Origin of the sequence: Fibrobacter succinogenes (assembly GCF_902779965.1) — a bacterium.
Classification (GTDB): domain Bacteria; phylum Fibrobacterota; class Fibrobacteria; order Fibrobacterales; family Fibrobacteraceae; genus Fibrobacter; species Fibrobacter succinogenes_F.
In genome coordinates, this window is record NZ_CACZDK010000016.1 from 1 (window position 1) to 57,671 (window position 57,671).

A 57,671-nucleotide genomic window follows, 5' to 3' on the forward strand; every position below is an offset into this window, starting at 1 on the left:
GGCGATGAGGGCGCCGAGCGTTTCCGGAGAAACGTAGTCCATCATGATGGAGTTGGTCGGCTTGTTGCCTTCGAACACCTTGTGCGGGGCGAGGAATGCAATTTCTTCTTCGCTCTTGCCATCCTTGCGGAGTTCTTCCTGAGCCTGGGCGAGGGTCTTGCCGTTCATCAAAGCTTCCGGCTGTGCAAAGAAGTTGGAAAGGAGCTTCTGGTGATGGTCGCCGACCTTGTTGTGGCTGTTTGCCGGGGCGATGAAGTCGCAAGGAATCATCTTGGTGCCCTGGTGGATCAGCTGGTAGAAGGCGTGCTGGCCATTCGTACCCGGTTCGCCCCAGAGGATCGGACCCGTCTGGTAGTTCACGCGCTTGGAATCGCGGTCAACGGTCTTGCCGTTGGATTCCATGTCGGCCTGCTGGAAGTAGGCGGCGAGGCGGTGCAGGTACTGGTCGTACGGGAGCATGGCGTAGCTGGAAGCGCCGAAGAAGTTGTTGTACCACACGCCGATGAGGGCGAGGATAACAGGCAAGTTCTTGTCGACCGGAGCGGTCTTGAAATGCTGATCCATTTCGTAAGCGCCCTGGTGGAGCTTCATGTAGTTGTCGAAACCGATGCGGAGAGCAATGGAAAGACCGATGGCAGACCACAGGGAGTAACGGCCGCCCACCCAGTTCCAGAATTCGAACATGTTAGCAGTGTCGATACCGAAGGCAGAAACGGCTTCGGTGTTGGTGGAAAGTGCCACGAAGTGTTTGGCAATGGACTTTTCGTCGCCATTGAAAGCCTTGAGAACTGCAGCCTTAGCAGTTTCGGCGTTCGTCATGGTTTCAAGAGTGGTGAAGGTCTTGGAAGCAACGATGAAGAGCGTTTCTTCGATGTTCACCTTCTTGAGGGTTTCGGCCATGTGGGTGCCGTCGATGTTAGAAACAAAGTAGACTTCCGGAGAGTATTCGCCAGCAGCCGGCTTTTCTGCATACGGCTTGAGGGCTTCAGTCACCATCACCGGACCGAGGTCGGAACCGCCGATACCGATGTTCACAACGTACTTGATGGACTTGCCGGTGTGGCCCTTCCACTTGCCGGTACGCACGAGCTTCGTGAATTCTTCCATGTGCTTGAGCACGGCGCGAACTTCGGGCATCACGTCCTTGCCATCGACGCAAATCGGATCGTTACCCTTGTAGCGGAGTGCAGTGTGGAGCACGGCGCGCTTTTCGGTGGTGTTAATCTTTTCGCCAGCGAAGTACTTGGCGCGCATGTCTTCGAAGCCAGCAGACTTCAGGAGGTCCTGGAGCTTGGCCATGGTTTCGTCGGTGATGATATTCTTGGAGTAGTCGAGGAAGAGTCCGCAAGCTTCGACGCTGAACTTGTCAGCGCGAGTCGGGTCCTTTGCGAAGAGTTCCTTCATCTGCCAAGTCTTAGCGACTTCAGCATGGGCTTCGAGAGCCTTCCATTCCTTAGAATCAGTCAGTTTAGACATAGATTAATCCTTTCCGCACACGCGGGTTTTTGTTACGGCCTTTAATTTAGAAAAGTAGGAAGTAGGAAGTAGGAAGTAGGAAGGGTAAAGATTAAAAAATGTAGGATGTTTGCGGCTATTGATTATTGTCCAATTATCTGGAACTACTCAAGATTGTATATTAATCTTATTGCCGTGGGTGTTATGCGGCGAAGGAGTAATAAATGTCTAGATTAAAAGAAGCTATAGTGCTAGCAATTGCCATTCTCGGTCTTGGGGCGTTCCTCTATTGTGCCATGATGCATACGAAAGATCGTGAGCGAGTCGTGTCGGTCAAGGGCCTTTCTGAACGCGAGGTTAAGGCGGATTTTGTGATTTGGCCGATTGTATACAAAGAAGTTGGGAATGACCTTTCTGCGATTTATGATGCTGTGCAAGCCAAAAATGCGACGCTTGCGAAGTTTTTGCAAGGCAATGGAATCGAAAAATCTGAAATCAGTTGGTCTTCTCCGGAAATTGAAGATGTTCAGGGTGAACGTTATGGCGATAACAGACGTCCGTTCCGCTACATTGCAACCGTGGTAACAACTGTTGCTTCGAAGAATGTAGACCGCGTCCGTGAGATTATGGGCAAGCAGGGAGACCTTCTCAAGCAAGGCATTGCATTCTCTGGCGATGATTATCGTTACCGCAAAATTTATAGCTTTAACGCTTTGAACGAAATCAAGCCTGCGATGATTGACGAGGCGAACAAGAACGCTCGTGCTGCTGGTGAAAAATTTGCTTCGGATTCCGATAGTAAACTCGGAAAAATCAAGACGGCATCGCAGGGGCAATTCTCTATTAGCGATCGTGACGAAAATACGCCGTACATCAAGAATGTTCGCGTGGTTACGAGCGTTCAGTACTTCTTGGAAGACTAGAATCGCAAAAAATGTAATTTTGGGCTATGAAGCAGCCTATTCGAAATATTGCCATTTTGGCCCACGTTGATGCGGGCAAGACGACACTTTCTGAGAGAATCCTTTTTGCGGCGGGCGAGATTCACCGCCCTGGGCGCGTGGAAGATGGCTTAGCCACGATGGACTACATGCCTGAAGAAAAGGAACGCGGTATCACGATTGAAAGTGGCGTGGCGCATTTCGAGTGGAAAAATACTTGGTTCAATTTTATCGATACGCCGGGGCATGTCGACTTTGGTGCCGAGGTCGATATGGCGCTTACGGCTGTGGAAGGCGCTGTGCTTGTGGTGAGTGCTGCAAGCGGCGTCGAAACGCAGACGGTAGCTTCTTTCCGCAAGTTGCGTGAGTCCCGCGTGCGTACGATTTTGTTTGTAAACAAACTTGACAATCCCGATTATTCGCTGGACGAAACGCTCATCAACATTGAAGAAACGCTTGGCGTGCGTCCGGTGCTCATGTCTGTGCCGCAGTTTAAAAATGGCAAGATGTGCGCGATGCTTGATGTGCTGAGCCAGAGCCGCTTGGTGCATTCGGAGTCGGGTGCAGAAGTTCTCGATGACGGCTGGGAATCGGATGCGGGTGCGGCGGAAGAGCGTGCGCTTTTGAAAAAGTATTATGACGAGGCAGTGGAATTTGCAAGCAACTTTGACGATGAAATTTTATCGCTTGCGTTAGACAATAAGCCGGTTCCGCCGAAGATGCTTTTGCGCGGGCTCAAGGCTCTTGCGGCAAGTGATGAATATGTGATTTGCTATGCGGGCTCTGCGCTCGAAGGATTTGGCATTCGTAGCCTTGTGACGGCACTTTCGTTCTTTTTGCCGGAAGTCCCGATGTTTGACGAAAATGAATTAGGACAGGTGGTGCGCCTGAGGCATTTCCGTGGTGTGGGCGAGATTTCGCTGTTCCGCAGTCACGTGGATTTGTTGCGTCGCGATTGGCCGGCGGGTTTTGAATTTTCAAGGCTCAAGGCGAATATGCTTTTGCCTGTGGATGAAATCCGTGCAGGCGATATTTATGCGATGGTCTCGCCGTTTGAAACGGAACTCGGACAGGTGATTTATTTAGACGAGAGAGGCGAGAGTGCGGGGCGAGATGCGGCGGGAACGTCATTGCGAGCCGAAGGCGAAGCAATCTCTAACGCTGTTGGAAGTGCCGCGCCGAATGGGAATGCCGCGCCGTCGATCAGCGAAAATTATTTGCCACTTTTGCAGACGCGTGTGGAATGCGTACGGACGGAAGATTATGCCCATGTGGAACGCAGCCTCTCGGTGCTTGCACGAATGGATCCGAGTTTCCGTGTGCAAAAGGACGATGGCGGATTTTGGTATTTGCATACCGTGGGCGAGGTGCAGCTCGATGTTTTGCTTGCCCGCCTCAAGCGTGAATTTGGTTGCGAAGTGCGTGCCGGGAGCCCCGAAGTTCGTTGGCAAGAACGCTTGTGCCGTGCTGTAGGACCTGCTGAAAATACGTTCCAGATTGGGCCGCATAAAATGTCCATCAGCATTTCGGCATCTCCGCTAGAGGGTGATGCTCACGATATTCGTTTGTCTGCGGAGTTCATGGAAAGTGCTCCGCGTGAAATTTTGGCAGGTGTGCGCTCGGCGCTTTTGGAATCGACTGAAGTTGGCGTGCTCGGCAAGGGCCCGCTTGTGGGCGTGCGTTTTGAAGTCCATCGCTTTGAATGGACGGAAGGGGCGCTTCCGCCGATGATCAAGAAGTGCTGTGCGGATGCGGTGGCGAAGCTCGTGAAACCTGCGGACGTTCAGTTGTATGAACCTGTGATGGAACTTTCGCTCGAATGCCCGGTGAATTTCGCAGGCCTTGTGACGGGCGATATCCAAGCACGTGAAGGCAAGGTGAAAGAAATCGAAGGCGATGGCAAAACGCACTTCTTGAAAGCCGATGTACCTCTGCGAAAGATTTTCGGATATGCTACGGGTGTTCGCAGCATCAGCAAGGGCACCGCGCTTTATAGCATGAAACTGCTCGGGTATAGAGCGGCAACGGTTTAGTTGCCTTTCAAAGTGTTGGGGGATTGATGGCGGTTGTGAAATTTTTTCTGCTCTTGATAATCAGCTTTTTTTGTGCGACGTCTTGCTTTGCACTTAGCGCACCTATTGATGTTGGCGTGCCTTTTAATGGAGCTACGAAAGATACAATCTATTTTGACGATGTGTATTTTGGCGGTCCTTATAGAGGCGAGTACATTGTTGTTGAAAAAGGGTGTGCCACTTGGTTTTATGAAGAAAAATCGGATGCTATTTCGAAGACGTCTCTGCCAAGCCAGTTGTATGCCGATGTCTTTGGCACAGAACCTTTGCCTGATAGTACGAAAACTTATGAACAATGGCAAAAGAATTGCGAACAAATTGCAGATAGCACAGAGCGAAGTTATCCCAATTTAAAAAGGGCGCTAATCTTGTTAGGAATAGGGGGGCTTGGGCGGATTCCTGACATTTTATCCTTATGAAGGGGACGTGACTAGGGGCATTGGGATGAGTTTTGGCGTAAGCTTTCTTGTGAGTGGATTGTATTTTCTAGGGAAATCTATTGTTAGTGCAATTCGTGGTGATGTACAAAAAGATGCACGAATGCAACGCGGTTTGGCGGAAGAATATGGAAAACAAAAACGCCGTTGGGAATTGAAAATAAATCCCTTAATTGATCCGCAAAATTCAGGTGGCGGCTTGTTGATGCAACTGATGTTTTAAAGTAATTATGTAGAAGTTTATTGCAAAAAAAGAGATTCCGCCCCAGAACAAGTCCGGGGTGACAAGTTTAACTGGAGGCTTTGCCTCTCAGGATGATGGCTGGATACTTATGCTCACAACCTCAGAGGGCGAAGCCCGACCCCATACCCCAAGCCTACTTTACATTCTTGCGGCTTTCGCGCGGCGGCGGAAGTGTTCGATGAGCGGGGCGACGGTTTCCTTGAAGTCGTCGTGAGTCTCGATGCGAACAAAGTCAATCGACATGCGCTGGAAGAGTTCCTTGGTCGCTTTGCCTTGACGTTTGGCTTCGCGGGCGAATGCTTCGCGGAAGGCGGCATCTCCGGTGTCGATCAAAAGCGTCTCGCCGGTTTCGGGGTCTTCGAGTTCTACGAGGCCTGCGGACGGAAGTTCCATTTCGCGCGGATCAACGACGGACACGGCGAGAACGTCGTGGCGCTTGCGGAGAATCTTGAAAGCGTTTTCGAAACCTTCATCCAAGAAGTCACTCATCACGACGACTACGGCGCGGCGGTTCAGAATCTTGCCGGCATATTCTAGGGCAACCTGTGTGTTGGTGCCGTGGTGCTGCGGCTTGAAGTAGAGAATTTCGCGGATGAGGCGCAACACGTGCTTGCGGCCTTTCTCGGGCGGGATGAAAAGTTCGACTTGGTCGGTGTAAATGAGGAGGCCGACCTTGTCGTTGTTCTTGATGGCGGCGAATGCGAGGAGAGCCGTGAGCGTTGCCATGACTTCGCCTTTCATTTGCTTGCCAGAACCAAATTCGGAACTGCTTGAAGCGTCGACCATGAGGAGCATGGTCATTTCGCGTTCTTCGATGAACTTTTTGACGTAAGGCGTGCCGGTTCGGGCGGTCACGTTCCAGTCAATCGTACGCACGTCATCGCCGGGCATGTATTCACGGACTTCGCTGAATTCCATACCGTTGCCTTTGAAGGAGCTATGGTATGCTCCGGTCATCACGGTGTCGAGCGTGCCGCGTACGGAAAGTTCAATGCGGCTTACGGTCTTTAAAACTTCTTTATCGAGTAATTCTTTATCGGCCATCGTAATTCTTCTTTTTTACGCTAAAGAATATACAAATATTGCGCAGAAGAGACCATGTGCGATGGATTGCTGTGCGATTCGAGGCGGTTTGTTTTGTCTTGTGAAAAATGCTGAAATTGAAAAAAGAGCGATTTTTACGTAAAAAATGCTCGAAATTTGAATTTCTTACGTAAGATTTTTACTTTGTATGTACTATTTCTCTCGTTTGAGTGAATTTTTATGTTGTTTAAGTGCGGAATATGTTGAAATTGGAGACTCGATGCGCGCGAAATGGGAGGAATGGTATGCGTGTAATTGCCTTTTTTAGAAAATTTGCTTCATTTGTCTGCAAAATTACGTAAATAACAGGGCTTTATCCTGTTTTTTTACGTAAAAAATGGCAAAATTTTGAATTTTTCTTTTTTAGAACTCCGCTTTGGCGAGGAAACTTATGTTTCTGCCTTTTTCGGGCATCACGGATTTGAGGCGTGAAAGGTGGTTGCGTACGTCGGCGTTGAACAAGTTGTCACCGCGGAGGACGATGCTGTAGTGCGCGAGCGTGAGCGCCCAATGGAATTCGAGGGAAACGCCGAATGTGGTGTAGCCGGGCGTACGTTGTTCATAGCGGTCTACGCGGTTTTGTGCAAGGGCGAATTCCGTGTTGATGCCTGCGCGGACATGTGTCCAGAGGTAAGCGATTTCGCCATGGAATTTGAATGGCGGAATTTGTGGCATGTCACTCCAGTTTTCGTTCTGGTAAAATCCGCAGACATAGCTTGCACCTGCTTGTGCGTAGAATCCTTGTTCGGCAGGGAGTTCGATGGAGGCGCTTCCTCCTATGAGTAAAGCTTCGTCGCCGCTGACTTGATAAATTGGTAAAATTTGCGACCAGTTTGTGTCGCCGGTGGCGCGAGGGGCGAGGTGGTTCAGGAACCATGTGCTGTGAACGGCGGCTCGCCAATTGATGATTTCGCCGTAATCGCGAAATTCGAGTTCTGCGCCGTAACCGTTTTCGGCATCGAGCTTGTGGTTGCCGCGTTCGTAGGTGTATGCTGCGAGATGCGGACCTTGGTTGTAGAGTTCTTCGATGGTCGGGGCGCGTGTGGTGCGGAAAACATCAAGTGTCAGAAATTTGCCGGGGGCGACGCGTTGCGAAAATTCGACAGCGATGGCCCATAGTGCAAAGTTGCGGTCTTCGATGGCGCCTTTGTCGGCGACAATGCTTTCTTGCGGTTTGAAAAATGCGCCACCGAGTCGTGCGGACAAAGTTATTTCTAGGCCGTCTCGCCATCCGTTCAAGCTAGCGATGGAAAATAACGATGCTGCGTAGGAATTTGTTGGCGGTGTAAAAACGTAGCCGCCCATTTCGACGGAACGGATGTCGAATTCTCCACCGAAGTGGATTCCGAAAAACGGACCGCTTTGAGCGATGAATTTTTCAATGCGCATGTTTGCTTGATTAACGGCAAATTCTGCGCCGACGTATTCCTTAGTCTCGTATTCCGTGTGGTGGTACTGATTGAGTCGGAAGATGACGTTGAGTGTGTCGGGGCGTGTTGCTGGAATATACATTCCTTGCAACGTCAAGTCGCGTTTGAAAAGGTCGATGTCAACGCCGTTAGGGTGCCCACCGATGAATCCGCCGGGGATGCCGTAATTGGAATTGAAGGAGCGGAAGGAGGCTCCAAGCTTAAAGCGCTCAAAGCTGTAAGCGGCTCCGATGGCGATGCTTCTGTTTTCAATTTCCGTGTTTTTGAGGGTGCCCTTGGATGTTTCCATGTCGCTCATGTTGCGGGCGGAAACTTCGCTTTTAAGCGATAGCCTGTGGATGTTGACGTTGGCGCCTAAAACTGTAGCGAATCCCGGTTGCCCTGTTTCGGCATAGTCTGCGATGTAGCCGTGAATTTGTATGTTGCGGATGGAGTCGAGATGCGATGAATCGCGAACGTCTGAATTTTCAAAAGGAATGTCGTTGTGCTCGACTTGAATGACTCCACCTGCGGCAGCGAAGGAATGGCTTAAAATTTGTGGCCCGCGGACAATGCGTAATTTATGAGCCGTTAAGACTTCGGATGCAACGGCGTGATCGGGCGATGTAGCGCTCATGTCTCCGCAAAAGGAACCGTCTTCGGTGAGCGTGACGTGACTGCCGGAAAGCCCTTTGATGACGGGCCTTGCAGCGGCTGGACCCATGGAGCGGAGGGCGATATCGGGCTCGTTCTTGATGGTTTCTGCGATGGTTGTAGAAATTTTGCGATCGAGTTTTTCGGCTTGCAATTCATCGTCTTTACGCAAACCGTCTAAAATGGTTTCGGTAGATTTTTCGGCTTCGATGGTCGAGTTGCCTAAATCTTGAATAAATTCTTGGGCGAAAGAAAAATGAAGGAAGCCTCCTAAAAGGAGGCTCCCCGTAGCAGCCCTAAAAAGGCTAGTCTTCATCTTCGTCTTCCTGGAACGGGCACTTGTCAGCGTCCAAAGCCTTGTCTACGACAACTTTGATTTCAGGAGTTTTTGCATCGGCGTGGTCGTGGTGCTTGACCTTGAGAACCAATTTCGTTTCACCTTCTTTGAGTCCCTTGAGATGGAATCCCCAACCGCCTTCAAAATGAATGTCGAGAATTTTGCTATCGCCAACATCCCAACCGAGAGAATGTTCGTCATCGCTCGGGCCTGCGATTTCCTTGTTGTTCTCGTCGAGGAATTTCACGTGAATATGTGCGCTCATGCAGTTGGCGTTGACTTTGAGGCCCGGGAGCTTGGAATCTTCTTTGCCGCGGTAAACGCTGTAGAGCGTGTCCCATTCAGCAGAATAGAGTCTCCAGCCTTCGACTTCGAAATGTTCGTGCTGTTCGGTGGAGGTAGAATTGCTGTCGCCGCAAGCAGCGAATATGAGTGCGAAAATGGCAAGTGCCAGGAATTGAATTTTTTTCATTATAAATCCTTCAATTTTAATTATTTTGTTATTAACGTTTGTGAACATTGTTTGGAATGAGCGTTTCGTCATTCTGAGACGTGAAACGCCGAAGAATTCAGTTATTTCTGGTTGCAGGGAGGGCCGCGTGGATTATAATGAAGAGCAAATGTAAATGGATTTTGCGAGGCGTACTGCACTTGTAGAATAAATAGCAGAATCCAAAATACTGTTGCGACAGGGATGAAATCGTCTAAATTGTATCCATCGTGAATCAGTGTGCAAACGGGGCAGTCTTCGTGCTCCTCGAAATCATCATGATGGTGTTGGGCAACCGCCAAAAGGCATGCCGCGATAAGCACGATGATGAATTTGCGCATGTGTGATAGACGAATCATTTTTTATTCGATAAAAATGGCGTTTCTTATAATCGGAAATCCAATTCCGTCTTCTTCTTTTTCGTAATCAAATCTCCCTATGATTGTAATTGGAGATCCTTCTCTTGGAAAATCTTTGGGATACTTGCGTGGTTTGAATGTTTCAAAAGCTAATCCTTGTGAACAACAGGCAAGAGCGTCTTTGATGACACAACCGAAAAAGCGTCTGTCTACAGCTTCGTCGTAGTAGCTGGAAAAAGAACCTTTCATCTTGATTCGCTTTCCGATGAATTTTTTGGGCTCGGTCACCATTTGATAAACCATGGAATAGACCATAGTAGCGCTCATTCGGGAAAGATCGATGTCAACGCGGTTTGCAGAAGTGCTGTCTGTTGTGACGTTTGCGTTGATTTGTGAAAGTAAGCAAAGAATTGCAATGATTGTAATTCTAGAAAATGTTTTATACAAGTTAAATTCTCCTGCTACGAATAAAATTTGTGATATAACAAATCAAAAATGCAACGATATCCATAGCAACGATTGTAGAACCGACGGGTGTTCCGGCCAAAATGGCAACGAGAATTCCAGCGAGGGAGCAAACTACCGAAATGACGGCTGCTGCAACGGTCACTGTGAAAAAACTCTTGAAAACGCGCATGGCAGAAAGTGCCGGAAATACGACCAATGCAGAGACCAAAAGTGCGCCGACAAGATTCATGGCGAGTACGATGATGACGGCGATGATAATGGCAATGAGCAAGTTGAATAAATTGACATTCACGCCTGTAGCGCGTGCAAAATTTTCGTCAAAGGTGATAGCAAAAATTTTATGGTAAAAAAGCACAAATGCTACAAGGACAACTATTGAAAGGCCTACGCAAAGATAAACGTCTGTCGGCTTGAGCGTAAGTATGGACATCGAGCCGAAAAGCGTTGTGCAGACATCGCCTGCGACATTTGCTGAAGCCGAAAAAATGTTCATTAGCAAGTAGCCGATGGCGAGAGCCCCTGCCGAAACCATTGCAATGGCGGCGTCCCCTTTGATTCGGGCGTCTTTTCCACCGCAAAGGAGCAGTACCGCAACCGCGATGGTTACAGGCAAAATGACGAACATATTGTTTGTGACTTTGAGAATGGACGCAATTGCTAGCGCTCCGAATGCCACATGCGAAAGACCATCGCCAATGTAAGAATAGCGCTTGAGAACAAGCGTTACTCCCAAGAGCGATGAACATAGCGATATAAGCGTACCGACGATAATTGCGTAACGTACGAATGGAAAATCAAGATAGAAGAGAAGTTGGTCGAGCATGAGTTAGTAGGAAGTGGGCGGTAGGAAGGTTGTTGTGAGCGTGATCCGCGAATGGGGAGGGCATCTTCGTTATTGCATTATTTCGTTGAAATTGAGTATTCTTGTGGCGTACTTTGTTGATGCTTCTACGTCGTGCGTGACCATCACGATTGTCATTTTCTTTTGCTCGTGAAGTTCTTTGATGATGTTGTACATGTTTTGCGAAGATTCGGGATCAAGGCCGGTAACGGGCTCGTCTAGCAGCAACATGCGTTCGGCGGCGCAGAGCGCCCTCGCCAAAAGCACGCGTTGCTTTTGGCCACCCGAAAGCTCGCGGAAACACGCTTTCCGCAAGTTTTCGGTTCGGGTGAGCGCCAGACATTCGCTGGCGCGCTCCCGGAGGGCGCGACCGTAAAATGGGAGCAGCAGACTTTTGCCCTGGAATGCCGAAAGCACGATTTCTTCGACAGAAGCTGGGAAGTCCTTTTGCGTAACCGTAATTTGCGGCAAGTAACCAATTTGTTTTCGCTGTAAATTATCGCGAAGTTCGATTTTGCCGGCTTTGGGGCGCAATACACCTGCAAGCCCGCGCAAGAATGTTGTCTTTCCGCAACCGTTTCTACCGATGATGCAAAGGTAATCGCCTGCGTTGATTTCGTAATCGAAACTGTTGACGATGTTTTTGTTCCCGTAACCGAGCGTAAGCTGGTGACATTTAATAAGAGGTTTATTGTTACTCATTCAGCTTGTCATGCCCGATTTAGCCGGACATCTCCATTTTACTTAAACAATTACTTAATTGCTTGTTTCAGAACTTCAAGATTCGACTTCATAATTGACAAGTAGCTAAAGCCTTCGGCGATTTGCTGTTCTGTTACCGATTGCATCGAATTGATGGTAAGAACTTGCGCTGCCTTTGAGCTTTTGCTTGCGTCGAGGATGGCGCGGGCGATTTTCTGGTTCCCTTTTTCGATGGTGAAAATGGCCGGCAACGATAGAGAATCCATCTTCCCCGCAAGGAATGCAATCGTCTCAAAGCTCGCTTCGCTTTCGGCGGAACAGCCCACAAACGCGGCGTAATACTTAATGCCATAATCGTCCACCAAATAACGAAAAGGAAAACGGTCTCCGAAAAGAATTGTCTTGCGGGCTGCGCTTTCAATAGCTGCGCGGTATTCTGTATCGAGTGATTTAATCTTTGCGATGTATGCGGCGGCGTTTTGTTTGTAGGCGGATGCGTGGGTTGCGTCGATTTTGGAAAGTTCTTCGGCGATTTTCTGCACCAAGATTTCGGCGTTCTTCAGCGAAAGCCAAACATGTTCATCGTTTTCAATTTCTTCTTCGTTATCGTGATGATGGTGGTGTTCGGCGTGTTCATTATGATGTTCCAAAGTCGTTGAGCTTGTCGAAGCGTCAGCGTGCTCCTTGTGCTCGTCATGATGGTGGTGTTCCTCTTTCGTCTCTCGTCTCTCGTCTTTCGTCTCGGTATTTTGCATGCCTTCGACAACTTCTTCTGCCTTGACACGGTCACCGAGGGCTGCCATCAAATTAATCTCGGCGCGGTCATTTTTCGGAGAAGCTTCGAGCGCATCCTTGATCCATTCGTCAGATTCGCCACCCACATAAACGACCATATTTGCACTTGCAATCTTTGCGATGTCTTGTGCTGTGGGCTTGTAACTATGCAAATCCACGCCGTTCTTGATGAGGAGCGTGAGGTCTACGGAATCGGCGCGTGTGCCAAGAATTTCCTTAACCCATGCGTATTCCGGATAAATTGTTGTGACGATGGAAAGCTTGCTTTGTTCTGGCATTTTTTCGGAACTGTTGCAAGCAACGAGGGAACTGAGCGTTACGAAAAGAGCGAACGCCAAACCACAAAATGAAATCTTTTTCATTTTTAATCCTTTTAAAATTTTTTTTGAATGATGTACTATTGAAATTATAGACCCTATCGCTGCGGCATCTCGCCTTGCTCCAGGGTGACATGACAATCTAGAGAAGATTGGTTTAATTCAATAAAAGGATTTTTTGTGAAACGAGCGTAATCGGCCGCAGAACAACGACTGCGAAACGAACAAGTTTAAAAAGAAAACAACGGCAAACGAGCTCTATCGGGGCTTCGACGAGTTCAAAGCAAAATTCCGAAATCAGGTCGAGACAGTGGTGTATGTGGTGACAAGTATGGCAATGCTCGCCATGGCAATGATGGTCGATACGGTGCTCCGTGTAGAGCAACGCCAAAGTGACCATTAACTTGTCTAGCAAATGAAACACGCTATCTCTCAAATAAAATCAAATTGAGAATAATTCTCAATTTGAAAGATAGTAAAAAAGATAATCTTTGGCAATCAAAAAGGGCTCCCAGCAGACGTCGGGAACCCTTTTGTTGTTCTAAGGAGGAGTTGTATGAAAAAGTTTCAATGTTAGGCGTTAGCCCGATTGCCGGTTAGGCAATCGTGATTTTGCGGGCTGCGGCCTGAGCTTTCTTGGCAAGATCGAATTTTAAGATACCGTTTTCCAAGGAGACTTTGATGTTGTCTGTGTCGATATCGTCTGCCAAGCGGAAGCTGCGTTCGTAAGTGAACTTTTCGTCCTTGCGGGCGCGGGTGGCCTTGACAGTCAAAATATTCTTTTCAACTTGGATGTCCATATCTTCTTTCTTGACGCCCGGCAGTTCAACTTCGAGAGCAAAGCCGCCTTCGGTTTCGTAGTAGTCAGCCTTCGGCGTGTAAGTGCATTCGCCCTGTGCGTTTGCTGCGTTCAAGCTGTCAATGAAATTCTGGATACCATAGAAAGCGTTCGGAAGAATCTGTGTGTTCATCATAATTTTAACCTCTTTTTGTTGCGGGCTCGGCGTTTACCGTTGGCCCTTTTGTTTTACACCCTACCTTAAGCTAAAGCCGTGCCAACTTTTTCGTTTTTGCGGGTCTCGCGGAAAAATTTTTTTCGGATTGTCGATGAATGCGCCAAAAATGCCCCGGAAATGGCGAAATTTGATGAAAAAACGAGATTTTTGTAGGATGACGCGGCGGAAAAGTGTACGGGAGAGACTGGAAAATGCGCTAGGAACGTCGCAGGCGAGACTGGTATTTCAGAAAGTGACGGTCAGTGTTTCGCGCGTGAAACATCCGGTGGATCAATTTGAAATGGGGGGGGAGGAATCCCCCTGCCTGCAGCCTTGCCCCTCTGTCATGCCCGGCTTGACCGGGCACCTCCCTTTAGGGCAAGTCTTCCGTCACCCCCTCTGTGGGGCCTCAGACGCCGGCCCCGCAACGCCCCGCTTTTGCCTCAGGAAATGCGAAAAATGCTGAAAGCTCAGGCTATTGCATCTTGAAATCGGTGAAATTAAATTCCCTTACAGGGAAAAATAACATGTTCAACGCATCACTTTCATGGATTAAGAGCAAGCAAGTCTTCCTGAAAATTCAGGCGGGCACGGGAGACAATTTGCAGCAAGAAGACATCCAAAAAGGATTTGTCGATTATTGTCTTTGGTCTACATTCAGACCGGAATGCATTGACATCGATGGTGAACTTGACATGAAATGTTTGGATAGTGGGATGATTTTGTTCAAGGAATATGCAAATGCGAAAACGGCGTTGGAATCGTGTTACCGGCAAGCATTTGGCAAGGATTACAACGAAGGAGAGGTTATAGTGCTTTTGGAGGAATGATTATGTATATTCCTTCATGTACGCAAGCGCGTATAGGTTACTTTTTGTTGCCTGTTTTTATATGGCCAAAGGCTTTTTCCCGCTGGCTTTTTTATATATCGCTTAATATATGAAATTCTCCACAGAAAATGGTTTACGGTTATATCCGTGTAAGCACCGACAGACAAACAGTTGAAAATCAGCGCTTTGAAATAAAGCGTTTTGCACAACAACAAAATTTGCAAGTGAACGGTTGGATTGAAGAAACAATCAGCGGAACAAAGAGCTACACGAAACGCGGGCTCGGACGCCTCCTGAAAAAAGTTCGGAAAGGCGATTTAATTATTTGCGCAGAGCTTTCGCGCCTCGGACGCAGCCTATTCATGATTATGGAAATCTTGAATATCTGCATGAACAAGGAATGTCGCGTATGGACAATCAAAGATGGCTACCGCCTTGGCGATGATATTCAAAGTAAAGTTCTTGCATTTGCATTTGGACTCTCCGCTGAAATCGAACGAAACCTCATAAGCCAGCGCACCAAAGAGGCGCTGGCCCGCAAAAAGGCGGAAGGCGTAACTCTCGGGCGACCAAAAGGAAAATCACTTATACCGAATCCGCAATGCGAAAAGAAACGCGAATGGATTCGCGAAATGCTTTCTCGTGGCATGCCCAAGAGTGACATCGCCAAGAACCTGCATATCGCGCGCGGAACGCTTTACAGATTTCTTTCTAACGCAGCTACGACATCGACATCAGCTGGCAACCAGTTGACAGAATGCAGTTCCGTCATCTTCAACCATTTAGACGCCTCATGCTCCAACAAAGTCAACTCGCCACCAATCACCGAGCAATAAAAACAGTGCATTGTTAAATGAAAAGAGGGATAGTCGTAATCCACGGTGCAGAGAAAGTCGCTGACGTTTACATCGATAGCGAGTTCTTCTTTCAATTCACGGGCGAGCGCTTGCTGCGGAGTTTCGCCGGGTTCCATTTTGCCTCCCGGAAATTCCCAGCCGTCCTTGAATTCGCCATACCCGCGCTGGGTTGCGAATATTTTATCACCATCTTTGATAATGCCTGCTACTACTTCGATGTGTTTCATGACTTAAAATCCTTTTCTGCCTTTACAACTGTTGTGAAATCGAGATAAATATTATCGGGAACACGATTATAAAGGCCAAATATCATCATAATGGGTTTGTTATTTTTTATTGTATCTTTAAGTGGATAAACTTCTCCAAGATAGACAAACGGTTGTGTAACGTCTTCAACTTCTTCAAATTTACGAACAAATAAATGAAGATGATTGTTTTTTTCTAGACTTTCGATGATGTTTAGTCCTAAAGGAGATGTTTGTGATGTGTCATTGGGGGATTCCCATTGGAATAGTTCTGGAGAAATAAACTTATCTTTGTAATTGATTGCTTCTTTTATGTTTGCGCCTTTATGCAGATTTACAAAAATATAATAATTAGGGGCATCACTGGATATCACTCCATTGCCTCTGAATGATGAATGCATTTTTTTATAGCCGCATAATAATGCGATGTCTCTCATGGAATACTCATGATAAAGTTTTAAGAAGGGTAATTCTGAGTCAAATGATGAAAACTCTCGCTGATATCGCAGAAGGCTGTATTGAACTAGGTCGATTATCCATGAAAGCGATTGCTCGTCTGCTTTTAGATATGTTTTAAGTGCATCATTAAAGCTGATTGTATTGTTGTTAAATGTTAGTAATGAATTGCCATATTTTTTTATTTCAGCGCTATCAAAATATTTCCCAGACAACACTTCTGCAGAATGAAGAAATCTGTCACGATGAATTGTGGCTAAATATTTAGGAGCGGCTGCAATGGTGTCATCAAAAGAAGCCTCAAAATCTGGATGATCTAAAATTGTTTTCAGGATAATCCATTCTTCGGCTCTTTTAGCAGGACAATAGAAACTAAAAAGCCGCATTGCTGAACTAAAAACAATATTATCTAGAGCAAGAGACAACTCCGGATGAGAGTCTTTTTCTACATGAGCGACAAATTCCATGTATGTTTTATACTTTGAATTGAACTGGGTAAAACGTACAGGATCAACAGCCCCATCTTGTTTGAGATAGTCTACCAGCATGGGAATTTTACCGCTGCAATTCAAATTCTTGAATGCATCGTAAGATTCCTTCATGTATTTCATGGACATGAAACGTTCCACTTCGAGTTGCGATAATATTTGTTCCTTCGTTATTCTGTCAAGATGAATATAGGTCCCATTAGGTAATTCGCCAAAATCATTTTCAACTTGAACTTTTAACGTGTCGCGATCAATATTGGGGCTTCCATATAGAGCGATTGCCATTAAGAAGGAGTTCTTGTAGTTTCCAATGAAGTCTAGGACGGTGACGAATTCTTTTTCAGGGAGTTTTCTCAAACCACGTCCTAATTGCTGTAGGAAAATAATGCTTGAATCTGTAGGTCTGAGCATTAAGACCGTATTAACAGATGGAATATCGATACCTTCGTTGAATATGTCAACGGTGAATATGTATTGAAGAACATCATTTTCGTCTTCTAAACGTTTTGCATAATTCTCACGAGTCGGAATGCTGTCGTTTCCAGAAAGGGCTACGGCAATGTCTACTTCGTTAGCAGAAAGCCGCTTGTTGAATTCTCTTGCCATATATTGCGCATGTTCGACGGAAGCGCAGAAACCGAGAACTTTAGCCTTTCGTCCATCGTGTCCGTAAAGTTTGAGTTTGGAGATGATATGGTCAACGCGCCTTTCTATCATCAACATGTTTGAAATCTGTTGAATATATTCTTTTGTTCCGGGCGCAGCTGTTATTTGAGAATAGTCAATGCCGTCAGCATCTTTTAGGCCGAAATAGTGGAATGGGCATATAAGGTCATATTGTAGAGCTTGCCTAAGTCTTATTTCGATGGCAATATTGTTATCGAATATCGAATAGATGTCTTGACCATCAGTTCTTTCGGGAGTTGCCGTTAAGCCCAATAAAAATTTGGGCTTGAAATACTTTAAAATATTTTCGTATTGAGGACTAGCAGCGTGATGAGCTTCATCGAGAACGATGTAGTCGAATTCATCCGGGTTGAATTCCGTATAATGTCGAGAGAGCTTATCTCTTGTTGCAAAAACGAATTTGCACTCTCGTTCATCGAAATTTCCTGTGAAGGAACCGAATGTAATTGAACTATCGATTGACGAATATATCTTTTTAAATGAATCCTTTGCCTTATTTAGAATATCTTCTCGATGTACGATAAAAAGCAAACGGTTGGGCTTGAACTGAACCGAATCGAAAACGGACATGTATGTCTTTCCGCTTCCGGTTGCTGCGATTGCAAGTGCCTTTTGTGCTCCAGTGTCTCGAAGTTGCGCAAGCTTTACTATAGCTTCGTTCTGCATTTCGTTGGGCGTTATTACAACATCGTCATATGAAAAGATGTTTTCAATATGTTTTGCACTGATGGTGTTTTTTATCTGTTCAAGGTAATCTCTGTAGGCATTTAAAAAGTCATATGAATAATCTTTGGCGTAGGGACTATTCCATAAGTTGTTGAATTCCCTCAGTACATTTTCTGTGAAATCGCTCTTTTTATCAGCTTGTGAATCCGTGTGAAGAACATTCCATTCAACATTAGTCTTCATTGCCCTTCCGGTAATATTGGTAGAGCCGATGATAATCGACCAGTTTTCGTTGTCTGTAGGATTCTTAAATAAATAACCTTTGGCGTGAAAACCTTCGTCTTTTGTGGGTGGAACGAAAATTTTTAGTTGAATATTGTCAAAACTCGCCAGACGTTCCATGACTTCGGGAGTAGTCATTTCTTTGTAGGTCGTTGTTAGTATTTGTCCGGGAATATTTTTGCTTTTTAAAAGTTCGAGTGTGTCGATTAAAACTTGCAAGCCACCGTAGGTAATAAATGCGACGCAGATTTTGAACTCGGAACAGTTCTCAAGATTATTGACAATATAGTTGAATAGATTTTTAGTGCTTCCGTTTTGGACGAATTTATTAACAGGCATAAAAATGTATAGGGAAAACGTTCCTTTTCTTTGAACACAAAAATAAATAAAAATATTGTCATTCTTGTGACAATCTTTTCATCGGAAAAAGAAAAACCGGTCACATAGAACCGGTTTTTATGAAAAATTAATTGAGAATTGGTGAGCTTTTATCCCTTTATTTCTAAAATCTCCAATTCAGATAGACCTGTAAACTCAACGATTTCTTCAATTGGTTTGTTTTTGGCAAGCATCTTTCTTGCCATTTCGCGAGCCTTGGCGTCCATTCCATCCAAAAAAGAGCTTTCCTTTTCGTATTTGACGTCGGTCATCTCGTCTACCTCCCTAAGAAGCAGTTCGTCTTCAATCTTTTCTAAAGATACATCTTTTATGAACTTAGCGTATAGATCGTTTTGCAAATACTGTGGATCTTCCATAAGTTCATTAAAAAAGCGGAGCATATCGGCCCGTTCGCTCTGTTCACGATTTAGCAAGGGCAGACGAGCATCTATCTTGCAGAACTTGTCCACTTCGACAAGGAATCCGTCAAATTTGTCATAGAAAGGACGACCGTTTTTCGAAAGGTTGACGTGGTGAAAATAAGTATTCGGTTCATTATCGAATAAGTCTTCTGTCAAAATGGACAGTACATACACATGGGGGAGCCTATAGCGGCTGCCTTCAGGAACCAGCGTAGAGATGGCTCGGGATACATAATAGAAAAGTCGATCGATAAAAAGCTGACTTGCATTCTGTTGGACCTCAACCAAAACCGGTTCTCCAGCTTGATTTGTTCCAACTATGTCGAATATGGGTTTCTTTTGTGATGGTAACGCAGGCATTTCCTGTATGCGGAAAGAGAATTCCTTTATGCGCCGGTTTCCTTCCAGTCCCATCATAGCGTTCAAAAAAACTATAAAACGTTCTGGTTTAACTTGATTTATCATCAAGCGTTTAAAGACCTTGTCTCCGAACGGATAGGCGTATTTGAAGATTTTTCGGTATTTGGCGAGATTGGCCCTGTTCTCTTTAACGTCTTGCGCCATCAGACGATATTGCGTCTTATTCATCTTTATCTCCTTCCTCGCGGACAAGCAAAAAACTGCGAGGCGTTAAGTTTAAATACAAATGCACATGCGTGCATTATTTAATATAAACAAACTGATTTCTCTTGTCAACAAGCCTTATCTTTTTTTGCAAAAAAAAGATGTGTTCCGTTTAAACGAACGTTTAAATGGGACACGAAAAGCCCGCATTTACATTTATCGATTTATTTGCAGGAATTGGTGGATTTCACACAGCGATGCATTCTGTTGGCGGAAAATGCGTCTTTGCTAGCGAATGGGATAAAAATGCTCGCATAACATACGAAGAAAATTACAAGGTTATTGAACCGGATCTTTTTGAAAAAGATGAAGATGGAAAATACAAGTTTTTTAATGCAGATATAAATGATGTTGAGTTGGAAAAAGTTCCTGATTTTGACGTTTTGTGTGGAGGTTTTCCTTGTCAAGCCTTTTCAATTGCGGGAAAGCGTAAAGGTTTTGAAGATACTCGTGGAACACTTTTTTTTAATATCGCGGCTATTGTTGACCATAAAATAAAAATCGGAAAAAAGCCGAAAGTACTTTTTCTCGAAAATGTAAAAGGCTTAAAGAACCATGATCACGGGAAAACTCTTGAAACGTTATTGCGAGTCTTGCAAGAAGACCTAAAATATGAAGTTCGTACAATGGTTTTGAATGCCAAATATTTTGGTGTTCCGCAAAATAGAGAAAGATTGTTTTTTGTTTGTTGGGATAAAAATCAATGTTCTTCTGACGATTTTAAGTTCCCTCTTGGCTTAGATAAGAATTTAAAATCAATCTTTGAAAAAGACTTTCTTCAAAACGCGATTTCAACGAAGATATCCGATATTCTTGAACCGGATTCGTCTATTCCGGAAAAGATGACTATCAGCGACAAAATGTGGATTGGTCATCAACTTCGAAAAGAGCGAAATCGTGCAAACGGAAAGGGATTTGGCTATTCTCTGTTCAAAGAAGACGCAACCTATTGTAGCACCATATCGGCCCGTTATTGGAAAGATGGTAGTGAAATTTTAATTGATCAATCACAAAAAGGCAAAAATCCCCGAAAACTAACACCTGTTGAAGCGGGTCGTTTGCAAGGGTATAAGATTGTCGGCAATGGTTGGAAGGACCCGCAAGCGGCAAATAACCAAAACAATAAGAATAAATTGCCTACCATGAGAATAGTGGTCTCAAATAAAGAGGCTTATCATCAGTTTGGCAATAGTGTCGCGGTTCCTGTGATTAGGACCTTGGCGAAAGAAATTAAAAGACAATTGTTGGAGGAATAAAATGGAACAATTAGAAGTTTTCTTGCATCGACTTAATAGTAGTTATCCTCTCAATATTGTTTCTCCAGCTTTGTGTATAAGCCTTGCTAATAGTGGTCGACGAGGCAATGCAAAAGAGTTCCACATTACGTTGGAAAGTTTTATTTCGTCTCTTGAAAATATTAGAGATAACTTAGATGCATTCCCTGCTTCGTATGACGAAAGTGCATGGAGAATGGGGTCTGATCGTTTTTTTACGGACAATCATGCGAAATCTTTGTGTGGTGTACAGACTAGGCCTTATTTCGAAACGGTTAATAAATTTGTCTCTTGGGCAAATGAGCTAGGGTATACGGAAGGCTATTTCCCGTTAACTAAAGAGTCGATTGAAAAAACGATTCGTGAAATAAACATTCAGTGTTTAAAAAATGTTTTGCATTATCCTCTTTTTAATGAACATTCATTTGCTGGTTTAAATGAGGAACAAATTGTTGATAATCTAGCCTCTAAATTGATAGAGGAACGACAAAATTCTCGGGGGGCTCAGTATTTTGGATTTAAGTATGCTCAATATTTAGATGCTCACACGAATATTATAACTAGTATTCTGAGAAAAGCTGGTATTGATGCATCTGTTGTGGCAGAAATTAGTAAAGGACGGAGTGTTTTTAATAGGGCTCTTGAAGATGGTTCTGTTGTAAAATGGTATTGTTCGAATAATTTTAATCAGCCTGTTGAAAATCGAGAAACAATAGAATTTGTTGAAGGTGATTTAGATGTGGCTCAAAATTCGGCATCATTCCATTTCATGCCCACTCAAATCATCTACTATGGTGTTCCTGGTAGTGGAAAAAGTTATGAAATAAAGAAGAAACTGAAAACCGTTCCTGATTACAATAAAATACGAACTGTATTTCATCCAGAATACAGCAACGCTGATTTTGTGGGTCAAATTTTACCTGAAGTCAGTGTAAATGCGGATGGTCGCTCAATGGTTGAATACAAGTTTAAACCGGGGCCGTTTACAGAAATAATTCGACGTGCTTACCTTAATCCAGATGAAGAATTTCATTTGGTTATCGAAGAAATAAATCGCGGTAATTCGGCTGCCATATTTGGTGACATGTTCCAATTATTGGACAGACTTGATGTAGATGAGAATCCTGACGAAGTATCTTCAGAAAACATTTATGGAAAAGGATGGAGTTCTTATGGGGTTGATAATCAGGATGTTAACGCGTATATTCGGAATCAGGTTGTAATTTCTCAAGAAAAACCTGACCACTGTTCAAAAACGGTAGGTTGCGCAGGAGATTCAAACCCAAAACTTTATAAAACAGTAGATATTATATCAGAAAAAGAATGTGTCACATGGAGAAAAAGGCAAGAAAATGGCTTTACAACAGAAAACAAGCATCTCCATTTTTCTGCCAATACTGCAATCCGTCTTCCACCTAACCTCTCCATCTACGCAACAATGAACACAAGCGACCAGAATGTATTTACGCTCGATAATGCGTTCCAGCGCCGTTGGGAAATGAAGCAGATATCTAACGATTTGGCTCATGACGATCCTGCTGCAGACACGACAAAACAGTATGATGAGATCATCGGAAATACAAATGTCAAATGGGGTGTATTCCGTGATGAGATAAACAAAATTATCATGCAGTCTGCTGAAGAGAATGGTTTGTCTAGCATGGAGGATAAGCGTCTCGGCGGATGGTTCATTACCCCTAAAAAAGAACTCAATGCGTCTGAAGGCGAAACGCCCAAAATTACCAACGAAGCCTTTGCAGAAAAAGTGCTCAAGTACCTTTGGGATGATGCTTTTAAATTTGATCGCTCAAAACATTTTGGCGATATAAAGACTCTAGAAGATTTAACAAAAAAATTCAAAACAGACGGTTTTAAAATTTTTGAAGACGATTCTATTAAGAAGTTGCAGCAAGAGATTGCTTCACCTTCGGCTCGCAATGACGAATCTGTAGACACTTCGGTAAATAATCCCACTCAAAATGGCGGCAACGGATAAATACATTCCCAAACAGGAACGCCCGAAACTTAGCGAAGTTTGTGTCTACGGAGGCAAACAAAGCGATGAGTTCGTCGGAATCCGTTATGACAACGGATCGTTAAAGGTGTATTTCCCCTATGGCTATTCTAAGCCGACAGATGACGAAAAAGAATACCGCAAAGATATTTTAAATCTCATTTCGGTTCTTGCGGCCTATTCCAAAGAAAGTAAAAGCGTTGACCAGAATCGTCAATTAAACGAAGACGAAGTCCAGTTTCCAATTCATGCCTACATTCACGTTTTCAATTATTTCCTAAACTTCGGTTACTACATTGAAAACGAAACGACATACAAAAGAGCTTCTAGCGGTAAAATAAACTGGCAACGAACAATAAAGCAGCTTCGACCCCAAATTGCTGGCGAATATCCAAACGAATCGGTTGTTTATCTTGATTTCATAACGAAGAAATCGAACAATAATGAAAATGAAATCATAACGCAAATTCACAAATATTGCGTTTATGAAAGCTACGAAAAAATTGGGTGCTTGTTCGGATATTTCCGACCAGAAAAGCCAACAATTCCTTTTAACGCAAAGATGTTCACAGCCATCTTGAAAAATAAGATTTCAAGAACATTCAATGAAAAACACATCCTGCTTTTCAGAAATATGCTTGACATCGTTTGCTACATGGGCAAACGGAATGATAATCGTAAAGCAAGTTTCGGAACTAATGATTTCGAATATGTTTGGGAAGGCCTGATTGACCAAGTTTTCGGTATTGAAAAAAGAGAAAAATATTATCCGCATTGTGCTTGGCATATCGGTAATAAAGAAAATGAAGCTGAATGGGATGAAACAAAAAGAACTGCGTTACGCCCCGATACGATAATGTTATCCGCAAATGATGATGCGAAAATTTTCGTTCTTGACGCGAAATACTATCAGTATGGGGAAAATCGCGAGTCCAAGAGATTGCCCGGAACAGGTTCAATCATTAAGCAAATTGCTTACGCTGAATTTATAGAAGCAATGCGTCAACAAAAACCGGAGATTCCCAAAGGCAACATCTACAACGCATTCATTTTGCCATATGCAACAACATTCGATGGATCAAAATATCCAATAGAAAATTTTGGATATGCAGATTGCAATTGGAAAAATACAGAAGCAAAAACATACCATAAAATCTATGGTATTTTGCTAGACGTTCGCTCCATTATGCATCGTCATCCTAGTCATTCCGATAAAGACATCGCAGAGCTCGCTGCAAAAATTGAAGGTAGAAATTAGTTTGGCAAATCGCTTGCCTATTAGTATTTACTTTATAGAATTTAACACACCCTTTCCATTATGTAAAATTTTCTTACTCCCCTAGCCAACATTTTTGATTTTAGGTACATTAATGCAGCACGTGATTCTCTGTCAAATGGAGAATCGCGTTTTTTTATTCCTTAATTTGGGGATAAGGGGACGCCTCTAACATCAACCGGTCACAAATTGTGACCACATGGAGGCAAAATGAAGTCTAAAGAAGTTATCTCGGCTAAGCTGGTTCAAGATGCCAGGCAAATTATCGAGGCTGCGCAGAAAAACGCCGTTCGGAGCGTAAATTTCTGCCGTGTTCAGATGTACTGGAATCTTGGCAAGCGGATTTTCGAAGAAGAGCAGCACGGCAAGAAACGAGCCGATTACGGGGCGTATATCGTGAAATCGCTTGCAGAAAAGCTAGAATTTGAATACGGAAGTGGATTTTCTAGACGCCAATTGGAATTTTGCCGCCAATTTTACAACATTTACCCAATTGCGAACGCACTGCGTTCGCAATTGAACTGGTCGCAGTACCGCATGTTGATTCAGATTTCCGATTCCGACAAACGCGAATATTACGAACTTGAGGCGGTGAACAATTCTTGGAACGGTCGTGAACTTGAACGTCAAATTAACAGTCAATTGTACGAACGCCTTTTGCTCAGTAATGACAAGGAATCCGTGCTGGCGGTTGCTCGTAAAGAACGCATCCCAGAAACACCTCAAGAAGTCATCAAGGATCCCATGGTCCTAGAATTTCTTGGATTGGAAAAGAACCCAAGCTTTTATGAAAGCGATTTAGAGGGTGCGATTATTTCGCACATTACTGAATTTTTGCTTGAACTAGGCAAGGGCTTTTCTTTTGTAGCAAGGCAGAAACGGATTATGCTTGAAGACGATGAATTTTTCGTTGACCTCGTTCTTTACAACAGATTGCTTCGCTGTTTTGTGGTTATTGAAATCAAGACGGGCAAAATCACGCATCAGGATCTCGGTCAGCTCCAAATGTACGTGAATTTCCATGACCGCATAGAAAAGCTTCCCGACGAAAATCCGACTATCGGCATTCTTCTATGCGCAGGCAAGAATGACTCTGCGGTAAAAATGACCTTGCCCGAAAACAACAAGACTATCCTCGCCAGTGAATACAAGTTGTATTTGCCCACCACAGAGCAGTTAGTCAGCGAGATTAACGAGGCTAAGAAACTTGCCCAAAAACAAGATTAATCAAGCCACATGGAGGCTAACATGGCTAATAATAAAGAGAACTTCCCTACAAAAGCAGTGGAATCGTTGTTCAATAAAATATCCCCTCTTATTACGCAATCTCGTAAAATGATTGCAACGACCATCAATACTGCTGAAGTCTGCACCAAATTCAAGATAGGTCAATATATAGTCGAAGATGAACAAAAAGGCAAAAGCCGAGCGGCATATGGGAAACAAGTACTCATTCATCTATCTGCCAGACTGATAGAAAAACATGGAGAAGGTTGGTCCGTTGAAACATTAACTCTCTGTAGAAAATTTTTCAATGTATATTCGAATTTCGTAAACGGTGTTTACGAAATTGAGGGCAAATATAAATTCACACTTTCTTGGTCGCATTACCTGGTACTCATGCGCATCAAGAATGATGATGAACGCCGTTTTTACGAGATAGAGGCTACTTTCGGGAATTGGTCGGTTCGCGAGTTGCAGCGGCAGTATGGCTCAAGTCTGTATGAACGTCTTGCGCTGAGCCGGGACAAGGAACAGGTTGCCCGTTTGTCGCGCGTTGGCAATGTGATTGAAAAACCGGAGGATATCATCAAGAATCCGGTGACGCTTGAGTTTGTTGGTTTGAAACCGGATGCATCGTATTCAGAATCGAACTTGGAATCCGCTATCATTAGCAAGTTGCAAGAGTTCCTGCTTGAACTAGGGAAAGGATTCCTGTTCGAAGCACGCCAAAAACGATTCTCATTTGACGAGGACGACTACTATGTGGATTTGGTTCTGTACAATCGTCTGCTACAGTGCTATGTGCTTGTTGATTTGAAGGTGGATAAGTTAACCCATCAAGATCTCGGCCAGATGCAGATGTACGTAAACTACTATGACCGTTATGTAAAGCAAGATTTCGAAAAACCGACTATCGGTATTTTGCTTTGCAAAGAGAAGAAGGATACCCTTGTGAGGTTGACTTTGCCTGAAAACGTAAATATTTATGCATCTGCTTATGAGTTGTATCTGCCGGACAAGAAACTTTTGCAGGCGAAGGTCAAAGAATGGGTAAATGAATTTGAAATGCAAGATAATAGGGAGGTCACGTAATGGATCTTGTAAAATTCAAGAACGTCATTAAACGCTGAACGAAAACTATTCGTTTGACATGGAGATAGCTAATGAGATAGGTGGTCAGAATGGTGGTCATTGGGAGGTGAATAACGAAATCAACTCCGACATTGTCGCAACCAAAAGCTGGGGAAAAAATTAGCCCGCTTTCGCGGGCCATCGTTCTAATGTTTTACTTCTTCTTTGCGGTGCTCTTTTTCGGGGCGGTGAAATAGTTCTTCATGAATTCATCGAATTCTTCGTCTTCGATTTTGTGCATCACGGAGAGTTTGTCGAAAATCCAGCAGAGTTGTTCGTCGGTCTGGATGGCGATATAGCCGTCTTTGCGGAATACCTTGAGCTTCAGGAGGCCGCTATCCCAGCGGTTCGAAAGCTTGAAGTCTTCGAGCAGGCGGGCGTGTTCCTTGCAAATTGCAAGTTTGTCTGCAAAAGAATAGATTGCCGGGTAGATGTTCGGGTTGCAGAGGTGCAAAAGGCCGTTGCGTGCGTTTGCCGGGTTCTTGGCGAACTTCTTGGAGGCGAAGTCTTCGAGCTGTTCCTTGATTTCGGAGACTGTCTTGCCGCGGGTTGCTGCCGGGAGTGTCGAGAACTGGTTCAGGATGCCCTGCAAAAAGCTGAGGTCCCAATTCTTGGAGGATGTGCCGGTGCCGGCTTTCCAGAGGCCTGCGTTGCCTTTGGATGTGTTTGCGATTCCGTAGAGTGCAATGGCTTGCGGTGCGAATTCGGAGCCGTTAGTCGGGGCGGCGGGGATTGCTTCGACGGTTTCACCGAGGAAGTTTTCTGCGAGGAACTGGTCGAATGCGTCGTAGATTGCTTCTTTGCCCGGGACTTTAAAACGGGGGGCGCCATTTGCTTTGAGTTCTTTAATTGTTGCCATTTTTCGTCCTTTGTTTATTTATTTACTATTTAAATATACACAGAAAAGAGGGCGTAGGTACAAAAGAATTCAAAACTATAGCGAAATTCCCGTATTGCGCTCGCTGACGGTGGTAACTGCGGCTTTGAATGTGTCGTCGTTTGCGATGATGGTGACGCTTTCCTTGGCGCGGGTGATTCCTGTATACAGAATTTGGTTTGTCAGTAGCGGGTGCCCGATTTTTGTCGGGAGGAACATGGTGACGTGTTTGTATTCGGAGCCTTGCGATTTATGGATGGTGATGGCGAATGCGGTTGTGAGCGAATCTTCGGGGAGAATCGAGAGCGGATAAAAGACAAAGTCATCGCGCGTTTTTCCGGTGAGTTCGCTGTTTTGCAGGGGCGCCTTTTTGAGCATGAGGCAGGGGGTGTTATCGTCGAATACGACTATGCCTGTGTCCCCATTGTAGAGTTTGAACATTTCTTGGTTCTTGGTGATGATGAGCAGTTGTCCGGGGAAGTAGCCGGAGTCATCCCATTGGATTGTTTCACCTTGCTTTTTCTTTTGTGCGCGCCAAAGGCTCTTGATTTTACTACAAACTTTTTTATTGATGTTTTCGATGCCGCGGAGTCCTCGGCGTTCGGCGCAGAGGATGCGCTTTGTCAGCGAGAGCTGCCAGATTTCGTTACGGCGGGCGGTTTCGCTGTGGTCGGTGTCGCTTGCTTCGGTGCCGGTGCGCTCAGGGTGGATGTTTTCTGCAAGTGCGGGGAGTTGTGCAAAGTCGCGGGACCATTCGGCGATGAAGTTTTCAATGCGTTTGTCTTCTTCTTTTTTCGAAAGCGGTGTGGAGTCGGTTTCGAGTTGCTTGTAGAAAACCTTGTCCTTGAATTGCGTGGTTGCTGCGTTGTCGCTTGCAGTGTCGGGGTTGCGCGTGGAATCGTTGGAAACTGCGCCGGAGGTTGTGAATTTGTGCGGAACAAACTTTGTGTTGTCTTTTGTTTCTGCAACGGTTTTGATTTCGGCAGCGAGTTTTCCGATGTTGGAACGGTCGTCGAATCGGTTGGATTCGTTGAGCTTGACAGAAAAGTTGCTACCACTTTCGTTCACTTTGAGGATTTCGCCGAGGACGGCTCCTGAGTCAACTGAGGGGAGCTGGAACGGGTCGCCGAGAATGAATATTCGTGCGCCTTCGGGAATGGCTTCGAGGAGGGCGGCGAACATTTCGATGTCGATCATGCTTGCTTCGTCAATGACGAAAATTGAATTTTTGGGGAATTGTTCTTCGCGGTTGAACGAAAAGCCGCCTTTGCTTTTGGAGAATCGGAGTAGGCGGTGGATAGTGCTGCTTTCGAGTTCGTTCAGCTTGCGGAATATGGGTTCGTTTGTACCGGTTTTCTTTTCGTCGCGGATTCTAGCGAGACCATCGATGAGGCTTTCTCGCATGCGGTCGGCAGCTTTGCCGCTTGGTGCTGCAAGGTAAATGTTCCAATCGAGCATGTCGCTATGGCTTTCGAGTAGATTCCACAAGATGTAAAGGACGACCGTTGTCTTGCCTGTGCCTGGGCCGCCTGTGATGACGAGGTTTTCGGTTTGCCCGCGGATGATGGCTTCGGCTTGGCGTTTTTTGATGAGGAATTGTTTGCCGTTGCCGAATGGCTTACACATGCTCGCGATTTTTTGCGTGCAGTTTTCGATTTCTTTGTCGGCGGGGGTGTGGCCGTTTTTGAATAAGATTTTTGCGGATTGTTCGATGACGCATTTCGCATCGAAGTGCTTGGTAAAGTAAAGGTGAGCGCTGCTCTCGCGTTTGGCGAGAATGAACGGGCAACTTAAAGCGTCTTCGACGGAAGTGGTGTCGGTTTCGCGGCTTTCCATGATGGCAGAAAAGTCGTTTGTCAGAATGTCTTGGATGCCTTCGGTGATGATGTTTGCAAAATCGTCTGCGCTTGCAAAATTGCTTTCGTCAATGTCTTCTTCGGCGGTGCTGATGCGGAGCGTAACGAGGCCGTTCCATTTGCGTGCCCACATGTCGGAAAATTGCTGGGCGTTCAGTGGTACGCGCGTGTTGCCATCGTCAAGGAGCGATAGGCAGAGCGTTAAGAATTTTTGCGTTTGCAGAGGAACGTCTTTTTTGATTTCGAAAAGTAAATGGAGTAGATGTTTGTCAAGCGCAACGAGGCCGCGCATTTCTGTGAGCGCGTCGATGAATTCGTCAAGCGATTCGGTGGCAAGTAATTTATTATCCATTTTAATTTTCCTCCTTGATGTGGGAGGGCTTTACCATAAGGTCTTTAATTTTCTGGTAGGCGCGTTCGAGGTCTGCAAAGCTGTTCCATGTTTGCGCGTAAATGCCTTTGGGCGTGTTGCCTTCGGTGCCGCGGATGAAGGCATAATAGATGCCGCCGAAATGTTGTTCGAAAATTTCGGAATCGCTCAAGTTTTCGGCAGTGCCTTCGCCATAGAATTGCTTGAGCCATTGGATAAGGCAATAGCTGTAAAGAACTCGTTGGATGGAGTAATCGTTGTCGACTTTTTCTTTGAGTGCTTCGGGCGTGTAGGTGTTGTTTTCGAGCAGGTCTGATTTCCAGTCGAGAATGGAATAGCGTTTTTGACCGTTGACCGTGCGGACAAACAGCAAGTCGATAAAGCCCTTGCAGAAACGCTTGAGAATGTCGGTGTCGGCACGGTTTTCGCGGCTCTTGTCAAGTGCGCGAATCCTGTCATCATTGCTTTCATTGGATGCGCGCGTCTCGCTTTCATTGCTCTCGTTGAGTGCGCGCGTTTCGTCGCTTGCGTTTTGGTTGAATTGTACTTCGGGCTTGTGGTCGCTTTCAGGAATATCTATAAGCGCGAATGTATCAGTTGTTTTAGAACTGCCTGCGATTTCCGGTAACCTTGCGTTTAGTGTATTCCATGTATAGCGTGTGGCAATGTCGATCCATGCATCGCGATGATTCCAGATGGAGAGCGATTCGCGCTTGAATTCTTCTTCGATGATGTTCTTTGTTTGGGAATCGGCGAGAGTATCGTCGAGCGTTTTGAGGGCTTGACCGAATTGATGGAACTTTATGCGTTCGAAAATGCGGTGGAGCGCGTTACCGGCGTGCGAACCGCGCGGGAATCTTTGTGCGGTTTCGTTGAGGTGCGTTTGGTAGTCGAGCGATTCGTCGAATGCAATGGTGCAATCGTGCGCTTCGGTGTCGATATCGTGAATTTGTACAATCGGTGTACGCGTTGTTGCAATTTCGGTACCTTCCGGATTTAAGCGGTCGCCTTCGTCTGTATCGACTATGGAATCGGCTTTGCCAGAAAGCGAACTGTACGAATACTGCATGATGCTTGCATCGGCGAGCTTTTGCTGCAAGCGGACCATTTCGCTTTTTTGATTTACAATGTTGTTCTTAATTTCGTCTGCGGTCAGGGCATTCCCGATTCCTGAAATCGCGTTGAACGGCTTGAGAATGTGTTCCTTGACGGTCTCGCTCAGCTGCTGCGGATTCCAAGTCTCGATTTTCGGTAATGCGGTTGTCAATTGCGGCGCTGTTTCGAGTAGCCCTCTGATGGAGCTTTCGAGGAATCTGTATTCTTCCTTGACGCCTTTGGTGTTTTTCCATTTCTCGTAGCGCGGCAACAGCAATATGGAAGAGGCTCGCGTGAAGTCAACGTAGAAAAGACGTTTCCATTCTTCGAGTTCTTCGCGCTCGCGGGTTTTCTTGGCGCGTTCGCTAAATCCAAGGCGGATTTCGTCGTTGTCGTGATAAAGGAACGGGCCTGTTCCCGGTCTTTTGCCTTTGAAACCTGCAACAGAAATGACAACCGGAAATTCGAGGCCTTTGGACGCGTGAATAGTCATGACTTGCACGGCGTCGTAGTCGCTGCTTTTTTCGACGAGGTTTCCGTCTTCATCATCGGCGTTGTCGCTGTAGTTGGCGAGCGCTTCTAAATGGCGGACTAGGTCTTCGATAGAGCAATTGTGATTGTAAAGGTATTCGATGGCATAATTTCCGATTTGGCGGAGCCTTGCCAAATTTTGCAATCGAGAAATTTCCGTGAGGCGTTCTTCGACTTGCGTGTCGCTGTAAATGCGTTCGAGCATTTCGGCGTAGCGGCGTCTTTGTGCAAGTTCGCGCCAGGCGTTCAATTGCTGGCGTACGGGATTATTCGGGTCGTCAAAGGCGCTGCTTTCGGCGTAGTGAATGTCTTGCTTTGCTATTCTGAAAAAGTCCGTGATGAGCGCTTCGCTTAAAAGTCGCCTATTCCATGCGGAAAAATCGGGAGCATCGATGGCTTTGAAAATGGCAATCCATTCGGCACATTCGCGGCAACTGAAAAGGTCGCTGTCTTTGTAACGGCTGAAGGGTACGCCTGCAGAGCGCATGGCATCTTCGATGGCTTCCATTTCGGCGCGGCTGCGTGCGAGTACTGCAAAATCTTTGAATGTGACGTTCCTGTATTTTGTGCAGTCTTTTTTGTCGAATACTTGCAAGGCTGTTTTTTTGTCATCGACAAACGTACACCAGTCTACGATTTTTTTGACGGCGGTGCGTGCAAAATCGACTTCGTTGATGTCTTCTTCGCTGATCCAAATCGGGGCAATTTCTTCGCCTTTGATTTTTGGCGGAGCCTTGACTTGCGAACTGTTTTGCGGTGGCAGCGACGACTCGAAATCTACGAGTTTTGTAGCGCCTTCGTTGGGCGTGAAAAAGTCGCCTTTAAAAAGTTCGTTGCAGCCGTTGATGATTCCTGTTGTGGATCTGAAGTTTGTTTGCAACGACATGCCGTTGTTGATTTCGTGAATCGCTTTTTGATAGACGTTCACGTCGGCGCTTTGGAAACTGTAAATAGATTGCTTGGGGTCGCCAACGACAAAAATCTTGTCGAAAACAGCGCTGAAAATATCCCATTGCAATTGGTTGGTGTCTTGGAATTCGTCGATAATGGCGTAAGCGTATTGCGCGCGGAGCCTTGTTTTTAAAAGGGATTCGCCTTTGCTTGTGTCGAGTGCGGCGTGATGAACCGATAGAATCATATCGTTGAACGACTGGTATTTCATTTCGGTTTTATACGCTTGCCACTCATCAAAAACGCTCGCGGCTTGCGATATCAAGAATTGGTTCAGCAAAATGCTATTGATAGAACCGAGTAAATCCTTGAGGTTCTTAAACGCGATAAAGGCTTCATATGCATTTGCCGGCCAAGTTGTTTGGATAAATTCACTATCCTTGAACGAAACGGCCGAAAAAAGCGCACTCCCTTTTTGCCATTGCTTGATAATGTTCAGAAAATCGCTGATGCAATTTTTAGAAGTCTTGCCGAACTTTTCGGACGGATGCTTTTCGAGTGTTGCGTATGCTTCGCGGAAAGCGGGAATGTCAAGGACATCGTCAAATGTGCTGACGGCTGCGATTGCTTGCAAGTCTTCAGTGCTTAAAACGGTATCGCCAATTTTAGTATCTTCGGATTTGTCGAGCGGAATGATTTCGCGGTCGCCTTCGCTCCCTTTGTAAATGTTCGTAATGCTCTTGAGACCGTCAATAATTTTTCTTGTAATCGCTTGTGCGGAATCGTGCTTGATCAAGAACTGAAAATCGGAATTATCGCTCCAGCGGTCTCGAATAAATTGCTCAATGAGATTTTCGACTTCGGCATCGTCAATCATCGACATGTCAAAGGGCCTGCCCGCATCGTAGGCGTATTCTTTTAGCGCTTTTTGGCAGAAAGAATGAATCGTGAAAATGGCGGCGTTATCGACGTCTTGATATGCCTTGGAAAAAAGTGCAAGTGTCGCGTTGTCGAGTTCTTTTTCGCTCTCGTTTGTTTTGTCCAGCTTTTTGCTGAGGAGAACTTCGTCGATTTTTTTGCGGATGCGGTCTTTTAATTCGCCCGCCGCTTTTTCGGTGTAGGTGACGATGAGAATTTTTTTGAGCGGTGTCCCGAGGCTAATGAGTTTTGCCACCATCAATTGGATGGTGTATGTTTTGCCTGTTCCTGCAGAAGCTTCGATAAAAAGGCTTTTGGAAGGATCGAATTTTTGGAGACTGAAATTTTCCATGATTAAGCCTTCCTTTTCTTAGCGGTTTTTCCCGATTCGCTTTCGTCTATCGTAAATTGCATAAGGCCGCGCATTTTTTGTGTGGCTTCTTTCCACTGATCTGTAAAGTTAATTGCGTCAAAGCCCACATCTGTGATGGGGTCGAATAGCGTTTTTTTGTCGAAGTATTTCCAGGATTCGCTGAGCAGTTTTTCTTTAAAGGCGCGAATGTTGATAATTCCCGATGCGTCAAGCATGTTTGCGGGAACTGCCTTGGAATATGGGAGTTGCGATTCATCGCCAAATGCAGCCGTGTAAATATCTTGCAAGATTTCGGTTGCTTTGTGCGGTGTTATGGCAACGGTGGCACTTGTTGCGTCTTTTGAAATATCGCCGTTGTAGATTGTGATTTTAATAGTTTGTTCTTTTTTTGCAATGCTTGTGTTGCAAGCTCTTTGTGCAATGATGGCAAGGGCCTTGATGTAAGAGGGCAAGAACTTGGATAAGTTTGGATTTTTATCGGACGAAGAGACCGAAATCATTTTTGTGACTTTGTCGAGATCGTTGTTGTCGCACCAATCTAGCGTACCCGAAAGTGTCCACTTGCCGGTGGCGTTTTTGCGATTGAGCTGGATGTCCTGAATTTTAGCTTTGTAACTCCAGGAATCCTTGATTTCGTTGATGAGCGAGTCGCCCATTTGCTTTAGAATTTGCGACTTGTACGATTCTATTTCGGCAAGCAATTTTGTTCCGAAAATGCCGTCTGGCATGTTGCCTTGGAGCGCCGATTCCTGTTTGAATTTTTCGAGTTCATCGGACTTGTGCGAAAGTTCTGCAGCGACCATCATTTTGAGGAGTTCGCTTTTTTGCAATGCATCGAAAAGGATGGGTTCGAACATTTCCTTTTCGAGATCATCAGAATTGGAAGCGGCTAGCATTTGGCTGATGCGGAACTCGAACGGATCTTTCAAGAATTCGCTGAGCATGTATAGCGGAACGCGTTCGGGGCATTTGAAGTTGACGTTCTCTGTCGCGGTTTGCATGGCACCCGTTTTCGGATTCACATGTGCAAAGCCGTCTTGCATCATGTTGAGGAATGCACGTTTGTTGCGAAGGCTTTTTTGCGTGAAAAGTTCATCGAAATTGCGGGTTTCGTCAAGCGAAATTTTGTTTTCGGGCCATGCTTCTGACGGGCTGATTTTCGCGGCTGTCCCATTTTGGCGCTTCTCGGAATCGGCGATTTCATTTGTTGCACTTCCGGCGGCATCTCCCACGGCGTTTGTCAAAAACTTCCGTATATCGTTTACAACCGAAGTCGGGTAAAGTTCGGCATCCTTGCGGATGTCTTGATTCACGTAGCTCACGTGGAAACTTTCGCTTGTGCTCATGAGCTGGCAAAGGAATGCGTAACGGCGCTTTGCGATGGGCGAGTCATCGCCCGGCCACGGGCGGCAAGATTTGCGCAGGTCAAGTGTGTTGTGCTGTTTTGCTCCTGGGAAGTTCATGGAATCTCCGCCGATAAAGAATAAATGCTTTACGGGGATGATTCTGTTTGGGATAAAGTTCATGAACGTAATGCCGTTTACGAACAATGTACCGCAACTGTAAGCTGATGATTGCGCCGCCGTGAGAAGCGTTTGCTTGATGACTTTCCACGAGATGCTTTCGAGACCCGCGTCTATTTGGTTGCGGAGTCCTTCGATGGCTTGCATGACATTGCTTACGATGATCGTTTCGCTTGCAAATCCTTCCGGTGCGCCTGACATCGAAATCCATTCGTTGAGGAAATCGGTGAGCTTGTCGAGGTCCGTGACTTGTCCGACTGCTCCGAAATCCATCCACTTTTTGAGCGTGTCAATACAATCGACAAATTTGCAAAGAGAGCGATTATCGCTTGTTGCCATGTCGGAATACGGCATGAGAATGTCGCCCGATGTCATGACGGGATTCTTCGTCATTTTTGCAAGGAGCAATCGGCGTACGCCGCCGAGCCAATCTTCTTTTTTGTGCTCTCGGTCGCGATAGACGTTTGTGCCTTCAATCCAACTTTCCCATTTGCCTACGTCATCTTCACTGATGTGGCGTGTTTGCTGTACGACCGGATTGCGCAGCAATGCAAAGAATGTCGGGCGTGTGATTGTTCCTTGTTCGAGGATTGTAAACAAGTTATCTAGAACGTTCTCGGTTTGCGAACTTCTGGCGGGCGAATCGACAATGGCAAACGGAATGTGCAAAAAACTGTCTTTATCGTTCTCGCTGGCGTATTTCTTGCGTTCTGGAGTCTGGTCAAAAATTGTTTTGATGGCGGTGCGGTAACTATCTAAATCGGGCGATACCACGAGAATGTCGTTTACGCGCGCGCCTTGCTGCATGAGCTTGCAGATAGAAGTGTGCAATGCTTCGACTTCGCGAATTTTGGTTGGCGCAGCTGTTACGTCTAAAGAAGTATCTGTGCGCTTGCAATCGTCAGCGCTAAAGTCGGGCAATGTGTTGATGCGGTTTGCAATGGCGTATTGCACTTTGTGCAAAAGCGTGTCGTGCGGTAGCTCGCTTGCATCGCTAATTTCGTCGCTAGCACGAAAGTCAAAATCGTAATTGGCGGCTTGGCACCAGAGCTTGATGTTGTCGCGCCCTGAACGGCCCCAATTGCAAAGCAACGTATTTTCGGACTGCGCTTCATCGTGGGTGTATTCGGGAATGTCATCGACATCGTTGCTGTCGCCTGCTTCAGAAATATCAACGGACATCCTTTCGCGAACTTTGTTTATAGTCCCGGTGTTGTCGCTCCATTGCCCGTCTCGTGAAACCCAATTCCTGTGGATAGTCGCGCTTTGATTGTGGACCGTTGAAGTGTCTTCCCAGAATTCCATGCAGGGGTTTTGAATGTAAGCGTAAACGTCGTGCGTCTCGGCATATTTCTGCAAGATGACGCGGTAGAATTGCCCCATGCCGCCCAAACCGAAAATGAATAGCGGTGTGTTGCCGATGTGCTCCGTGTGGAAGTTTACGTTGCCTGCGTTGTCGTGGCATGCAATGTACAGATACGGAATCGTCATGTATTCCGTGCTTTCGCCATTTTTGCGCTTGGCCTCGTTCTCGAAAACTTCAGATAAAAGCGAAGGCTTGCCATCGTGCGCGTGGAATATCGCGGAGTACAAATCGCGCTGCCATTTTTCACGCTGTGAAATTTCGCGGTTCGTGAGTCCGAAAAATGAATCGAGTTTCCCTTGTTTCCATTTATCGAGAATGCCCGGTGCCGAAGTGCTGTCTATGCGGCGGATGAAATTGCTCGGCCTGCTTGTCTCGTATTCCAAAAATAGCGAAGCCATCTTACTTGCAAAATCAAAAAGATGTGTCTCGTCAAGTTTGCCGTCAATCACCAAGTAACGCTTGACTTCTTCGTCCATTTGCAGATAGTTCGGGATACCGTTAGTCTCCTTGACAAGATGCGCAAGGATAACGTTCCTCAACATGTCGGAGTTTAATTTTTTCTTGTGCGTGTCATCGCCAATAAGGATTTCCATGAGAAAACGGTCGATCATCATGGAATTGAAACCGACAAGAGACTTCTTTTTTTGCACCCATTTTAACCTGAACCATTGCTCCAGTTTTGGGTCCGGAAAAAGAACTGCCGGTGCTTCAAACGGGTTTGTCCAAGCCTTGGAAACGGCTTCGATCATTTCGTCGGCAAGGTTTTCGAGGTTCAGTGCAAATTTCAGGTACAGCATGAGTACAATATATCTTTTTGCAAAAAACAGAAAGCCTTCGGCTGGTCGACCGAAGGCTTGTTAATCAAGGAATCATGAAAATCAAATGTGTTGCGTTTTAGATAATCTTAGTCTTGTGGCTGCTCGTGGTGTTCCGGGCCGTGTTCGCCTTTGCCATGCTTGGCGTGCTTCATGTGTTCGAACTGCATGGACTTGAACTTTTCCAACTGTTCTTTGGTGAGAATCTTGTTGAAGTCCTTTACGCCCTTGATTCTGTGGTTGAGCAAACCTTCTTGAGCCTTGAGGATATTAGCCTTGGCTGCGGCGATTTTCTTGTCGTCATTGCTGTCGAGGGCTTCGCGGAGAGTCTTTTCGGCTTCCTTCTTTTGTTTGCGAAGTTCCTTGAATGTAGAATCCATCACGCGACGTTGCTGTTCCAAAGCGGCCTTTTGTTCTGGAGTTACTTGCAGTACTGAGTCCATGAAGGCTTCGCCTTTCTTAAAGTCGAATTTCTTATCGAACTTCTTGTCGAAATGCTTGCCTTTGAAGTTCGGATCGCGAGGTGGTTCGCCGCGGAAGTGGTCGCCTTTGTGGTGCGGGCCTTCGCCGAATTCTTCACCATGGCGCATGCAACGTGGGCATTTGCAGTCCGGGCCGCAAGGGGCTTTCTTTTTGCAACAGTCTGCTTTTTTCTTGCAGCAGTCCATGTTCTTCTTGCAGCAATCACCAGGCTGGAATTCGCAAATTCCGTTTTTGGAACATGTCGAGAAGCCGGCGTTGTTGAATGCGAATGCTCCAATGAAGAAGCCGAGAGAGCAAGCGAAAATAATCAAGCTTGCGATGAAGGTTTTTGTTGAAGCGTTCATTATTTTGTCTCCTGTAATAAATAGCTGATGGATTGATAGGTATCCAAATTTTCCAGTTCGTCGTCGCTTGTTTCGCCAAGGTCGTTGTACCACGAGACAAGTTCATCGGAAGCGATATTCTCGATGAGGAGTGCTTCGGTGTCCATCTGGTTAAAGATGGTAAAGACGGCGACGAATGCGACGACTATAAGACTTGCGGCGAGTGCATAAATAGATCTCGTCTGGACAAGTTTCAAAAATTTCGTTTTCTTCGAAGAATCGAGTCTTGCGCAGACCTTTTCCCAAGAATCTTCCCTGGGTTTGATTCTATCGAGTTTTGAAAAATCGATTTGATCACGCATAGTTCGTGTTCTCCTGTAAATAGTTCTTGACTGCGGTTCTTGCTCGGCTGAGCCTTGCCTTGATGGTTCCTTCGGGCATGTTGTAAATCTCCGATAGATCCTTGACGCTTAGGTCTTCGGCATCTTTGAGCCAAAGCATGCTTCGCGTTTCGGCGGAGAGTTTTGACAGCCCAAGTTCCAAGAGTTCCGGGTCGTAATCCAGTTGTTCCTCGTGCTTGCTTCCGATGGCGGAAACCGTCACGAGCTCGATATGTTCCTCTTCGAGTTCGGCGTGGCGTTTTTTGGAACGCAGCCTCATGAGGCATTCGTTTACGGTAAGACGGTACAACCAGGTGTTAAGAGCGCTTTCACCGCGGAAGTTCTGGATCTTGCCGGGAACGGATACAAAAATGTCCATCAGAATATCTTCAGCCTCGTCGCGATTCTTGAGCATTCTGAATGCGAGGTTCAGCACGTTTGTACTGTGGGCCTTCCACAGCATGCCAAGCGCTTCGCGGCTGCCTTCTTTGATTTTCTTTATGATGACCTTTTCGTCCATTTCGCTATTTTTGATGCGTGGGATGGATGGTAGGTTGCATGGTTGCAAAAATTTTTTTTGAGCGTTTCCAATAACCAATGACTAATATCTAGTAACTAGTAACTATGAACTAGTAACTATGAACTAGTAACTCAGAACCATTTAATTATATTATATAGCGATGCAAAAAATCCTTTTTGAAAAATTAAAAGAGGCTTTTGCCTCCGTTTTGCCCATCACGCTTATTGTGTTGCTGGTTTCGCATACTCCGCTTGTCTCTTTTTCGGTGAAGGAGCAAGTTGTTTTTTCGATAAGCGCTATTTTTTTGATTGTGGGAATTGGTCTGTTTAACTTGGGAGCGGACCTTGCCATGACGCCGATGGGGGCGTATGTGGGTTCTGGCCTTACCAAGTCGCGTAGGCTTTTGTTGCTTGTTTCGGTGTGCTTTGTGATGGGCGTTCTCATTACGGTGGCGGAGCCGGACTTGTCCGTGCTGGCAGAACAGGTGAAAAATGCCGTGCGGCCGATTTTGCTGATTTCGACAATTGGTGTGGGTGTCGGGATTTTTTTGCTCCTTGCGATTTTGAAGATTGTATTCAAGAAAGACCTTTCGCTGATTATCATTTTCTTTTATATGGTGCTGTTCATGCTCGGCATGCTCATGGTGTCTGTCGGGCGGAATGCCTTTGTGCCGCTTGCGTTTGATTCCGGTGGCGTGACGACGGGACCGATTACAGTGCCGTTTATCATGGCGCTTGGCGTGGGTGTAGCAGGTGCGATTGGCGGTAAGAACGCATCGGAAAATAGCTTCGGCTTGATTGCTCTTTGCTCGGTAGGGCCAATTTTAGCGTTGATGGGCTTGGTCGTTTTTTCGAAGGGCGATTTGACTTATGAACTTTCGACTGCGGCGTATTCTATTGAAGCTAGCCTTGGCGAACACTTTTTGCCGGTGGTGCTGACGGTTGCAAAAGAAGTTTTTATTGCGCTTGCGCTGATTGTTGCTTTCTTTGGAGCTTTGCAATGGACAGTGCTTAAACTCCCGATGGTAAAACTTGTACAGGTGGGTGTCGGGATTTGCTATACGTTTATTGGGCTTGTCATTTTCTTGACCGCTGTAACGGTCGGATTTATGCCGATTGGTTTTGAAATCGGGTGTGAGCTGGCGAAACGGCCGCATGCGCTTGTGACGGCGGGCTTTATCATTGGCATGGTGGTGGTGCTTGCAGAACCGGCGGTGCATGTGCTCAACAAGCAGGTCGAAGAAGTGACGGGCGGCCTTGTGACAAAGTGCTCCATGCTTATTGCGCTTTCAGTGGGCGTCGGCATTTCGATTGGGCTTTCGATGCTCCGCATTATTATCGGGTTCCCGATTATTTATTACCTGTTGCCCGGTTACTTTATTTCACTTGGCCTTTCGTTCTTTGTGCCAAAACTTTATACCGCGATTGCTTTTGACTCTGGTGGTGTGGCAAGTGGTCCCTTGACTTCGAGTTTTATTTTGCCTTTGGCGATTGGCGCCTGCTCCGTGATTCACGACGGCGGCGATTCGATTTTGAATTACGCGTTCGGGATTGTGGCGATGGTCGCGATGACTCCGCTCATTACGATCCAGGTGCTTGGCTTCAAGGCGATTGTGGCAAGACTTTGGCGCAACAGAATGATGATGCGTCGCTTGCAAGATGCTGATGACGAACAAATTATTGACTTTGTGTAGAGGCGATTATGGTTGAAACTGTGAAAAAAGTTTTGAAAAGAAGTACGCCTCAGAAGGTCCATTCTAAGGTCTCGATGAATCGTCTCAAGATTCTTGTGACTACGGTGATGCGCTCGAAGGCCGACTTTTATATGGACTACATCCAGTCTTTTGGGGCGAATGTGCAGTTTGTTCTTTATGGGCATGGCACGGCTCCGCGCGAAATCTTGACAGCGCTAGGACTTGCGGACCCTGAACGTGCCGTAATTGTGAGCATTATTGGCGAAGACCATGTGCCTGCTGTTTTGGAATGCCTTGAAGAAAAATTCAGGACCATTGTAAATGGAAAAGGAATTGCTTACACGATACCGATGTCGAGTGTGATTGGCAAGTCCGTATTTAACTTTTTGAGCGACAACCGTTCCCAGGTGGGGAGAGGATAATCATGAAAGCGAATACACATGAATTAATTATTTGCATTGTGAATAACGGATTCTCCGATACCGTGATGGAAGCTGCAAAGGACGCTGGCGCTCGCGGCGGTACGGTCTTGAACGCTCGCGGAACGGCAAACAAAGAAGCGGAATCGTTCTTCCATATTGCAATCCAGCCAGAAAAGGAAGTGGTGATGATTCTTGTGCCGTTGAACGTGAAAGATGCTGTGTTGCATGCTTTGTACGAAAAAGCAGGCCTTGATACGATGGGGCAGGGAATTGCGTTCGCGCTCCCGGTCGATAACGTGGTTGGGCTCACGCCGTGGAAGGTGGAGCACAAAGCACCAGAAGAAAAGAAGTAGAGAGTACAGTCACTGGGTTGGGCTAAAGCCCCAACTCTTTGGCTCGGTTATAAAAATGAGTAAACTCATTTTTGCAACGCTCGCCTTCTGAGTTGTCTTCAGGCTACGCCTTTCAGGATGACGTTTGGCGTTACACCTTTACATTGAAGTATTCGATTTCGGGGTGGCTGATGTAGAGACCGCTCACAGAGGCTTGCGGGTACATGGCTCCATTTTCGGTGAGGCTGATGCCTACGCTGCCAAAATCGATGAGCTTTGCAATGTTGAAAATTTCCTTGATGTTCGGGAGCACGGGGTAACCAACGGCCGGGCGGATGCCCTTCCAACCGTTGTTGCGTTCGAGTTCCCGGCTCAAGTATTCTGCGCCTGCTTCGGCGAGGCGGTCGGCAACGGTCTGCATGAGGAGAACGTCGTAATCGCTGCCGCCCTGTTCGGCTTTCAGCTTTTCTAAGCGCTTGACGAAGGTATCGCTCATGGTCACGGCGAATGCGCCCACGATGTCGCGGAAAACGTCCTTGCCTGCAGGGGAGGCGAAAACGCTTGCGGTGTTTGCGTTTGCGGGGGCGATGTAGTCGCAGAGTGCAAGGCAAGTGCCTTCGGGGTTCTGCTGGCGTGCGGTTGAAACTTCGACGAGGTCTGCATCGGTGCCTGTGCGGCCCGTGTTGAAGATGACGGAGTTTTCAGTACCGGCAGCAGGGTAGAATGCTTGAACAGCGCGGAGGGAGTATTCGGGCTTTGTGAGCGACTTGATGAGCGCTTCGGCATCGGCCTTGAGCTTTTTCGCTTCTTCTTCTTCGGGCTTGATTTTCCAAGTGAAGAAGAAGTATTCCCAGCTGATGAGCGGGATAATTTTTTCGATAGGAATCGGCGGGAGCTTGCTTTCGCCCATGAACGGCGGTTCCACTGGCTGGTACTTGCTCCAGTCGCATTTGTAGCGGCGTTCTTCCGGCGTGGAGGTTGCTGCGGCCATGGCGTTAGCAGCTTCGGTCTTGATGCCGTTTTGCTTGTCGCGGATGCGTTGCTGCTCTTCGCGGTTTTCTTGAATCGTTTGTTCTCGTGTGGCGGGGTCCAGCAATTTCTGGGCAAGGCCCGGATTGCTAGCGGCGTCGCGCACATGGAAAACAGGACCGTCATAGCACGGAGCGATTTTCACGGCGGTATGCGTAGGCGAGGTGGTGGCGCCACCGACGATAATTGGAATGCGCTGACCGGCGGCCTGCATGGCCTTTGCAACCGTGCACATTTCTTCGAGAGACGGCGTGATAAGACCGGAAAGGCTCAAGATATCTGCTTTGTTTTCAATTGCGGCCTTGACAATCACATCTTCAGGAACCATCACACCGAGGTCTACCATGTCATAGCCGTTGCAAGCCATAATCACGGAAACGATGTTCTTGCCGATGTCATGCACGTCGCCCTTGACGGTTGCGATGACGATTTTGCCGCGACTTGCGGCGTTTGCGTCTTTGCCGGCTTCGATGTAAGGCTGCAAGATTTCCACGGCCTTCTTCATGGTTCGTGCGGTTTTCACCACCTGGGGCAAGAACATCTTGCCTTCTCCGAAGAGACGGCCCACTTCGTTCATGCCGTCCATCAGCGGGCCGGAAATGATTCCGACGGGGCTGTCGCCACGGTTGATGAGTTCCATCAAGTCGGGTTGAAGCGTTGTAGAAGTTCCCTTGAGGAGAGCTTCTTGCAAGCGTTCTTCGGGCGTGGTGGGCTTTGCTTCGGCGGCTTTTTCGTTTGCGTCGCTCGTTGCGGAACCTGCGCCGGTGCTCATCGCGAAAATGGCCTTTGGATCGTACTTGGCGCCGGTTTCTTTGGCTTTGGCCTGGGCGGCTGTCATGCGGCTTGCAATTTCAATCAAGGCTTCGCTAGCATCCGGTTCCGTATTGAAAATCACTTCGGTAATTGCCATGCGGAGTTCGAGCGGAATCGTCTTGTATTCGATAATGGCGCTCGGATTCATGATCGCCATGCCCATGCCGTTCGGGATGGCGTAATGCAAGAATGTGGTGTGCATGGCTTCGCGCAAGTAGTTGTTGCCGCGGAATGCAAAAGAGAGGTTCGAAAGACCGCCCGAAATGCGCACACCGGGCAGGTTGTCCATAATCCAGCGGACGGCACGGATAAAGTCTATGGCGTAGGCGTTGTGTTCCGCCATGCCGGTAGCGACCGTCAAAACGTTCGGGTCGTAAATGATATCGGATGGATCAAAGTGAAGTTGCTTCACCATGATATCATAAGCGCGGGACGCAATTTGTACGCGGCGCTCGTAGTTGGTGGCCTGGCCTTCTTCGTCGAAGAGCATCACGATCACGGCGGCGCCGAGGCGCTTCACGGTGAGCGCGTGTTCGATAAAAGCCTTTTCGCCCATCTTAAGCGAAATGGAGTTCACGATGCTCTTGCCCTGGATACACTTGAGGCCTTCTTCGATGACTTCGAAGCGGGAGCTGTCGACCATAATAGGCACGCGGCTTACAGCCGGGTCGGAGGCGATCAAGTTCAGGAACGTGCGCATTTCGGCGGTCGCATCGAGGAGGCCGTCGTCCATGTTGACGTCAATGACGTCGGCGCCGTCATCGACCTGCTTACGGGCGATGTCGAGCGCTTCTTCGTAATTCTTCTCGTTGATGAGACGCAGGAACTTCTTGGAGCCCGCGACGTTGCAACGTTCGCCGACCTTGGCGAAGTCCTCGGCGTTGCAGCTGTCGGCGCCGTTGCTCGGACGCACTTGGTCTTTGAACAACGGTTCCAGACCGGCGAGGCGGAGACGCGGACAAGTGACATACTTGGGCGCGGGTTCGCGGCGCTTGTAGTCAGCCGGGAGTTCGTCGAGCATCTTGCGCATGGCGGCGATATGTTCCGGAGTCGTACCGCAGCAACCGCCAATCATGTTCACGAGCTTGTCATCCAGATAAACTCGCATCAGGCGGACCATGTCTTCGGGCGTATCGTCGTAACCGCCGAACTGGTTCGGAAGGCCTGCGTTCGGGTGGCAGCTGAGGTAGCACGGGGCTACAACGCCCATGCGGCGGAGGTACGGCACCATACCGTCTGCACCGAGACCGCAGTTGAGGCCGATGGAAAGCGGATGCATGTGCATCACGCTCACGGCAAATGCTTCGACCGTCTGGCCAGAAAGCGTACGGCCGGAGGCGTCGCTTACGGTCATCGAAAGCATCACTTCGATCGGCTTGATTTCAGCTTCGGGAGTGCCTGCTGTTTTGGCGGCGGCGATTCGTGCTTCGTTCGCCTTGCTGTAGGCGCTGAGGGCGGCCTTGGCGTTCAGCGTGTCAAAAATCGTTTCGATGAGGATGGCGTCGACGCCTTCTTCCATTAAGACTGTGATTTGTTCTAAATACGCATCTTCAAGTTCGTCAAAAGTGATGGCGCGGCTTGCCGGGTCGTTCACGTCGTCGCTCATGGAAAGCATCTTGCTTGTGGGGCCGACGTCACCCAGAATGTAGACCTTGCGGCCGTACTTCTTGAAGCCTTCTTCGGCGGCCTGCTTCGCTATCTTCACGGAAGCACGGTTCATTTCCGCGATGCGGTGTTCCTGATGGTATTCGTGTTGGCTCACGCGCTGGCTTGAGAACGTATTCGTGGTGAGGCAATCTACGCCTGCATCCACGTAACGACGCTGGATGTCGAGAATGATGTCGGGCTTTTCGATGGAGAGCATATCGTTGTTGGCGCCCTTGATCCCGTAAGTCTGGATAACAGAGCCCATGCCGCCATCGAGCAGCATCATCTTTGATTCGAACGCTTCGCGAAGAGTCATTTTATTTCCGTGTTTAAAATTCGAATTTATGCGTATATTTGTTTTTATGCATAAAAATAGAAAATGCTAGGACGGTTGTCACTAGCAATGAACCCATAATACCCTAAATTACATATTCCTAGTGAATGGGAAGGTCTTTAAAAAGTTACAATGAAAAAGCGATGCGGGTGACTTATAACTACTTAATTAGTATAGATTTGCACTCATGAATATCGTCATTTATGCGCTTTTTGCTCTTTCTGGTTTTGCGGGTCTCATTTACGAGGGGTCGTGGGCTAGGTACCTTAAACTTTTCCTCGGACATTCGAGTTACGGTCAGGTGCTCACGCTCTGCATTTACATGGGCGGGCTTGCGATTGGCAGTTTTGTCGCGGGCAAGCTTGTGGAGCGTGTGAAGCGTCCGCTGCTCGGGTATGCGGCGGTGGAGCTTGCTATTGGTATTGGTGGGTTGATTTACCACCCGATGTACATTTGGATCACGGATTATTTTTACGATTCGAATTTTGTGGCGGGGTTGAGTTCGCGCGGAGCGGAAATTTTGAAGGTGGTGCTGGCGACGGGTTCGACGCTACCGATTGCGATTGCAGTGGGCATGACGTTCCCGTTTATTGCGGCAGGTCTCATGCGCAAGAGCGGTGCCGAAGTTTCGCTCCCGATGCTTTACTTTACGAACAGCCTCGGCAGTGCAATTGGTATTTTGTTCACAAGCTATACGCTGATTCCTGTGCTGGGTAACCATGCAACTTTGTGCGTAGCGGCTTCGATTAACTTTTTGCTGGCGGCGATTTTCTGCTATATCGGCTATACGGCACCTTCGACGCACGAAGAAGAACTTGAAGAAGAAGGGGTTGGAGCGCTGGCGACTGCTGGCGGGGATGCCGTTGAATCTCGTGAAAATGCAAATCGTACGGAACCTCTTAATGAAGACTACGTGGCGGAACACAAGCTTGCGATGCCGCCGAAGAATATGTGGTTCTGGATTGCGGGGATTACGGGACTCACTTCGTTTGTCTATGAAATCGTGTGGATTCGTTTGCTCTCGCTGTTGATGGGCTCTTCGAGCCATAGCTTTGACCAGATGCTTTCGGCGTTCATTTTAGGGCTTGCAATTGGCAGTGCCGTGAGCGGAAAGTTGTTGAAGAAGGACTCGCTCGTGGTGCTTTCGCTCGCGCAGATTTTCATGGGATTCTTTGCGCTTTGCACGCTGTATTTCTACAAGCCGTTTTGGGAAGGCATGAATGTCGCGAACCAGATTTTCAATACAACGAATGACGGTTATGTTTGCTGGAGCATCTTCAAGTATGCGCTTTCGATTTTGTGGATGGTACCGACGAGTTTCTTTGCGGGCATGACGCTTCCGCTGATTACGCTGATTTTGACGCGTGCGTTCAAGAGCGAAGCCCCGATTGGCAAGGTGTATGGCTGGAATACGGTGGGTTCGATTCTCGGTTCGGCTGGCGGTGGACTTTTGCTGTTGCCGCTTATGCAGCTCAAGGGCTCGCTTGTGCTTGCGGCTGTGCTTGACTTTATGATTGGCTTTATTTTGCTCGTCATTTATCGCAAAAAATTCCGCTATAGCGTGCTCTTTTATGTGATGACGGCGGTGATGATTTTGCCTTCGTTCTTTGTGAATTTTGACCCGCACATGATTACGTCGGGCGCTTTCCGCGCTTACAAGAATTTGCACCCAGACGAGAAGATTGTGGTGCGTGATGGTAAGACGGCGACAATCAGTTTCCATGAATCCGATGTGCATTACTATGTGAAGACGAACGGCAAGGCCGATGCGAGCATGAGCAAGAATCGTGAACGCCCGATTGAAGGCGATGAGCTTACGCAGGCGGCGACCGCGTTTATGCCGATGGCGATGAAGGATAAACCGTACGATGCCGCAATGGTCGGATTTGGCAGTGGCATGGGCGCGCATTATTTGCTCGCAGACCCGCTGGTGCGCGATTTTGACTGCGTGGAAATCGAAGAAGAAATGATGAATCTCGCTCGCGGATTTTATCCGTGGAACGCTCGCGGCTACGATGACCCGCGCATCCATATTTTCATTGATGACGCACAGACGTTCTTCCTCACGAATCGTCGCAAGTACGACTTGATGATTAGCGTGCCGAGTAACCCGTGGGTGAGCGGTGTTGCAAGCTTGTTCAGCCATGAATTTTACACCAAGATGCGCCGCTACATGAAACCGGGCGGACTTTGGGTGCAGTGGATCCAGACGTACGAATTCAACGACTTGCTGTTCCTCAACATCTTGAAGGCGCTCGACGTGACGTTCCCGTACGTGAGTTTGTACAAGGCTCCTGAAGAACCGGACATCATCATTGTCGCCAGTGACGAGCCGGTGATGCAGCGTGCAATTGGACGTTTCAGCACGGATTCAACGCTTGTGAAGGAATTCAAGCGCATCCATCGTGATCCGGATTTCTTTGGCGAACAGAATTTCTTGTTTACATCCAAGATGGTGAAATCGCTTTTGGATGGCGTGGAACCGAACAGCACGTTCATCCCGATGGTCGATAACAAGGCCGAGGAGGCTCGCTTCGTGCATTCGAACGCGCGCATTGTGCAGGTGTTCGACAGCTGCGAAATTTGCTGGCCGGAATATTTAGACTCGGCGGATTATGCGTTGCGTCGCCCGATGAAGGTGCAGTCCATGCTTAAGGCAGGAACGGACAAGTATCGCGAACGCGCGCTGTTGGCGTATCTTAAAGAAGTGAAAAAACGCAAAAAGGCGTTCGATGGCATTTCGGCGATGCTTGCGGTGAATGGCGACGATTCTGCGACAGCTTCAGAAAATGATGCTGATTCCGCGGCAGTCTCTTCCGCGGTAGCTTCGGTGACGGTTACGGTAGCTGGTGAAGAAAAAGCAGCAGATTCAGCAACGGCGGCGAATAGCCTCGTGCGTCCGAAATTCAAAGTGGATGAAACTTCTCCGGATTGGAAAAAGTTCCGCGAAGAATATGTGGAATGGATGCGTGGCATTCCGATGGAAGCTCGCGATACGAACAAGGTTTACGTTAAGGTGCGCAAGCTTGTGAATGCGGGTGCGCTGCCGGAATCGTTCGTGGATGAGTTCAACATTATGGAAACGGCTCGCACCAAGAATTACAGGCTCGCTGCGGAATATGTTGCGAATTTCTACGAAAAGTACGAAGTTGCTGCGATGGATGAATTCTTCTTGCGCAATGCAATTCTCGTTGCTTTCCTTGCGCACAATCCGACGCTTGCTGACGTGCTCTACAAGGAAGCGATCAAGCCGCACGAAGAATTTGCCCCAATCGAGAAACTCCTCATCCAGAAGGAAATCCCGAGAATCCGCAGAAAGTAGGTGGGTTGTCGCGAAAATTGAAAAAACATCGTTTTTTACGTAAAAAACGATTAAAATCAATCGATTTTTACGTAAAATTCTGTATAAATTAATCAAAAATCGTGAAAAGTCCTCGCAATCGAGGATTTTTTTCATTTCATGTGCTGCAAAAATTGAATTTTGGGAGGTTTTGTAGTGTGTTTGATGGCAAAAAATGCTTGATTGCTGGAAAATATTACATACAACGTTGAAAAATTACGTAAAAAACTATGAAAAAGGAAAATTTCTTACGTAAAATCAGTCCTTTTTCGAAAAATTCTTTTTTTTCAAAACAAAAATCGCAGCAGTTCATGTCGCGTTTGTGGCGCGTCTTGTAATCCTGAGCAAAAGGTGCGCATCTTGTCATTCATGAAACTTAACTGGATGTTTCACCCTGCGGGTTCAACATGACGAAAGAGCTGGTACTCAACATGATGAGGGTGCAGACCTTTGGCTTTCAACATAATATGACGTGAGTGTGGACCTTTGTCTTTCATCTGAGCATGACGAGTGCATAAAAACAAAAGGAAGCGACCGGCGCTTCCTTTTTGCAATTAATAACTGTTGACTAAATCAATTAGAACAGGAACGAAATGCCTACGTTGGTGTAGAATGTAAGGAGTGTCGATTTCATGAAAGATTCTTCGACGGTCAAACCCTGATTCAAAAGGTTTGTGAAACTCTGGAACACTCGAATGCTCATGTGGAAATTTCGTGTGAACATGTAGCCGCCTTCGATGGCGAGACCCAATTCCATATTTGCCGGACGGAAGGTATTTGTGCTCTTGTCGGTGTTTCCGCTTACAACTCCACCTTTGGCTTCGGAACTGAATTCAGCATCGCCGGTAAGTACAAGCCCTAGGCTTGGTCCTGCAGCGACAAAGAAGTCGTATTGGTCGAACGTATATCGGAGCATAAGGGGTATTTCAAATAACATAACGTTCATGTGAGCTTTGTTTGTGTAAATTTCCATGTCCTTTTCGTAACCGTAGTGACGATAATTGAACGTAAGCTCGGGAACAAGGCTAAAGTTCTTGGTGAACATCGAAATCTTGATGATGAGGCCTGCGCCTACGTTCCAGCCCGCACCCCATCCGTCGGAATTTGAGCCGAGGAATGTGTTGAAGCCGCCTTGCAAACGTGCTCCAAGGAACACAGACTGCGAAAATCCTTCACTACGCTGCTTGCTAATTTCGGAACGCGATGTAGTCTGCGTCTTGTATCTAGCGTATGCGCTTGCGTATTCTTCGTCGTTTGCAAATTCGCTGTCGTTTGTTCCGTCGTAAGAGCTGGAGTTGTTTTCGCTGGTAGCGGGTCTGGGAGAATCGACAGAAACCCATTCGTCATCATCGGAACTTTGAGCGAATGCACTTGTGGTAAGTGCTAAAACCATGGACGCGAGTAAGCAAGATTTTCTTAAAAGCATGGCGAAATTATAACAAAACGTGGAGGTTCAACGACTTAAAAATATTTTAATACGAGTGAAATAACGAGAAAAAAAAGTTTACAGAGAGAGAATCGCGTATAGATGACCGCAACAGCGTGGATATTGGGAATAATTGTCTCTATTCCGTCCCGCGGATCTCGTTTTTATCGACTGTAAACTTTGGTTTACGTTTAAGAACGGTGCTTTGGGGGGATTATGGGGTAATTGTGGAATGATGGTCATTAAGCCCGGGATTGCAAGTTGCCTTCCCGTTTTTTGGTAAGTCCAAATTTCTCAAGACTGTATCTTCATGATACGGTTATGGCGGAGGTATGGTTGATGATACGCGTGAACAAATATAGTCGTTTTACCGCTTAAATTTTTTTTCCTTAAAATGTTTTTTCAAAAAAATTTATTGTAAATTAATGATAAAAGTTGTTTGAAATTTCAAAGAATAATCACAATTCAGGAAGGACTCATGAAAATGCTCGGTAAAACTTCATTTTCTGCAATTGCAGCGATGGCTGCATTCTCGATGGTGTCACTCACGGCTTGCAGTGACGATGCAGGAAGTAACCCCAATCCGTCGGCTGCGGAAATACAAGAAAAGTGCCGAAGGGAAGGACGTAATGAGCTTTGCCTTGTCGTTTCTGATAAGGGAAAAATAGAGTATTTTCAGAGCTATATGGACATAACCGATGCATTAGAAGAAAGAATGTCTAATGATTTTGCAGGGACCGATATTTCTGTTTATACGAGTGTAGATAGCGCTGGTAATGCTTGGGTTGAAAAACAATGCAATGCCGAAAATGAAGGTTCCGTTCTGGAATTCCGTTATTATCCCTATAAGTTTTCGTACGGATTATATTTCAAATGTTCTGCTAATAAATGGAAAAATGTGTCAGATGAAGATGCTCATTGTCCTGCGACTGCTGAAATAGGCGATATCTGCGATGGCGAGACTTTTGTCCATGGCTTTGGAGGTTCGATAACGCCTATCTATATTTATACATCGTCGGGCTGGACATGGTTTAACTCTTCTTCGATGGGTAATTTTTGCAGAGCCGTTGTTGTTCCGTTAAATCAATATGGTGATTCAAGAACTCCTTTTGCGACATTGATTCTTGATTCCGATACGGATCATCCTAAATACCAATTCGCCCGTTTTGATACTGATAGTCTTGAAAAGTACATGTCTGGCTACTGTGATGTTAAATGGGACTGGTCTGGCTGTGATATCGAAAATGGAGAAGTCTGTGTAGAACGTTCCCGCATTTACATAAAGTCTAATGGTGAATGTGACGAAGATAAAACTATTATGACAGAAAGTAGTGTTTCTACAAAGTTAGCTAACATGTATATCACGGAAACATGCGATGCTGCCAATAATGGCAAGCTCGCGACTGTCGTAGATTCGATTGTTTTCCCGAACGGTCAGGTGCTCAAGCAAGAATTGCAGTACCAATGCGATTCTGACCTTGAACGCTGGAATTTGATGGATTAAAATGCTGAAACGTCTGCTGATTCGGCTGCGGCGGCGGACTAACGCGCTTTTTTTAAGAACTTTAAGCTCCGGGATGGCTGAACGCCTTCCGGGGCATTTTTGTTTAAAAAAAAACGTATTTTTGTTTATAATTTTTATTTTTTTTTAAATATTTTTTTTAAATTGCTGAAATTTGCTTAAAAAAGCCATTTTTGTTTTTAAAACAATGTTGCGATGCTTGGCGCGTTTTTTTATTTTTATGATCATGAAGCCTGTTACCGAATACAAAGATTATCGCGAATATTTGTTGGATTACTATCACGAACGAAAGCGCTGTTCCGCGTTTACGTGGCGCGAATTTGCAAAATTGGCGGGGTTTGCTTCGGGGGCGCATTTGAAACTTGTTTGCGATGGCAAGATGCGGCTTCGCGAAGAAGGGGCGAGAAGAACGGCTCGGGCAATGAACTTACCCGAGTTTGAGCGGGATTATTTTGTCTTGATGGTGCGTTATGAACGGGCGAAAACTGATCTCGAAAAGAAGAAATGTTTTGAAGAAATGCAAGCGCTCTGTGAAGCCAACCGTGTGAAAATTCTCGGAAGCGAACTTTACACCTACTACGAAACGTGGAAACATTCTGTTGTCCGTGAACTTGCTGTAGCGATGCCGGGGGCGAAACCGAACGAAATTGCTAAAGTGTGCAAACCCCCGATTTCTGCAGCGGATGTCAGTGAAAGTTTAAGCTTTTTGATGAAAGCAGGGTTTTTGACGCGTGATATTAAGGGGCATTACCACCAGACGAATCAATCGCTTTCAACGGGACGTTTGAATGTCGTTGCGGTGGCCGTTCATTCGTTGTTGCGCCAGATGGGTGAATTTGCGCTTAATGCTTTGGACAAATTGCCTATTTCGGAACGAAATTTTAGCGGCATTACCATGGGCGTGTCTGCGGAAGGCTTTGCGAAAGTTGCTGAAGAACTTGCCCAGTGTCGCAAACGCATTGTGTCGATTGTCTCTGAGGACAAGAATGTGGAAAAAGTTTGCCGTTTGAACATGCAACTTTTCCCGCTGACGGAAAATATTTGCAATGGCGCTTCTGTAAGAGTTAATCAAAAATAAATTGAGTTTAAACGAGCGAGAGAAAATATGAAATTTCTGTTTTTATTTTCAATTATAGCTTTATTTTTTGCCTGCTCCGAAAACAATATGGCAGGTGGCACAAGCGAAGAAGCCGAAGGCATTGTCGCGATTAAGGATCGCGAAATTGCAGGTGTAACGCAGAAGGGGCCTTTCTTGGTGGGGTCCTCGGTGACGATTCAGGAACTCGATGGAAAAACTTTAGTTCAAACAGGTAGAAGTTTCAAGACAAGCGTAAAAAGTAATTTGGGAGATTTTTCTGTCAAGAATGTGAATCTTGCTTCTCAGTACGCTTTGCTTGAGGTGAACGGCTATTTTCGTAACGAAGTTACTGGAGAAAATTCTGAGGGGATGATTTCTTTAAACGCCCTTACGGATTTGACGAATCGTAACAATGTCAATGTAAATGTTCTTACGCATCTAGAGACGGATCGTGTTCTTAATCTTGTTCAGAAACAGGGCATGTCTTTTGCAGATGCTAAAAATCAGGCTGAGTCAGAAATTTTTTCGTCGTTCGGTTTCACAAAAGATTGGCAATCTCCGGAAGATATGAATGTTTTTTCTGGAGAAGAAGATGGTTCTGATGCGTTGTTTGCTTTGAGTGTGCTGATGCTGGGGAATGGCTCTGTTGCGGACTTTTCTGAACGCCTCGCTTTGGCTGCTCGTTCTTTTGCAGAACGTGGTGAATGGCACGGCCCAGAAAAGGGCGAAGTTGCGGATTGGGCTTATCAACTTGAAAGTGAAGAATATAAGAAAGATGTAGAGCATACAATATTGTCAAAAATCTATGATAATGTGAATTCGTGGAATTTACGTGATGAACCGCCATACTTGTACGCTCCTTATATAAATGGTCTTCTTTATGTATTTTGGACAAAGGAATACAATCTTGGGCTGTGTGATAGAAATCATTCTGGAGATATGAAAAAAGTTACCAATATTCATAGCAAATACTATAATAAAGAGTTTGTGTGCTACTACAACAATGAATCCAGATGTACTGATGATGGTATTGGATGCCGGTGGTATTTGGCTGAAGATCCGTTTTTAATAGAATTGAATAACTAATAGGAGCTTGTTTATGAAATTTACAGTGTTTTCAACTTTATTTACGCTCGGAATACTCCTTTGGGCGTGCTCGTCAGAAAATGTTTCTGGTGGCAATGAAGCCCATGATGGAATGATTAACGGTGTCTCTCAGAAGGGGCCTTTCTTGGAAGGTTCTTCGGTTACGATGCAAGAACTTGACGAAAACTCGCTTGCGCAAACAGGCAAAAGCTTTAAAGGAAAAGTGGTAAATGACAGGGGCGATTTTTCTATCGAAAATGTGGCCTTGGATCATCCGTATGCTTTGCTTGAAGTGAACGGGTATTACCGTAATGAGGTTACCGGGAAAAAGTCAAATGGTTCAATATTCATGAAGGCTCTCGCTGATGTCAGTAAACAGCCGAAAGTGAATATAAACTTGCTTACGCATCTTGAATATGAACGAGTCCAGACTCTGATGGAACAAAATAATATGTCCATTGAAGAGGCAAAACAACAAGCGGATCGTGAAATTTTTGCAGCTTTTTATGCCGATGTCGATTATGACAAGGTTGAATATCTGAACATATTTGGAAATAGCGAAGGCGATGCTGCACTTTTGGCGATCAACGTTCTTTTACTTGGTGAAGAATCGGATGCTGGTTTCATGGAACGTTTTGCCTTGATTGGCCAAGATTTTGCTGCAGATGGCGTTTGGAATGATTCGTTACTCAAAATGAAAATTGCAGATTTTGCTTGCAACGCGAATCGTTCGGGAAAACTTGCGGAGATTCGTAAAAATATCGAATCGTGGAAAATTGCTGATGTCCCAGAATTTGAGCTTTATGTGAATCGTTTTTGGGAAAATCAGTATGGTCTTGGTAAATGCGATGCTTCGAATCTTGGAATGAGGAAATTATTTGTTGATGGTACAGAAAGCTCAGTTTTTCATGATTCTGCGTTTAAATGTAGTGAAAACGGATGGGCTCCTTATTCAAATAGTGAAGTCTATTCTAAATCAGTTACGGAGAAATGTACTGCAGAAAATGAAGGTGATGTCAAAGTTGTGTGGGAAGGAAACGACAAATACGGATACCAGACTTACAATAGGTGTGAACGCGGCTTATGGGTTCGTGGCGACATAAGCCTTACTTGCGATACCGCTGGCGTGCAGGTGGGGGACCTTTGCCGAAAAACTGGAAAGACAAACTTGTTCTTTGCAGCTGGAGGACTTTCTCCATCAGAAAGAGTATTCGCTTATGCAGGCGATGGTGTTTGGGAAGAATGTGACGGCTTGACCAAAATAACCAAGGAATGTACTACAGAAAATGAAGGAGACAAGGAAAGAATCGTTTATGGTCGTGATGATGACACGTTTTCGATGTATTACCAGTGTTCTAGCGACGGGTGGACTGAAATAGATGAGGCTACTTTTTACAACTGCGCGGATTCTGTCTCAGTTAGTGGAACTTGCTCGATTGAAATAGATGGAAAAATGGTTTACTATAAATACGATGATGGACCAATCGTGGTCAATGGCGTGTGGATGAATGGCGGTTGGGTGAAGTCCGGCTATGATCCTGAATTAGGTTTTTGTCCGGTGATTTATAAAACTTATGTTGTCTCTTGTGGGGAAGGTTCAGAATTTAGTTGTAAAGTTGACGAATATAATCAGCCCAAATTACGTGAATCAGGTTGGGTGAATTACTATTGCAGAGCTGGGCAATGGAAACAGTCGAATGTTGTGCCTCGGCAATATACGGATTCCCGAAAGGAAGGCTTGACGGATATGCAATACGATATCCTGGATTTGCCCAAAGAAGCAAAAGTTGGGGACCGTGTAGGTGGATTGCTGGAAACTTGCTGGTATGATGTAGAGCTTTATACGATAGCTGGTTGGGGTGTGTATGATTATTGCTTGTCTCGAAATTATTACCGCTATCGTGAAAATGGTTCTTGGACCTTGGAAACGCAGAGTGAATTTGAGGACTATTTATCTTCTGACCACTTAGGCTGTAATGCAGAAACAGAAGGCGAAAAGAGGTATTCGCTGCCGCGTAATGATAAACCCGGTGCGGTTTACCAATGCGTTTCTGGTTATGCCGAACCTGTCGAATATATCTTTAATCATTACGAAAAGAAATGAGTGCAATGTGTAAGAGTTTTTTTATTACATATAAAAAACGAATGTTTTTTACGCACTTGATTAAGTATTTTGTTGCAAATTAATTTTTGACATTACACTGGAGATGTGTTTATGTTTAATGGGAATCATGTTTGTGCGATTGCAGCGATGGCTGCAATTTCGATGTTGTCGCTCATTGCTTGCAGTGACGAAAATTCAGATATCACCGGTGTTTCGGGAGGATCGGCTCTTTCAAGTAGCTCTACACCTTTGATCGAACAGCCGTCGTCATCAAGTGAACAGGAGTTGTCTAGTAGCTCTGCGCCTTTTGTTGAGACGGAGTCGTCATCGGACGGATTCATTAATCTATGCGAACCTTTGATCGAGGGCGCGATTACTCGGTTTTGGGTGAAAGATGAAGGCGATAGATTGAAGGATGCTTGCAGCGAACCATTGACTGTTATTGGCGATGACATTTATGCAGAAGATTGCAATGCAAAGAATGATGGTCGTGTTTTGTCGCTGTGGAGCGGAAATCCCAAGTATGGTTACATGACTTATTACAAGTGTCAAAAAGACTCTTGGGTTAAAGGCGATATTAGCCTCACTTGTGATACTGCCGGCGTGGCTGTTGGAGACACTTGTGTTAAGCAATATTCGATAAACATCTTTCAGGCAGGGATGAACCCTACGGGTACGGTAGTGTCTTTTGTGTATAAGGGTGACGGCGTCTGGACTAAGGTCGAAACGGAAGATGTTCCTAATATAGGTGATATTAGCTCACGTGTGTATCGTTTGGAAGATGCGCATGGACTTCCTCTGGGTTATTCTATATGGACGTGTTTTATCAATACCGAAGAAGGCTGGGATAATATTGCTTATTTTGCAAATGTTCCGAATGAAATAACCAACGTCTGTGAAGATTATGCGATTATTTATAAAGCGTGTAATGTAGTGCGTCCTGCCTTGGGGGATACTTGCTCTTTTGAATCCGATGGAGAGATGCGCTACTATGTGTCCGTGAAAGCGAAAGAGGGTGAGGTGAATCAATGGCAAGAATTGCTAAGTGAAAACTAACCGCGCAGAATTGTAATTTTAGCTCTGGATGAAACCCTTCCAGGGCTTCTTTGTTTTATAGAAACTTGTTTTTGTTTTATTTTTTTGAAATTTTTTTTATTGAATTTTGTAATTGCCGAAATTTGATCAAAAACGCCATTTTTGTTTTTAAAATAATGTTGCGTTGTTTGGGGCGTGTTTTTATTTTATAAGAAGTTGCGGTATGTAAGAACTTTTTGCTTACAAAAAAAGTTCGAATGTGCTTTTGCGTTTTTAATTGGTTATTTTTATTATAAATTATTTTTGACATTACACTGGAGATGTGTTTATGTTCAATAGGAATCATGTTTGTGCAATAGCAGCAATGGCTGCGTTCTCTATGATGTCGTTTATTGCATGCGGTGACGATGTCGTAAATACTCCCAACCCTTCGACCGAGCCGGTTGCAGATGAACCTTCTGCGGATTCGGTTTCGACAAAAGGACCGTCAGCTGAGGAAATACAGAAAAATTGCCAAAGGGAAGGGCTAAATGAGCTTTGCCTTGTTGTTTCAAGTCCGGGAAAAGTAGAGTATTTTCAGAACGGTATGGACATAAACGATGCCTTGAAAGAAAAAATGTCAAATCATTTTGCTGGGACCGATATTTCTATTTATGTGAGTGTAGATAGTGCTGGTAATAGTTGGACCGAAAAACAATGCAATGCCCAGAATGAGTACAAGTTCTCGAGGCTTGGTTATTACTACCGCAATGAACGTTTCCTTAAACATTTGTCCTTCCAGTGTTTTAATGAGGGACGGTGGGAAAATGTAAAAGATGTTTCTGATAGATGTTCGGAAAATCCCGAATTAGGTGATATATGTGATTTAGGAACATTTTGTATTCAAAATGCACATTCCTGTACGCCCCTTGATGATAGGAATGTTTATACATCATTGGGTTGGATTTCTTTACCCACTTATTATGGACCCTTCCCAACGAAAGGCTTGTTAAATCCCGTAACTCATTTTTTAACATTAGTTCTTGATTCCGATACG

41 protein-coding genes and 1 pseudogene (1 of these 42 running past the window's edge) are annotated in these 57,671 nt (G+C 45.9%); 21 read left to right on the forward strand and 21 right to left on the reverse strand.

Annotation, left to right across the window (positions count from 1 at the left end):
• Positions 1-1,476, reverse strand: a 1,476-nt coding sequence (pgi, locus tag HUF13_RS08600; RefSeq protein WP_173474746.1) for a glucose-6-phosphate isomerase, incomplete at its 3' end; no start/stop codon positions are given.
• A 203-nt stretch (positions 1,477-1,679) separates the two neighbouring features.
• Between pgi and HUF13_RS08605 the strand changes: the two genes are divergently transcribed.
• The 4 genes from HUF13_RS08605 to HUF13_RS08620 are packed head-to-tail and all read left to right on the forward strand — an operon-like array spanning position 1,680 to position 5,128.
• On the forward strand, positions 1,680-2,378 hold the full coding sequence (locus HUF13_RS08605) for an SIMPL domain-containing protein (protein WP_173474747.1): 699 nt from the start codon (positions 1,680-1,682) through the stop codon (positions 2,376-2,378).
• A gap of 26 nt (positions 2,379-2,404) precedes the next feature.
• The gene (locus HUF13_RS08610; protein ID WP_173474748.1) at positions 2,405-4,429 is read left to right on the forward strand and encodes a GTP-binding protein; all 2,025 of its coding nucleotides are present in this window, start codon (positions 2,405-2,407) and stop codon (positions 4,427-4,429) included.
• A gap of 26 nt (positions 4,430-4,455) precedes the next feature.
• Complete coding sequence (locus HUF13_RS08615) at positions 4,456-4,887, forward strand: hypothetical protein (protein ID WP_173474749.1); 432 nt, start codon at positions 4,456-4,458, stop codon at positions 4,885-4,887.
• Positions 4,888-4,912: 25 nt separating this feature from the next.
• Positions 4,913-5,128: a hypothetical protein gene (locus HUF13_RS08620; protein ID WP_173474750.1), complete on the forward strand. Its 216-nt coding sequence runs from the start codon at positions 4,913-4,915 to the stop codon at positions 5,126-5,128.
• A 159-nt stretch (positions 5,129-5,287) separates the two neighbouring features.
• On the opposite strand, the gene HUF13_RS08625 is transcribed toward HUF13_RS08620, so the two are convergent.
• The 8 genes from HUF13_RS08625 to HUF13_RS08660 all read right to left on the reverse strand — a co-directional run bounded on the left by HUF13_RS08625 (position 5,288) and on the right by HUF13_RS08660 (position 13,578).
• Positions 5,288-6,193, reverse strand: a complete 906-nt coding sequence (locus tag HUF13_RS08625) for a DUF58 domain-containing protein (protein ID WP_173358074.1) — start codon at positions 6,191-6,193, stop codon at positions 5,288-5,290.
• Between the two features lie 402 nt (positions 6,194-6,595).
• A complete protein-coding gene (locus HUF13_RS08630; RefSeq protein ID WP_173474751.1) occupies positions 6,596-8,611 on the reverse strand; it encodes a TonB-dependent receptor domain-containing protein in 2,016 nt (671 codons plus the stop codon).
• Entirely contained in the window at positions 8,601-9,104 is a 504-nt protein-coding gene (locus tag HUF13_RS08635) for a hypothetical protein (RefSeq protein ID WP_173474752.1), read from the reverse strand. The genes HUF13_RS08630 and HUF13_RS08635 overlap by 11 nt, the downstream gene beginning before the upstream one ends.
• 380 nt (positions 9,105-9,484) lie before the next feature.
• Positions 9,485-9,928 carry a hypothetical protein gene (locus HUF13_RS08640; RefSeq protein ID WP_173474753.1) on the reverse strand — a complete coding sequence of 148 codons (444 nt, stop codon included), beginning with the start codon at positions 9,926-9,928 and terminating at the stop codon, positions 9,485-9,487.
• A gap of 1 nt (position 9,929) precedes the next feature.
• Positions 9,930-10,772, reverse strand: a complete 843-nt coding sequence (locus tag HUF13_RS08645; RefSeq protein WP_173474754.1) for a metal ABC transporter permease — start codon at positions 10,770-10,772, stop codon at positions 9,930-9,932.
• A gap of 69 nt (positions 10,773-10,841) precedes the next feature.
• Entirely contained in the window at positions 10,842-11,492 is a 651-nt protein-coding gene (locus HUF13_RS08650; RefSeq protein WP_173474755.1) for a metal ABC transporter ATP-binding protein, read from the reverse strand.
• A gap of 50 nt (positions 11,493-11,542) precedes the next feature.
• Positions 11,543-12,649: a metal ABC transporter substrate-binding protein gene (locus HUF13_RS08655; protein ID WP_173474756.1), complete on the reverse strand. Its 1,107-nt coding sequence runs from the start codon at positions 12,647-12,649 to the stop codon at positions 11,543-11,545.
• Between the two features lie 551 nt (positions 12,650-13,200).
• Positions 13,201-13,578, reverse strand: coding sequence for an Hsp20/alpha crystallin family protein (locus HUF13_RS08660; protein WP_173474757.1), 378 nt, complete (start codon positions 13,576-13,578; stop codon positions 13,201-13,203).
• A 548-nt stretch (positions 13,579-14,126) separates the two neighbouring features.
• On the opposite strand from HUF13_RS08660, the gene HUF13_RS08665 reads away from it, so the two are divergent.
• Both HUF13_RS08665 and HUF13_RS08670 read left to right on the forward strand, forming a co-directional pair.
• Positions 14,127-14,429: a hypothetical protein gene (locus HUF13_RS08665; protein ID WP_173474758.1), complete on the forward strand. Its 303-nt coding sequence runs from the start codon at positions 14,127-14,129 to the stop codon at positions 14,427-14,429.
• A 128-nt stretch (positions 14,430-14,557) separates the two neighbouring features.
• Entirely contained in the window at positions 14,558-15,265 is a 708-nt protein-coding gene (locus tag HUF13_RS08670) for a master DNA invertase Mpi family serine-type recombinase (RefSeq protein ID WP_304038987.1), read from the forward strand.
• Here HUF13_RS08670 and HUF13_RS08675 read toward each other — a convergent pair.
• The 3 genes and pseudogenes from HUF13_RS08675 to HUF13_RS08685 all read right to left on the reverse strand — a co-directional run.
• Positions 15,199-15,513: pseudogene (locus HUF13_RS08675) on the reverse strand ((deoxy)nucleoside triphosphate pyrophosphohydrolase); the annotation flags it as partial. The gene HUF13_RS08670 and the pseudogene HUF13_RS08675 overlap by 67 nt on opposite strands.
• Positions 15,510-18,449 (reverse strand): DUF3427 domain-containing protein, encoded by a 2,940-nt coding sequence (locus HUF13_RS08680; RefSeq protein ID WP_173474760.1) that lies wholly within the window; start codon positions 18,447-18,449, stop codon positions 15,510-15,512. The pseudogene HUF13_RS08675 and the gene HUF13_RS08680, both read right to left, overlap by 4 nt.
• A gap of 149 nt (positions 18,450-18,598) precedes the next feature.
• Positions 18,599-19,498 (reverse strand): PD-(D/E)XK nuclease family transposase, encoded by a 900-nt coding sequence (locus HUF13_RS08685; RefSeq protein WP_173474761.1) that lies wholly within the window; start codon positions 19,496-19,498, stop codon positions 18,599-18,601.
• 164 nt (positions 19,499-19,662) lie between these two features.
• Here HUF13_RS08685 and dcm point away from each other — a divergent pair, with 164 nt between their 5' ends.
• The 5 genes from dcm (at position 19,663) to HUF13_RS08710 (ending at position 26,414) form a co-directional block, all read left to right on the forward strand.
• The gene (gene dcm / locus HUF13_RS08690) at positions 19,663-20,790 is read left to right on the forward strand and encodes a DNA (cytosine-5-)-methyltransferase (protein WP_173474762.1); all 1,128 of its coding nucleotides are present in this window, start codon (positions 19,663-19,665) and stop codon (positions 20,788-20,790) included.
• Position 20,791: 1 nt separating this feature from the next.
• Positions 20,792-22,804 carry an AAA family ATPase gene (locus HUF13_RS08695; RefSeq protein ID WP_173474763.1) on the forward strand — a complete coding sequence of 671 codons (2,013 nt, stop codon included), beginning with the start codon at positions 20,792-20,794 and terminating at the stop codon, positions 22,802-22,804.
• Complete coding sequence (locus HUF13_RS08700; RefSeq protein WP_173474764.1) at positions 22,788-24,080, forward strand: LlaJI family restriction endonuclease; 1,293 nt, start codon at positions 22,788-22,790, stop codon at positions 24,078-24,080. The genes HUF13_RS08695 and HUF13_RS08700 overlap by 17 nt, the downstream gene beginning before the upstream one ends.
• A gap of 228 nt (positions 24,081-24,308) precedes the next feature.
• Positions 24,309-25,325, forward strand: a complete 1,017-nt coding sequence (locus HUF13_RS08705) for a YhcG family protein (protein ID WP_173474765.1) — start codon at positions 24,309-24,311, stop codon at positions 25,323-25,325.
• A 21-nt stretch (positions 25,326-25,346) separates the two neighbouring features.
• Complete coding sequence (locus HUF13_RS08710; RefSeq protein WP_173474766.1) at positions 25,347-26,414, forward strand: YhcG family protein; 1,068 nt, start codon at positions 25,347-25,349, stop codon at positions 26,412-26,414.
• Positions 26,415-26,607: 193 nt separating this feature from the next.
• On the opposite strand, the gene HUF13_RS08715 is transcribed toward HUF13_RS08710, so the two are convergent.
• The 7 genes from HUF13_RS08715 to HUF13_RS08745 form a co-directional block, all read right to left on the reverse strand.
• A complete protein-coding gene (locus HUF13_RS08715; RefSeq protein ID WP_173389327.1) occupies positions 26,608-27,312 on the reverse strand; it encodes a hypothetical protein in 705 nt (234 codons plus the stop codon).
• A gap of 75 nt (positions 27,313-27,387) precedes the next feature.
• Positions 27,388-29,538 carry an ATP-dependent RecD-like DNA helicase gene (locus tag HUF13_RS08720; RefSeq protein ID WP_173474767.1) on the reverse strand — a complete coding sequence of 717 codons (2,151 nt, stop codon included), beginning with the start codon at positions 29,536-29,538 and terminating at the stop codon, positions 27,388-27,390.
• Between the two features lies 1 nt (position 29,539).
• Complete coding sequence (locus HUF13_RS08725) at positions 29,540-33,343, reverse strand: UvrD-helicase domain-containing protein (protein WP_173474768.1); 3,804 nt, start codon at positions 33,341-33,343, stop codon at positions 29,540-29,542.
• Between the two features lie 2 nt (positions 33,344-33,345).
• Positions 33,346-37,050, reverse strand: coding sequence for an exodeoxyribonuclease V subunit gamma (locus HUF13_RS08730; protein ID WP_173474769.1), 3,705 nt, complete (start codon positions 37,048-37,050; stop codon positions 33,346-33,348).
• A gap of 107 nt (positions 37,051-37,157) precedes the next feature.
• Positions 37,158-37,895 carry a Spy/CpxP family protein refolding chaperone gene (locus HUF13_RS08735; protein WP_173474770.1) on the reverse strand — a complete coding sequence of 246 codons (738 nt, stop codon included), beginning with the start codon at positions 37,893-37,895 and terminating at the stop codon, positions 37,158-37,160.
• Positions 37,895-38,236, reverse strand: a complete 342-nt coding sequence (locus HUF13_RS08740; protein ID WP_173474771.1) for a hypothetical protein — start codon at positions 38,234-38,236, stop codon at positions 37,895-37,897. The genes HUF13_RS08735 and HUF13_RS08740 overlap by 1 nt, the downstream gene beginning before the upstream one ends.
• A complete protein-coding gene (locus tag HUF13_RS08745; RefSeq protein WP_173474772.1) occupies positions 38,229-38,774 on the reverse strand; it encodes an RNA polymerase sigma factor in 546 nt (181 codons plus the stop codon). The genes HUF13_RS08740 and HUF13_RS08745 overlap by 8 nt, the downstream gene beginning before the upstream one ends.
• A gap of 160 nt (positions 38,775-38,934) precedes the next feature.
• Here HUF13_RS08745 and HUF13_RS08750 point away from each other — a divergent pair, with 160 nt between their 5' ends.
• From HUF13_RS08750 to HUF13_RS08760, 3 genes are read left to right on the forward strand one after another with little or no spacing between them, the layout of a single operon-like run.
• Positions 38,935-40,467 (forward strand): DUF1538 domain-containing protein, encoded by a 1,533-nt coding sequence (locus HUF13_RS08750; RefSeq protein ID WP_173474773.1) that lies wholly within the window; start codon positions 38,935-38,937, stop codon positions 40,465-40,467.
• Positions 40,468-40,475: 8 nt separating this feature from the next.
• Positions 40,476-40,889, forward strand: a complete 414-nt coding sequence (locus tag HUF13_RS08755) for a hypothetical protein (protein WP_173474774.1) — start codon at positions 40,476-40,478, stop codon at positions 40,887-40,889.
• A 2-nt stretch (positions 40,890-40,891) separates the two neighbouring features.
• The gene (locus HUF13_RS08760) at positions 40,892-41,242 is read left to right on the forward strand and encodes a P-II family nitrogen regulator (protein ID WP_173474775.1); all 351 of its coding nucleotides are present in this window, start codon (positions 40,892-40,894) and stop codon (positions 41,240-41,242) included.
• A 130-nt stretch (positions 41,243-41,372) separates the two neighbouring features.
• On the opposite strand, the gene metH is transcribed toward HUF13_RS08760, so the two are convergent.
• A complete protein-coding gene (gene metH / locus HUF13_RS08765; protein ID WP_173474776.1) occupies positions 41,373-45,026 on the reverse strand; it encodes a methionine synthase in 3,654 nt (1,217 codons plus the stop codon).
• A 205-nt stretch (positions 45,027-45,231) separates the two neighbouring features.
• Between metH and HUF13_RS08770 the strand changes: the two genes are divergently transcribed.
• Entirely contained in the window at positions 45,232-48,366 is a 3,135-nt protein-coding gene (locus HUF13_RS08770; RefSeq protein ID WP_173474777.1) for a spermine synthase, read from the forward strand.
• Between the two features lie 595 nt (positions 48,367-48,961).
• Here the strand turns inward: HUF13_RS08770 and HUF13_RS08775 are convergent.
• Positions 48,962-49,777 (reverse strand): porin family protein, encoded by an 816-nt coding sequence (locus HUF13_RS08775; RefSeq protein ID WP_173474778.1) that lies wholly within the window; start codon positions 49,775-49,777, stop codon positions 48,962-48,964.
• A gap of 511 nt (positions 49,778-50,288) precedes the next feature.
• Between HUF13_RS08775 and HUF13_RS08780 the strand changes: the two genes are divergently transcribed.
• From HUF13_RS08780 to HUF13_RS08805, 6 genes are all read left to right on the forward strand, one after another.
• A complete protein-coding gene (locus tag HUF13_RS08780) occupies positions 50,289-51,314 on the forward strand; it encodes a hypothetical protein (RefSeq protein ID WP_173474779.1) in 1,026 nt (341 codons plus the stop codon).
• Between the two features lie 244 nt (positions 51,315-51,558).
• Positions 51,559-52,410: a TIGR02147 family protein gene (locus HUF13_RS08785; RefSeq protein ID WP_304038989.1), complete on the forward strand. Its 852-nt coding sequence runs from the start codon at positions 51,559-51,561 to the stop codon at positions 52,408-52,410.
• A gap of 27 nt (positions 52,411-52,437) precedes the next feature.
• Positions 52,438-53,496, forward strand: coding sequence for a hypothetical protein (locus HUF13_RS08790; RefSeq protein WP_173474780.1), 1,059 nt, complete (start codon positions 52,438-52,440; stop codon positions 53,494-53,496).
• Between the two features lie 13 nt (positions 53,497-53,509).
• Positions 53,510-55,600 (forward strand): hypothetical protein, encoded by a 2,091-nt coding sequence (locus HUF13_RS08795; protein WP_173474781.1) that lies wholly within the window; start codon positions 53,510-53,512, stop codon positions 55,598-55,600.
• Between the two features lie 111 nt (positions 55,601-55,711).
• Entirely contained in the window at positions 55,712-56,656 is a 945-nt protein-coding gene (locus HUF13_RS08800; protein ID WP_173474782.1) for a hypothetical protein, read from the forward strand.
• 307 nt (positions 56,657-56,963) lie between these two features.
• Positions 56,964-57,671, forward strand: the 5' portion of a protein-coding gene (locus HUF13_RS08805) for a hypothetical protein (RefSeq protein WP_173474783.1). It continues 687 nt past the right edge of the window; 708 of the gene's 1,395 nt are visible here — the first part of the coding sequence; it begins with the start codon at positions 56,964-56,966; its stop codon lies beyond the right edge, outside the window.

Excerpts from the sequence above, each read along its gene's own strand:
- HUF13_RS08740 (WP_173474771.1), bottom strand. The coding sequence starts at position 38,236 with ATGCGTGATCAAATCGATTTTTCAAAACTCGATAGAATCAAACCCAGG.
- dcm (WP_173474762.1), top strand. The coding sequence starts at position 19,663 with ATGGGACACGAAAAGCCCGCATTTACATTTATCGATTTATTTGCAGGA.
- HUF13_RS08750 (WP_173474773.1), top strand. The coding sequence starts at position 38,935 with ATGCAAAAAATCCTTTTTGAAAAATTAAAAGAGGCTTTTGCCTCCGTT.
- HUF13_RS08780 (WP_173474779.1), top strand. The coding sequence starts at position 50,289 with ATGAAAATGCTCGGTAAAACTTCATTTTCTGCAATTGCAGCGATGGCT.
- HUF13_RS08615 (WP_173474749.1), top strand. The coding sequence starts at position 4,456 with ATGGCGGTTGTGAAATTTTTTCTGCTCTTGATAATCAGCTTTTTTTGT.
- HUF13_RS08710 (WP_173474766.1), top strand. The coding sequence starts at position 25,347 with ATGGCTAATAATAAAGAGAACTTCCCTACAAAAGCAGTGGAATCGTTG.
- HUF13_RS08775 (WP_173474778.1), bottom strand. The coding sequence starts at position 49,777 with ATGGTTTTAGCACTTACCACAAGTGCATTCGCTCAAAGTTCCGATGAT.
- HUF13_RS08665 (WP_173474758.1), top strand. The coding sequence starts at position 14,127 with ATGTTCAACGCATCACTTTCATGGATTAAGAGCAAGCAAGTCTTCCTG.
- HUF13_RS08735 (WP_173474770.1), bottom strand. The coding sequence starts at position 37,895 with ATGAACGCTTCAACAAAAACCTTCATCGCAAGCTTGATTATTTTCGCT.
- HUF13_RS08770 (WP_173474777.1), top strand. The coding sequence starts at position 45,232 with ATGAATATCGTCATTTATGCGCTTTTTGCTCTTTCTGGTTTTGCGGGT.
- HUF13_RS08725 (WP_173474768.1), bottom strand. The coding sequence starts at position 33,343 with ATGGAAAATTTCAGTCTCCAAAAATTCGATCCTTCCAAAAGCCTTTTT.
- HUF13_RS08700 (WP_173474764.1), top strand. The coding sequence starts at position 22,788 with ATGGCGGCAACGGATAAATACATTCCCAAACAGGAACGCCCGAAACTT.
- HUF13_RS08795 (WP_173474781.1), top strand. The coding sequence starts at position 53,510 with ATGAAATTTACAGTGTTTTCAACTTTATTTACGCTCGGAATACTCCTT.
- HUF13_RS08760 (WP_173474775.1), top strand. The coding sequence starts at position 40,892 with ATGAAAGCGAATACACATGAATTAATTATTTGCATTGTGAATAACGGA.
- HUF13_RS08745 (WP_173474772.1), bottom strand. The coding sequence starts at position 38,774 with ATGGACGAAAAGGTCATCATAAAGAAAATCAAAGAAGGCAGCCGCGAA.
- HUF13_RS08630 (WP_173474751.1), bottom strand. The coding sequence starts at position 8,611 with ATGAAGACTAGCCTTTTTAGGGCTGCTACGGGGAGCCTCCTTTTAGGA.
- HUF13_RS08625 (WP_173358074.1), bottom strand. The coding sequence starts at position 6,193 with ATGGCCGATAAAGAATTACTCGATAAAGAAGTTTTAAAGACCGTAAGC.
- HUF13_RS08660 (WP_173474757.1), bottom strand. The coding sequence starts at position 13,578 with ATGATGAACACACAGATTCTTCCGAACGCTTTCTATGGTATCCAGAAT.
- HUF13_RS08620 (WP_173474750.1), top strand. The coding sequence starts at position 4,913 with ATGAGTTTTGGCGTAAGCTTTCTTGTGAGTGGATTGTATTTTCTAGGG.
- HUF13_RS08680 (WP_173474760.1), bottom strand. The coding sequence starts at position 18,449 with ATGCCTGTTAATAAATTCGTCCAAAACGGAAGCACTAAAAATCTATTC.
- HUF13_RS08755 (WP_173474774.1), top strand. The coding sequence starts at position 40,476 with ATGGTTGAAACTGTGAAAAAAGTTTTGAAAAGAAGTACGCCTCAGAAG.
- HUF13_RS08610 (WP_173474748.1), top strand. The coding sequence starts at position 2,405 with ATGAAGCAGCCTATTCGAAATATTGCCATTTTGGCCCACGTTGATGCG.
- HUF13_RS08670 (WP_304038987.1), top strand. The coding sequence starts at position 14,558 with ATGGTTTACGGTTATATCCGTGTAAGCACCGACAGACAAACAGTTGAA.
- HUF13_RS08685 (WP_173474761.1), bottom strand. The coding sequence starts at position 19,498 with ATGAATAAGACGCAATATCGTCTGATGGCGCAAGACGTTAAAGAGAAC.
- HUF13_RS08790 (WP_173474780.1), top strand. The coding sequence starts at position 52,438 with ATGAAATTTCTGTTTTTATTTTCAATTATAGCTTTATTTTTTGCCTGC.
- HUF13_RS08635 (WP_173474752.1), bottom strand. The coding sequence starts at position 9,104 with ATGAAAAAAATTCAATTCCTGGCACTTGCCATTTTCGCACTCATATTC.
- HUF13_RS08650 (WP_173474755.1), bottom strand. The coding sequence starts at position 11,492 with ATGAGTAACAATAAACCTCTTATTAAATGTCACCAGCTTACGCTCGGT.
- HUF13_RS08695 (WP_173474763.1), top strand. The coding sequence starts at position 20,792 with ATGGAACAATTAGAAGTTTTCTTGCATCGACTTAATAGTAGTTATCCT.
- HUF13_RS08645 (WP_173474754.1), bottom strand. The coding sequence starts at position 10,772 with ATGCTCGACCAACTTCTCTTCTATCTTGATTTTCCATTCGTACGTTAC.
- HUF13_RS08800 (WP_173474782.1), top strand. The coding sequence starts at position 55,712 with ATGTTTAATGGGAATCATGTTTGTGCGATTGCAGCGATGGCTGCAATT.
- HUF13_RS08785 (WP_304038989.1), top strand. The coding sequence starts at position 51,559 with ATGAAGCCTGTTACCGAATACAAAGATTATCGCGAATATTTGTTGGAT.
- HUF13_RS08730 (WP_173474769.1), bottom strand. The coding sequence starts at position 37,050 with ATGCTGTACCTGAAATTTGCACTGAACCTCGAAAACCTTGCCGACGAA.
- HUF13_RS08655 (WP_173474756.1), bottom strand. The coding sequence starts at position 12,649 with ATGAAAAAGATTTCATTTTGTGGTTTGGCGTTCGCTCTTTTCGTAACG.
- metH (WP_173474776.1), bottom strand. The coding sequence starts at position 45,026 with ATGACTCTTCGCGAAGCGTTCGAATCAAAGATGATGCTGCTCGATGGC.
- HUF13_RS08715 (WP_173389327.1), bottom strand. The coding sequence starts at position 27,312 with ATGGCAACAATTAAAGAACTCAAAGCAAATGGCGCCCCCCGTTTTAAA.
- HUF13_RS08605 (WP_173474747.1), top strand. The coding sequence starts at position 1,680 with ATGTCTAGATTAAAAGAAGCTATAGTGCTAGCAATTGCCATTCTCGGT.
- HUF13_RS08720 (WP_173474767.1), bottom strand. The coding sequence starts at position 29,538 with ATGGATAATAAATTACTTGCCACCGAATCGCTTGACGAATTCATCGAC.
- HUF13_RS08705 (WP_173474765.1), top strand. The coding sequence starts at position 24,309 with ATGAAGTCTAAAGAAGTTATCTCGGCTAAGCTGGTTCAAGATGCCAGG.